Annotated in this window: 54 protein-coding genes (2 of these 54 cut by a window edge); 15 read left to right on the top strand and 39 right to left on the bottom strand. The window is 61.9% G+C overall.

Features of this window, described 5'->3' with window-relative positions:
• The 34 genes from ABOC32_RS11155 to ABOC32_RS10990 all read right to left on the bottom strand — a co-directional run.
• Positions 1-1,338: the beginning of a glycosyltransferase gene (locus ABOC32_RS11155; RefSeq protein WP_426811048.1), read on the bottom strand. The gene continues 3,522 nt to the left of window position 1, outside the view; 1,338 of the gene's 4,860 nt are visible here — the first part of the coding sequence; it begins with the start codon at positions 1,336-1,338; its stop codon lies off the left edge, out of view.
• A gap of 78 nt (positions 1,339-1,416) precedes the next feature.
• Positions 1,417-2,820 (bottom strand): glycosyltransferase family 2 protein, encoded by a 1,404-nt coding sequence (locus ABOC32_RS11150; RefSeq protein WP_426811047.1) that lies wholly within the window; start codon positions 2,818-2,820, stop codon positions 1,417-1,419.
• The gene (locus tag ABOC32_RS11145) at positions 2,817-3,758 is read right to left on the bottom strand and encodes an FkbM family methyltransferase (protein WP_426811046.1); all 942 of its coding nucleotides are present in this window, start codon (positions 3,756-3,758) and stop codon (positions 2,817-2,819) included. Before ABOC32_RS11145 ends, ABOC32_RS11150 begins: the two co-directional genes overlap by 4 nt.
• Before the next feature lie 5 nt (positions 3,759-3,763).
• Positions 3,764-4,942 carry a class I SAM-dependent methyltransferase gene (locus tag ABOC32_RS11140; protein ID WP_426811045.1) on the bottom strand — a complete coding sequence of 393 codons (1,179 nt, stop codon included), beginning with the start codon at positions 4,940-4,942 and terminating at the stop codon, positions 3,764-3,766.
• Between the two features lie 95 nt (positions 4,943-5,037).
• Entirely contained in the window at positions 5,038-6,369 is a 1,332-nt protein-coding gene (locus ABOC32_RS11135; RefSeq protein WP_426811044.1) for a polysaccharide pyruvyl transferase family protein, read from the bottom strand.
• Positions 6,366-7,409: an NAD-dependent epimerase/dehydratase family protein gene (locus ABOC32_RS11130; protein WP_426811043.1), complete on the bottom strand. Its 1,044-nt coding sequence runs from the start codon at positions 7,407-7,409 to the stop codon at positions 6,366-6,368. The genes ABOC32_RS11135 and ABOC32_RS11130 overlap by 4 nt, the downstream gene beginning before the upstream one ends.
• A complete protein-coding gene (locus tag ABOC32_RS11125) occupies positions 7,396-8,430 on the bottom strand; it encodes a class I SAM-dependent methyltransferase (RefSeq protein ID WP_426811042.1) in 1,035 nt (344 codons plus the stop codon). The genes ABOC32_RS11130 and ABOC32_RS11125 overlap by 14 nt, the downstream gene beginning before the upstream one ends.
• Entirely contained in the window at positions 8,427-9,062 is a 636-nt protein-coding gene (locus tag ABOC32_RS11120) for an HAD family hydrolase (protein WP_426811041.1), read from the bottom strand. The genes ABOC32_RS11125 and ABOC32_RS11120 overlap by 4 nt, the downstream gene beginning before the upstream one ends.
• Positions 9,062-10,891: a thiamine pyrophosphate-binding protein gene (locus ABOC32_RS11115; RefSeq protein ID WP_426811040.1), complete on the bottom strand. Its 1,830-nt coding sequence runs from the start codon at positions 10,889-10,891 to the stop codon at positions 9,062-9,064. Before ABOC32_RS11115 ends, ABOC32_RS11120 begins: the two co-directional genes overlap by 1 nt.
• A 1-nt stretch (position 10,892) precedes the next feature.
• Complete coding sequence (locus ABOC32_RS11110; protein WP_426811039.1) at positions 10,893-12,422, bottom strand: N-acetylneuraminate synthase family protein; 1,530 nt, start codon at positions 12,420-12,422, stop codon at positions 10,893-10,895.
• Positions 12,422-13,747 (bottom strand): lipopolysaccharide biosynthesis protein RfbH, encoded by a 1,326-nt coding sequence (gene rfbH / locus ABOC32_RS11105; RefSeq protein ID WP_426811038.1) that lies wholly within the window; start codon positions 13,745-13,747, stop codon positions 12,422-12,424. The genes ABOC32_RS11110 and rfbH overlap by 1 nt, the downstream gene beginning before the upstream one ends.
• On the bottom strand, positions 13,740-14,807 hold the full coding sequence (rfbG, locus tag ABOC32_RS11100; protein WP_426811593.1) for a CDP-glucose 4,6-dehydratase: 1,068 nt from the start codon (positions 14,805-14,807) through the stop codon (positions 13,740-13,742). The genes rfbH and rfbG overlap by 8 nt, the downstream gene beginning before the upstream one ends.
• Positions 14,798-15,568: a glucose-1-phosphate cytidylyltransferase gene (gene rfbF, locus ABOC32_RS11095; protein WP_234228880.1), complete on the bottom strand. Its 771-nt coding sequence runs from the start codon at positions 15,566-15,568 to the stop codon at positions 14,798-14,800. The genes rfbG and rfbF overlap by 10 nt, the downstream gene beginning before the upstream one ends.
• Before the next feature lie 328 nt (positions 15,569-15,896).
• Positions 15,897-17,372 carry a transcriptional regulator FleQ gene (fleQ, locus tag ABOC32_RS11090; RefSeq protein ID WP_016498533.1) on the bottom strand — a complete coding sequence of 492 codons (1,476 nt, stop codon included), beginning with the start codon at positions 17,370-17,372 and terminating at the stop codon, positions 15,897-15,899.
• Positions 17,373-17,540: 168 nt separating this feature from the next.
• Positions 17,541-17,834: a hypothetical protein gene (locus tag ABOC32_RS11085; RefSeq protein ID WP_026034449.1), complete on the bottom strand. Its 294-nt coding sequence runs from the start codon at positions 17,832-17,834 to the stop codon at positions 17,541-17,543.
• Between the two features lie 16 nt (positions 17,835-17,850).
• Entirely contained in the window at positions 17,851-18,252 is a 402-nt protein-coding gene (fliS, locus tag ABOC32_RS11080) for a flagellar export chaperone FliS (protein WP_060493036.1), read from the bottom strand.
• A gap of 125 nt (positions 18,253-18,377) precedes the next feature.
• Complete coding sequence (fliD, locus tag ABOC32_RS11075) at positions 18,378-19,766, bottom strand: flagellar filament capping protein FliD (RefSeq protein WP_426811037.1); 1,389 nt, start codon at positions 19,764-19,766, stop codon at positions 18,378-18,380.
• A gap of 83 nt (positions 19,767-19,849) precedes the next feature.
• Positions 19,850-20,206 carry a flagellar protein FlaG gene (locus tag ABOC32_RS11070; RefSeq protein WP_234228867.1) on the bottom strand — a complete coding sequence of 119 codons (357 nt, stop codon included), beginning with the start codon at positions 20,204-20,206 and terminating at the stop codon, positions 19,850-19,852.
• A 76-nt stretch (positions 20,207-20,282) separates the two neighbouring features.
• On the bottom strand, positions 20,283-21,725 hold the full coding sequence (locus ABOC32_RS11065) for a flagellin (RefSeq protein WP_234228864.1): 1,443 nt from the start codon (positions 21,723-21,725) through the stop codon (positions 20,283-20,285).
• A 406-nt stretch (positions 21,726-22,131) separates the two neighbouring features.
• On the bottom strand, positions 22,132-23,061 hold the full coding sequence (locus ABOC32_RS11060; RefSeq protein WP_426811036.1) for a ketoacyl-ACP synthase III: 930 nt from the start codon (positions 23,059-23,061) through the stop codon (positions 22,132-22,134).
• Positions 23,062-23,437: 376 nt separating this feature from the next.
• On the bottom strand, positions 23,438-25,000 hold the full coding sequence (locus ABOC32_RS11055; RefSeq protein WP_426811035.1) for a flagellar hook-associated protein 3: 1,563 nt from the start codon (positions 24,998-25,000) through the stop codon (positions 23,438-23,440).
• Between the two features lie 13 nt (positions 25,001-25,013).
• On the bottom strand, positions 25,014-27,056 hold the full coding sequence (gene flgK, locus ABOC32_RS11050; protein ID WP_426811034.1) for a flagellar hook-associated protein FlgK: 2,043 nt from the start codon (positions 27,054-27,056) through the stop codon (positions 25,014-25,016).
• A gap of 12 nt (positions 27,057-27,068) precedes the next feature.
• Positions 27,069-28,223 carry a flagellar assembly peptidoglycan hydrolase FlgJ gene (flgJ, locus tag ABOC32_RS11045; protein WP_426811033.1) on the bottom strand — a complete coding sequence of 385 codons (1,155 nt, stop codon included), beginning with the start codon at positions 28,221-28,223 and terminating at the stop codon, positions 27,069-27,071.
• 11 nt (positions 28,224-28,234) lie between these two features.
• A complete protein-coding gene (locus ABOC32_RS11040; protein WP_043197277.1) occupies positions 28,235-29,344 on the bottom strand; it encodes a flagellar basal body P-ring protein FlgI in 1,110 nt (369 codons plus the stop codon).
• Positions 29,345-29,356: 12 nt separating this feature from the next.
• On the bottom strand, positions 29,357-30,052 hold the full coding sequence (flgH, locus tag ABOC32_RS11035; RefSeq protein ID WP_264387143.1) for a flagellar basal body L-ring protein FlgH: 696 nt from the start codon (positions 30,050-30,052) through the stop codon (positions 29,357-29,359).
• A gap of 36 nt (positions 30,053-30,088) precedes the next feature.
• Positions 30,089-30,874 carry a flagellar basal-body rod protein FlgG gene (gene flgG, locus ABOC32_RS11030; protein WP_016498523.1) on the bottom strand — a complete coding sequence of 262 codons (786 nt, stop codon included), beginning with the start codon at positions 30,872-30,874 and terminating at the stop codon, positions 30,089-30,091.
• 46 nt (positions 30,875-30,920) lie between these two features.
• Complete coding sequence (gene flgF / locus ABOC32_RS11025) at positions 30,921-31,661, bottom strand: flagellar basal-body rod protein FlgF (protein ID WP_234228851.1); 741 nt, start codon at positions 31,659-31,661, stop codon at positions 30,921-30,923.
• Positions 31,662-31,821: 160 nt separating this feature from the next.
• Entirely contained in the window at positions 31,822-32,004 is a 183-nt protein-coding gene (locus ABOC32_RS11020) for a hypothetical protein (protein WP_426811032.1), read from the bottom strand.
• Positions 32,005-32,137: 133 nt separating this feature from the next.
• Positions 32,138-33,460 (bottom strand): flagellar hook protein FlgE, encoded by a 1,323-nt coding sequence (gene flgE, locus ABOC32_RS11015; protein WP_426811031.1) that lies wholly within the window; start codon positions 33,458-33,460, stop codon positions 32,138-32,140.
• 28 nt (positions 33,461-33,488) lie between these two features.
• The gene (gene flgD / locus ABOC32_RS11010; protein WP_234228845.1) at positions 33,489-34,190 is read right to left on the bottom strand and encodes a flagellar hook assembly protein FlgD; all 702 of its coding nucleotides are present in this window, start codon (positions 34,188-34,190) and stop codon (positions 33,489-33,491) included.
• Positions 34,191-34,202: 12 nt separating this feature from the next.
• Complete coding sequence (flgC, locus tag ABOC32_RS11005) at positions 34,203-34,646, bottom strand: flagellar basal body rod protein FlgC (RefSeq protein WP_059394768.1); 444 nt, start codon at positions 34,644-34,646, stop codon at positions 34,203-34,205.
• A gap of 2 nt (positions 34,647-34,648) precedes the next feature.
• Positions 34,649-35,059, bottom strand: a complete 411-nt coding sequence (flgB, locus tag ABOC32_RS11000; protein WP_016498517.1) for a flagellar basal body rod protein FlgB — start codon at positions 35,057-35,059, stop codon at positions 34,649-34,651.
• Positions 35,060-35,405: 346 nt separating this feature from the next.
• Positions 35,406-36,233: a protein-glutamate O-methyltransferase CheR gene (gene cheR / locus ABOC32_RS10995; RefSeq protein WP_426811030.1), complete on the bottom strand. Its 828-nt coding sequence runs from the start codon at positions 36,231-36,233 to the stop codon at positions 35,406-35,408.
• A gap of 50 nt (positions 36,234-36,283) precedes the next feature.
• Positions 36,284-37,213: a chemotaxis protein CheV gene (locus ABOC32_RS10990; protein WP_016498515.1), complete on the bottom strand. Its 930-nt coding sequence runs from the start codon at positions 37,211-37,213 to the stop codon at positions 36,284-36,286.
• A 77-nt stretch (positions 37,214-37,290) separates the two neighbouring features.
• Here ABOC32_RS10990 and flgA point away from each other — a divergent pair, with 77 nt between their 5' ends.
• From flgA to ABOC32_RS10970, 4 genes are all read left to right on the top strand, one after another.
• Positions 37,291-38,043 (top strand): flagellar basal body P-ring formation chaperone FlgA, encoded by a 753-nt coding sequence (flgA, locus tag ABOC32_RS10985; RefSeq protein ID WP_426811029.1) that lies wholly within the window; start codon positions 37,291-37,293, stop codon positions 38,041-38,043.
• Between the two features lie 162 nt (positions 38,044-38,205).
• Entirely contained in the window at positions 38,206-38,520 is a 315-nt protein-coding gene (gene flgM, locus ABOC32_RS10980) for a flagellar biosynthesis anti-sigma factor FlgM (RefSeq protein ID WP_043197089.1), read from the top strand.
• Between the two features lie 49 nt (positions 38,521-38,569).
• Positions 38,570-39,037, top strand: a complete 468-nt coding sequence (locus tag ABOC32_RS10975; RefSeq protein WP_426811028.1) for a flagella synthesis protein FlgN — start codon at positions 38,570-38,572, stop codon at positions 39,035-39,037.
• 79 nt (positions 39,038-39,116) lie between these two features.
• Positions 39,117-39,860, top strand: a complete 744-nt coding sequence (locus ABOC32_RS10970; protein ID WP_426811027.1) for a flagellar brake protein — start codon at positions 39,117-39,119, stop codon at positions 39,858-39,860.
• A 245-nt stretch (positions 39,861-40,105) separates the two neighbouring features.
• Here the strand turns inward: ABOC32_RS10970 and ABOC32_RS10965 are convergent, their stop codons facing one another.
• The 3 genes from ABOC32_RS10965 to bkdR form a co-directional block, all read right to left on the bottom strand.
• Complete coding sequence (locus ABOC32_RS10965) at positions 40,106-41,446, bottom strand: MFS transporter (protein WP_426811026.1); 1,341 nt, start codon at positions 41,444-41,446, stop codon at positions 40,106-40,108.
• Positions 41,447-41,717: 271 nt separating this feature from the next.
• Positions 41,718-42,959 (bottom strand): glutamine synthetase family protein, encoded by a 1,242-nt coding sequence (locus tag ABOC32_RS10960; RefSeq protein ID WP_426811592.1) that lies wholly within the window; start codon positions 42,957-42,959, stop codon positions 41,718-41,720.
• Between the two features lie 272 nt (positions 42,960-43,231).
• Positions 43,232-43,717 carry a Bkd operon transcriptional regulator BkdR gene (gene bkdR, locus ABOC32_RS10955; RefSeq protein WP_012273540.1) on the bottom strand — a complete coding sequence of 162 codons (486 nt, stop codon included), beginning with the start codon at positions 43,715-43,717 and terminating at the stop codon, positions 43,232-43,234.
• A 198-nt stretch (positions 43,718-43,915) separates the two neighbouring features.
• On the opposite strand from bkdR, the gene ABOC32_RS10950 reads away from it, so the two are divergent.
• From ABOC32_RS10950 to lpdA, 4 genes are read left to right on the top strand one after another with little or no spacing between them, the layout of a single operon-like run.
• Positions 43,916-45,148, top strand: coding sequence for a 3-methyl-2-oxobutanoate dehydrogenase (2-methylpropanoyl-transferring) subunit alpha (locus ABOC32_RS10950; RefSeq protein WP_019471383.1), 1,233 nt, complete (start codon positions 43,916-43,918; stop codon positions 45,146-45,148).
• Position 45,149: 1 nt separating this feature from the next.
• Positions 45,150-46,208 (top strand): alpha-ketoacid dehydrogenase subunit beta, encoded by a 1,059-nt coding sequence (locus ABOC32_RS10945; protein WP_016488476.1) that lies wholly within the window; start codon positions 45,150-45,152, stop codon positions 46,206-46,208.
• A complete protein-coding gene (locus ABOC32_RS10940) occupies positions 46,209-47,480 on the top strand; it encodes a dihydrolipoamide acetyltransferase family protein (RefSeq protein WP_426811025.1) in 1,272 nt (423 codons plus the stop codon).
• A gap of 2 nt (positions 47,481-47,482) precedes the next feature.
• Positions 47,483-48,862, top strand: coding sequence for a dihydrolipoyl dehydrogenase (gene lpdA / locus ABOC32_RS10935; protein WP_426811024.1), 1,380 nt, complete (start codon positions 47,483-47,485; stop codon positions 48,860-48,862).
• Positions 48,863-49,044: 182 nt separating this feature from the next.
• Here lpdA and ABOC32_RS10930 read toward each other — a convergent pair whose 3' ends face one another.
• Entirely contained in the window at positions 49,045-50,043 is a 999-nt protein-coding gene (locus tag ABOC32_RS10930) for a sensor domain-containing diguanylate cyclase (protein WP_426811023.1), read from the bottom strand.
• 217 nt (positions 50,044-50,260) lie between these two features.
• Between ABOC32_RS10930 and ABOC32_RS10925 the strand changes: the two genes are divergently transcribed.
• The 4 genes from ABOC32_RS10925 to ABOC32_RS10910 all read left to right on the top strand — a co-directional run bounded on the left by ABOC32_RS10925 (position 50,261) and on the right by ABOC32_RS10910 (position 54,160).
• Complete coding sequence (locus ABOC32_RS10925; protein ID WP_426811022.1) at positions 50,261-50,788, top strand: hypothetical protein; 528 nt, start codon at positions 50,261-50,263, stop codon at positions 50,786-50,788.
• A gap of 126 nt (positions 50,789-50,914) precedes the next feature.
• Positions 50,915-51,535: a GntR family transcriptional regulator gene (locus ABOC32_RS10920; protein WP_426811591.1), complete on the top strand. Its 621-nt coding sequence runs from the start codon at positions 50,915-50,917 to the stop codon at positions 51,533-51,535.
• A gap of 269 nt (positions 51,536-51,804) precedes the next feature.
• Complete coding sequence (abaF, locus tag ABOC32_RS10915) at positions 51,805-53,178, top strand: fosfomycin efflux MFS transporter AbaF (protein WP_426811021.1); 1,374 nt, start codon at positions 51,805-51,807, stop codon at positions 53,176-53,178.
• 37 nt (positions 53,179-53,215) lie between these two features.
• Positions 53,216-54,160, top strand: coding sequence for a dihydrodipicolinate synthase family protein (locus tag ABOC32_RS10910; RefSeq protein WP_426811020.1), 945 nt, complete (start codon positions 53,216-53,218; stop codon positions 54,158-54,160).
• 138 nt (positions 54,161-54,298) lie between these two features.
• On the opposite strand, the gene ABOC32_RS10905 is transcribed toward ABOC32_RS10910, so the two are convergent.
• Positions 54,299-55,177 carry a LysR family transcriptional regulator gene (locus ABOC32_RS10905; RefSeq protein WP_426811019.1) on the bottom strand — a complete coding sequence of 293 codons (879 nt, stop codon included), beginning with the start codon at positions 55,175-55,177 and terminating at the stop codon, positions 54,299-54,301.
• A gap of 121 nt (positions 55,178-55,298) precedes the next feature.
• Here ABOC32_RS10905 and ABOC32_RS10900 point away from each other — a divergent pair, with 121 nt between their 5' ends.
• The 3 genes from ABOC32_RS10900 to ABOC32_RS10890 form a co-directional block, all read left to right on the top strand.
• Positions 55,299-56,033, top strand: a complete 735-nt coding sequence (locus tag ABOC32_RS10900; protein WP_426811018.1) for an AzlC family ABC transporter permease — start codon at positions 55,299-55,301, stop codon at positions 56,031-56,033.
• Complete coding sequence (locus ABOC32_RS10895; RefSeq protein ID WP_426811017.1) at positions 56,030-56,356, top strand: AzlD domain-containing protein; 327 nt, start codon at positions 56,030-56,032, stop codon at positions 56,354-56,356. Before ABOC32_RS10900 ends, ABOC32_RS10895 begins: the two co-directional genes overlap by 4 nt.
• Before the next feature lie 181 nt (positions 56,357-56,537).
• On the top strand, positions 56,538-57,405 hold the 5' portion of the coding sequence (locus ABOC32_RS10890) for an amino acid permease (RefSeq protein ID WP_426811016.1). 542 nt of this gene lie beyond the right edge of the window; the window shows 868 of its 1,410 coding nt (coding positions 1-868); its start codon is at positions 56,538-56,540; the stop codon falls past the right edge of the window.

The raw sequence follows: 57,405 nt of genomic DNA, 5'->3' as shown, positions 1-57,405 counted from the left end.
GAGGTGGGCCACCACCTCGCGCTCACGCCCATAGAGGTGGCACTGCGCCTCGCGCTCGAATACGCCCTCGACAATGGCAAGGTGCCCCATCAATGGCTCGCTGGAAGCATAAAACTGGCTCGAGTACTGCGCACCATGCCAGCGATAGCTGACGCCCGGCATATCGACATAGGCGAAGTCGGGGTAGCGCTCCGCCATCTGCACAACCATTTCCCAGTCGCCGGCACCGTAGCTGTTGCCTGGGTTCCAGACCCGGCAAAATGCCTCACGCCGGTAGATGACGGCCGAAGGTGTCATGTAACTGTCGTGGATCAGCAGATCAGCGACTTCATTTCGCCCGCCGACATAGTCGCCATTGCGGTACCCGGGATGGCGAGGCTGGTTCAACGCCTGCCCCGCACCATCGACCCAGCGAATGCCGGTATAGCCCACTGCCACATTGGGCTGGCTCTCCAGCGTAGGCAACAGACGCGACAGATGGCCCGGGTTGAAATAGTCGTCGGCGGAAAGGAACGTGAAGTAACGCCCCTGCGCAATCCGCAGGCCATTTCGCCAGTTGTAACCCGGGCCGTAATTGTATCGGTTACGGATGTAACGCACGTTCGGGTTGCCCGCGAATGCCGCCATTACCTCGGCGGTATCGTCCGTGGAGGCGTTGTCCAGTACCAGGATTTCGATATTGGCCACACCCTGATCGAGCACCGACTGCACGCACTGGGCAAGGTAACGCCCGTAATTGTAGGTCGGGATAGCGACAGTCAGCAGCGGCTCGAGATTGCGAACTGCAGCCGCATCATCAGCGATTGCGGCAGTTACCTGATAAAGCCAATAGTCTGCCGAACAATGATAATTGCGGGAATGATCACGATCGCCCTCATCCCGAGTGATTGGCCACGCTTGCGAATCGACCCCATCGACATCAGGAAGCCTCAGGCTACCAATGTAGATCCGCGAAGAAGCAGTACGCCCTATCCATGCCTGGACCAAGACTTTGCTGAAAGACGCGTCTTCAGGCAGTGCATCCGACTGCTCGGCATTACGCAGCAGCAGATACCGTTGCACCTGCGCTGGCAACTTTAAAAGCGGCTGGGCTTGACGGGGGTGGGCAATCAGTAGAACGCCATCGGTTTCCCCTTCGGCGCTGGCCCGCTCGAACAACATTCCGTTACTGGAGCCATAGACAGCCAGGGGCTGCAACGGCAATTGCCGCTGCAATTCCTGCCAATCAGCGTCGGACAGCAGGAATGCCTGCTGATCGGCCAGGCAAAACCCGGCAACCCGTACTCGCCAAGGTTGCCCGACACAGCGTCCACCCGCGATCAAAGCCCAATTCGTCATGCTGTCACTCCCCAAAATTTTTGCTGGCTTGCTGCAGGCGACACGGCGCCTGTCGGCACGCAGCCGGTATGCCCTGAATCACGCGGATTCCGTCAGTTCTTTCCAGGACACGATGCGTGCCGGCGTCCTGAGGTGTTGGCGAATAAGCGCGTTGATGTAATGTTCATGATCCCGCTCGGAACTGATGATCACGACATCGTCCGCCGTGACCTGCTCACTCATCCAGGCCAGGGACTGGATGGATACGCCAAGCATTTCCTTGCCTTGGCGATTGAGGTTGGAATCGATGCAGGCGACCACCGGGCTGCCGCTCTTCTCGGCTTCGAGAATCAACAGTGCAGCGATGAAGGCACTGCCAAAGATGATGATCCGGCGCCCCTGCAGGCTGGCTAGAATGCTCGACGATGGATGTTCACTGGCTCTGCGCGCCCAGCTCAGGAGTTTCTGGGTAGCGCTGGCATGTCCGCAGACCGGCAGTTTGTCCAGCTGGCATGTTTGCTCGGTCAACGACAGATACTGGGCAAGCAGAAACACAGGCAAGCCCGCCAGAAAGGCGTCGGGTGCTTGCTGCATGTTGCGCTGCAGGCTCGCGGCCGCCTTGCCGGTTTTGCTCAGAACGCCCTTGCTGATTGCCCTGCGCGGCTGGGTGGTAATCGCTTCCTGAATTTCGAAACGCGCTGTACAGGCATCAAAATGTAGAGCCTCTGCCTGCAAACCGGGCACGCCCTTGGCGATGCGTTTGAGCCCCTGATAGAGGGCAACGCCTGGTAGCGACAGGCTTGCCACATGGGAGAATTGCTTGGTATGCACGCGACGGCGCAGCAATGGCTGGTCAAGGTAGCCGATGGCATGCCGGCGATTGATGCGCGCCGGCATCAGCACGTCCTCGATGCCCGCCGCGTCTTTCGTCTGCTTGCGAGGAGCGTCGCCGAGGTAGCGGTGCACCGCATAGGACTTGGGCAGTACGCCCCGCTCCAGCATCACGCCGCTGGGCATCGGCCACAGCCGCTCCTTGAGGAAGCTGCTGATGTATTCCCCGGGCGCAAAGACCCGCTCCGAGCCAGGTACGGCGCTGCCGTCGGCTAGCGCATGGCCATCCTGATCGATGTCGCTGACGCGCGTCCATACCATCCGCACGTCGGGGTGGCAGTCCATGAAACGCATCTGCCGCTCCAGCATGTCGCGCTCCATGATGTCATCGTCATGGGTCACGATCACCCGATGCCCCAAGGCAAGGTGATAAGCCGAAAGGCAGTTGAACTCCACAGTGGACACATTGCGGGCGTTCCTGACATAACGGATTCGCGGGTCCTGCAAACCGAGGATGAACTGCGCAGTCCCGTCACTGCTGTTATTGTCGAGAACCAGCAGTTCGAAATTCTCATAGCTCTGCCCGAGCACGGCAGCAATGGACTGCTCCAGGTAGTGCACCCGATTGTAAGTCAGCAGGGCAACCGTCAGCGGCGGAATGGCGGGTTTCATGGTAAGGCGCGTACCAGATCAGGGATGTCACGGTGCTTCTGCCCGTGTAGAAAGACGAAATTGGTTTCCTGGGTTTCCTCGTCAATGCCCGGGCATGGACGTAGCCCCTCGTTGCTCAGGGTATAGGCCTGATAGCCAAGACGACCAAGCCGCTCCACCACCTCGTTGGGGTGGTAATCAAACTTCCTGGCCCATTTTCGCAACAGCTCGATCAGAATCACTGGCTTGTCCCGGGCGAGCATTGCTTCGCCCCCCTGGATCACCATCAACTCCGCCCCCTCTACATCACACTTGATGATCTGGGGCGCCAGTTCATGCTGCGCGCAGAACCTGTCCAGTGTCGTGGCCGGGCAGGATACTTTCTGCAAGCTTTCCTGGCTGCCCGGCTGCCCTGCCAGCACCTGGGAAGTGGCGCCGGAACAATTGGGCGTATAGAGAAACTCCAGCGTCGCCTCCTGGTTGGAAAAGGCCAGGCGGTGCGCCTCTATGTTGGGCAAGCCGTTGTGGCGGATATTGCGCTGCAGAATCCCATGGGTATGGGGGATTGGTTCGAAGGCGTGAATCCGTGCCGAGGGGCAGTGCCGAGCCAGTGCCAGGGCATACCAGCCGCAGTTGGCACCGATGTCCAGAATCACCCCGTTTTCTTGAGTGATGGCCTTGAGGAATTCGGTTTCAATGGTTTCGTAGGCACGGAAGTTCATCAGTGTGCAGGGCACCAGATGCTGGTCCTGGGGGTCCAGGAACAACTCGATCTGCTGCGAGCGGGATCGGACGAAGACACCCTCCGGCAGGATGCGCACAGACTCCACGTCGGTACCGGCGATGAACCCGGGGTAATCGAACAGGCTGGCATGCCGTGCGTGGATGGCCTCGATATAGTCCTGCTTCGCAGTATCACCCGCCTCATAGGCCGTGCGGATGTTGTTGAGCGTGTTCATCGGCATTACCTGGCTCCGGTTGCAAGGCTGAGGATCCTGCCGCTCCAGCCATATTGCTGGATGAGCGTTTCGCGGATTTCTGCAGCGTAAGTGGTGCTGGCAATGAAGACTGTGGCCCCTGGGTGCCTGGTCAGATCATCGGGGTCGGCAATAGTCACACCGAGCAGGGACTTGCCCTGCAGGTTCTTGTTCCTGTCGACGATGCTGCAGATATTGGCCTTGTTCAGCCGGGTATCGCAGAGCAACCGACTGGTCAGAGAGCCCGCGCCCCAGATCACCAACGGCTCACCACTTGCTTCAAGTTGCGCTGCCAGTTCTTCCACGGGGCGCAATACTTGTCGCGACAGCTCGACATAACTGCGCAGGCTGTCAGCAGCGACGCCATCTACCGTGAAACGCTTCTCTGCTTCGGTCGTCTTGCGGTACAAGGCCAGTAGGTAATGGTTGTCGTAGAAATCATTGTGCTGGGAGATGACCGTGACTTTCTCGAACCCGCTGGCAGCTAGCAGATTGTCGAGGCTGGCGGCACTGAAGAAGTTGATGTGCTCCAGTGCGAACTCGAGGAAGGGCTCAGCCGGCGGCGTCTTGCCAAAGGCCTCGGCATCGGGAACGGCGAGGAACAGGTAGCCATCGTCCGCCAGCAGCGCGGTAATCTTTTCCATGCTGTTGCGCAGGTCGGCAATGTGCTCCAGCACGCCACAGAGGCTGATCAACTGGAAACGCTCATCCGTGTCGAAAACATCCACGGTCGCGCTTCTGATCTCCAGCCCGTAGATTTTGCGCGCCAGCTCGGCAGCAGCCGGGCTTGGCTCCATACCGAGCAACCGCTGGAACCCTGCCTGCTGGAAGTGTGCAAGAAAATGCCCCATGCCCGATCCTATATCGAGAACGCGGGCGTCGCTTGCCAGGTCTGCATGTTGCTGAACAAAGTGGAAGAAATCCCCATGAATACGCGCGAGCCCCGGCGGCAGGTCGGTATGCAGGTGATGCTCGACGTTCTGATAGAACTGGTCGAGCGCCGACTGGTCAGGAATATCGCTGGCGTAGGCAAAACCGCAGTTCCGGCAGGCCACCACATCGTAATGGACTGGCTGGGGAAGCCCAGGGAACAGAAAGTGCTGACGGTGCAGTTGCTCCAGGCGGGTACCGCTACAAATATCACAAGGTCTCATATCGCTATCCACAGTGCTCCGTCATTCAGCCGCGACCCAGGAATGTCGAGCAAGACCGAAAAACGCAAAAATAAAAACGGGTAACCTGCTTCGTCCCAGCGCGTGCCTTATTTGAGACGAGACAGGTACCAGCTTTGAGAAATATCACTGACTTGGGCAAGCTTCACAAAGGTCTCGTCCGGAATCCCGGCGCAGATGGCAAGCTGCTCCTCCAGGTTAAGTATTTCTTCGGATGAATATTGTGGGTCTCCTTCCTCGCGAGCAACTTGCAAGTCCGGTGCTGGCTCCCAGCGGTCAATAATCGAGCCGTCCGGGCCGATATTTCCGCCCAGCCCATGCGCGCGCAGCGTCTGAACAAATCGGGAATACGCTTCCTGGTAACGCGGCAAGGTTGCGGAATAGTCACAACGCGACAGGAAAAAATCGAGATCCATCGACGCAGGGAGATCATGCTCTGCCACGAACGGCAGCGAGAAGAATTCGCACATTTCCCGAACTCTGGCGTCGTGCGCAATGAACATGGCAGGTTTCCCTGCATGCAGCGCAGGCGTCAAGCCATGCATCCTGGCACCAAACGCGAAGTCCATCGTCCCGAGATAGTCTTTCCACAGGGAATAATTTGTAAAGTATCGAACACGCTTTTGCTTCAACAAGGCCAGCACAGGCGCCATGTCTTTATAAAACCGCCGAGCCGCGTAGATATCCGCCGCCCTGACCTTCCCAGGATAATAAAGAGCCTGCGTAAGCAGACCAAAGACCTGCTCGACATAGTGATAATTATGCTGACTGGCGAGGCGAAGAAAGTCGTCGATTCTGCTGTGCGTATTTCCCTGATAATTCGAGTAACACACCGCCACCCTTTCAGGATTTGTCGGCACGTCCAGCAAAGACCCAGGCAGCGATGGGCCATTCAGATAGAGCGACGGACAGCCCAAAGGAACGGCGTTCTTGATCCCCAGGCCGTTCAGCACTTCGGCTGAGTAGTTGCCTCGTGTTCCCACGACAGGCGAACGGTCGGCGATCACACTCAGGTAGCGAACGACGGCAGGCGACAGTGTCTTGTGGAAGTCGGGAATATACGCGTACTCCCTGGCCTGAATGGATTCGCCGAGGCTGAAAAAAGGGATCTTCAGCTTCTCGATGAATTCGGTCACGAACCCATAAGGATAACCATCTCGATCATACGGATGCGGCGCAATTCGGCAAGGGATGAAAAATACAACGCTGGAAAATCGTTCATTGACCTCTTCTGCGGTCATCCGAAAATCCCAGGCCTGAAAATTACGGCCCGAGGTCAACATTGCGCCAGCATGGGCGTAAACAATATCCCCAATATTGATGAACTGAGAATGGTATTGGTAATTACCCCCTGTCTTTTTGATACCCGCAGGCGGAGGGAGGTAACCAATCAGAGTCGGACGCGAATCGGCAGCGTTCATATATTAACCTGCAATAACCTGGACAAACCCACATCCAGACTGGTTTGTGGCGCCCATCCTAAGGTGCGGATCTTGTCGATATTGAAATGCCCGGAGTTTCTCAGGGCAGGCGCAGGGCCACTGCGCGCCTGTGGCCGGACTCTGAGCTGCCCGGCCTTGCCGGCTGAGGCAATCATCTTCTCGGCCAACTGCAGGATGCTGGTTTCCTGCGTTTCACCGACGTTATAGGCATGCCCCGCTTCTCCGCGGAACAGGATGTGGAACAGCCCGAGCACGGTATCGGAGACATAGCAGAACGGACGCGAGGCGCTTCCATCGGAATCGAGATGGATATCCCGGCCTTGAAGGATATCGGCAAGCAGGTCGGATATCGCCCGGCCATCGTCCAGGCGCATACCCGGCCCATAGCAATGGGAAATCCTCGCAATCCTGGCATCCACGCCGTATTGGGTGTGGTACGCCCGGCACAGGGTTTCCGCCAAACGCTTGCTCTCGCCGTAGCAGGCCCGTGGAGCCAACGGGTCTTCACGGCCAAAATCACTTTCCGCGATGGCATCGGTTTGCCAGGGATTGTCGCCGTACACCGCACCGCTGCTGAGAAAAAGCAAACGTGCGTGCTTGTCCCGGGCCAGCTCAAGGAGTTCCCGTGTGCCATCGGTATTGGCGCGAATCGTATCGACCGGCCGTTGCAGATAGTCCTTGGGGCTGGCAGGGCTGGCGGCATGGATGATGAAATCCAGAGGTGTAGCAAGGCAGCACGGCTGGGCGACATCCTGGATCACCGGCGTCAGTTCGCCGGGAATATCCAGCCAGGGCATGCGTTGACGCAGTTTTTCCAGGTCCCGGGCCAGGGCATACACATGCAGGTTCGCCTGGGGGTAAAGCCGATTGATCCAGACCAGCGCCTCGACCACATGACCGCCGATAAAACCCGAGGCCCCAGTAACCAGGATGTGACGACCGTACAGGGCCTCCCACGGCAACGGGGCGGCGAGAATACCGCTCAAATCCCCGGCGAGAACGGAATCAGGCGTCTTCATAGATGCTATCCAGACCGATGATGCGCTGCGCTGCAATGCCGAGGTTTAGCAGGTGCTGCCGGATCTCTGCGGCGAAGCGGATGGAGCAGATGACGATGGGTAGTTCGCCATGCGCTTGCGGGTCGTAGGCAGTGACCACGTGTTGACCCAGGCGCTGCCCCCATTTCGCGTCGGAGGAGTCCAGCAAGGCGCGGATATCCAGCGCTTCGGCCAACGGTGCCAGGTAATTGAGGTAGTCGCCGCCAATTCCGTAAACCAGGAACGGGCCGCCGGTTCTCTCACGGAAACGCTGCAACAGAAGCTGCTCGCGGTGCTCAGCGGTAGGCTGCGGCCGGGCGACGACCCGGATCGAGTCCGAGTAGACGGGTGATTCGTAATGCCCCACGGACAACTCATCGCAGCTAAAGCCGCACCGTGCGAGCAGCAGGGTCAGCGAAGCCGGGGTGAACTGGTGCAGGTGCTCAAGGTTGCGATCGCTGGCCAGCAGTGGATGCCCGGCCTGGTTCGGAACCTCGATCAGCACACGCCCATCCGCACTCAGAAGCCTCGACCAGGCCGCAAGCTCCTGCTCGGGTCGGGCGATATGCTCCAGCACATGGAACGAAACGATCAACTGGTACGGCGCTGCCTCAATCTGGCTGGTCGGCGTATGGAATACGTGGTCAAGCTTCTGCTCCGCCAACGCCCTGTCCTGTGACAACTCCACACCCTCATAGGTGACGGCAGAGCGCGCCTTGATCTCACGCCCGAGCTCACCTTCCGCGCAGCCGACTTCGAGCACGCGCTCCTTGCCCGTCTTTAGCAAGCCAGAAACCGCGGCAACGCGCTCACGCATCTTGCGCTTGAACCACGGCGTGTTCAGATCGTTACGTGCAACCAGCGTCTCATAGTAGCCCGCCTGGTCCATCGGCATCCGCCAACGATGGCCACACAGCCGGCAAGGTGTGTACTCCGGGCTGGGCAGTAACATCTCGATAGACCCGCAGCACGGGCATGCACTGGCTGTAGTGGTGGTCATCATGCGCGCACCAGGCGTTCCAGCAGCTGTTGCGGGGCAGGCAACGGCTGCTCATGGCTGGCGAATTGACCATAGCCCCACGCCACCGGCCAGAACTCGACACCATTGGCAGCCGCTGCACGACCGTCCGCGACGGTATCGCCAATGTAGATGGCCGATTGCGCTGCAATGCCACCATCCTCCAGCAAGGCGGCGATCATGCCGGCCTTGTCGGTGTAGCGATCAGGATAGGAGTCACTGGCATACACTTCGCTGAACAGCCCTTGCCAGCCCAGTGCCGCAATGATGCGCTGGGTGGGCAGCAGCCGTTTATTGGTCGCGATGGACAAATTGAAGCCCTGCGCGTGCAGCTGTTCCAACAGCGCCTGGCAACCGGCATAGGCGGGCGTTTCCAGGCAGGTTTCGGCGTCGTAGATGTCCTTGAACGAGGCGCTCAGGGCATCAAGCAATGCTGCGTCGCTACTGCCGCTCAATGTCGCCAGCGTCTGGCGCAAGGGTGGCCCGATCAGGCTGGCATCTATAGGGCACATGGCCTGCAGGCCATGTGCCTTCAGCACACGGGAAAAGCAGGCAAGAATGGCCGGCGCAGAGTCAACCAGGGTGCCGTCGAAGTCGAAGAGGACGTGGCGTTTCATTACTTGACCTGCTGCCGAACCTGGCGCGAGACCGGGGCGATGTTGCCAGCCATTTCTTCCTCCAGTACCGCCAGCGGCAGCAAGGGGCTCATGTCTTCCAACGGCATGGAGGTCATCGAACCATCCGCCTGCGGAATTGCCGCAACCTTCGGGCTCAATGCCTCATCGTTCATCAACAGCACTTCCAGGATCATCGGCCGCGGCATTTGCATGGCCTCGGCCAGGCCCGCGTCCAACTCGGCGGCATCACTGATACGCTTGAACGGCAAATGGTACGCACGCGCCAGTTCTTCCAGGTCCGGCATCCACAAGCCCGCCTCGGGGCCTGTGCCGACATAGCGGCTTTCGAAGTAGTTGCGCTGAGTGTTGCGGATCGAGGCATAACCGCCGTTGTTCATCACCACCAGGCAGATTGGCAGGTTGAACCCGCGCAGCGTGGCCAGCTCCTGAATATTCAGTTGCAGGCTGCCATCACTCTCCACCGCCACCATCGGCTTGCAGCCGTTGGCGAAGCAGGCACCGATTGCAGCCGGCAGGCCGTAACCCATCGCACCCAGGCCAGAGGTGAGGAATACCCGCTGGCCCGGACGATTGCGGAACACGGTGTAGAACACTTCGACCGCCAGCCCGGAGCTGCCGGTGCTGACCAGCGTATTTTCCGGCACGGCATTGGAAAGCGAGTCAGCAAACTGGAAGTGACTGATCGGCCCACTGGCCGGGAACGGCTTGCCGTCGTTGACGCCATAGCGCGCCTTCCAGTCGCGGCAACGCTCCAACCATTGCGGGCGGCTGAACGAAGCACCTTTCAAAGATGCTGCCAGTGTATCGACGAAGCTGGCGGCATCGCTGGTAACCGCGACATCGATATGCATGTCGAGCTTGGCGATTTCGTTGGCATCCACATCCACGACGATCTTGCGTGCATTGCGCGCAAAGTCGCGTGGCGCATAGGCGGTGATGATGTTGTCCAGGCGACAGCCGAGGGTGATCAGCAGGTCGGCGTTCTGTACCGCGAAGTTCGGTGCACGCAGCGCTACCACACCCGGCCGACCCACATACAGCGGGTGCTCATGGGGCAGCAGGTCCATTGCGTTCCAGGTCGTCACCAGTGGCACGCCCATGGATTCGATCAGATCACGGAAGGCGGCTGCCGCTCCGCTCAGGCGAACGCCATGGCCGGCGAGGATCAGCGGCCTCTGGGCATCTTCAAGCAAACTGCGGATCTGCTCCAGCGTTGATGCCTCCAGCGCTGCAACGGGTGCAGCGGGCTCGTCCCAACCCACCAGGCTGTCGGGATCAATCGGCGCGCCCTGCACGTCCAGCGGTACGTCGATCCAAACCGGGCCGGCACGGCCATCTCGTGCCACAAAGACGGCTCGCTCCAACTCTCGGCGAATGTCTTCTGGCTGCTGGATGGTGACCGCGTACTTGGTGATCGGCTCGACCACGCTGACGATATCCACTTCCTGCACGCCCTTCTGGCGCAGTGGTGCGCCACGCAGCAAGTCAGCACGCTTGACCTGGCCGGAGATGACCAGCAACGGCACCGACTCGATCCAGGCACCTGCAACGGCGGTTACCGCGTTGGTCGCACCCGGGCCCGTGGTGACCATCGCCACGCCGATATTTTCGTTGATCCGGCAGTAGGCTTCGGCGGCAATCGCGGCAGCCTGCTCGTGGTGGCAAGCCACTACATCCAGGTCGGGGTGCTTGCCGACGGCGTCGTTGAGGTGCATGGCACCTCCGCCCGGCAACAGGAAGACGTGCTCCACCCCCAGATCGGCGATGAAGTCAGCAATGTAATCAGCAACACGATAGGGGCTTGGCACGTCAGTCCATCCAATAGCTCAAGAGGGTTTTACGGTCGCGATTGGCATTGATCGCTTCGTCGGTATAGAACGAGTCATTGCTGAAATGCGTGGAAGACAACTCTTCGATAATGGCCCCGTCCTGACTGTGGAAGGCATGGCGAACACCCGGCTCGACAGTGACCACATCACCCGGACGGCAAACACGCGTTACACCGTCCAGTTGCAGGGTCAGCTCGCCATGCAGGACGTGGAAGGTTTCTTCCTTGAGCTTGTGATATTGCTCAGGGTGCTGCTGACCCGGCAGGAGCATCAGCAGCTTCTTGCAGTAGCCCCGGTTGACCACGGTGAGCATGGTCAAACCGATTTCGTCGAATTGATCCAGGCCATAATGGTGGGATATTTCCAGATCGACCCGCCCTGGCACGACCACGTGGCTGCCGCTCAGTTGCGCCCGCACTCGCTGGACAATCGCCCAGACCTTGTCACGCACATCACGGCGTGTACTGTTCTGCGCGCTCAGTGCGGCATGCTCGGGGATATCCGCCTGGGCCGTGAAGGTGGCGTATTTCGACCAGTCGTTGGCAGTGACCTGCCCGTCCTGCGGCGGGAAGGCAAAATACACATCGTCAGCCTGCACCACCTCACCCGCAGCAATGGCCCTGCGCAGGAATACACCACGACGCAGGGAGCGCAGGCTGGCGACTTCACTCTCGTTTACCGGCAGGCGCTGCTCGCCTTCACCGCACAGCAGCAAGGCATATTGCGCAGCTTCCAGCCAGCGCCGAACCTGCTCCGGGCTTGCCGAATAGGCGTTCAGCGGGAACTGCTCGGTGGGCAAGCCGACGTGTTTTTCAAAAATGCGTGCGCCCTTGGCCAGCGCGATCTTGACGATGTCGGTGTTGTCCGGGTTTTCATGCGTGGAAAAGCCCACGCGTACGTCGGGATAGCGCCGACGCAGGAAGTCCACCTGCGACAGATGCATGTTGGCATCGGCGGTGGGGTACTCGCCTACGCAATGCAGGATGGCGAAATTCTTTTCCCTGTGGCCAAGGAAGCTGACCAGGCGATCGAGCTCCTCCAGGGTCGAACCGGCAGTGGAGACGATCAGCGGGTGGCGAGTCTGTACCACGCGCTCCAGCAACGGCCAGTCGCTCATCGAGCAGCTGGCGATCTTGATCGCATCCAGCTGCTGCGCTTCGATCACGTCCACCGATGCCTCGTCGAACGGCGTCGACAGGCAGAGGAAACCGTTGGCACGGATTTCCGCCACCAAGGTGTCGAACTGCTCACGGGACAGACGCGTCTCGCTGAAGCGCTTGATGTACTTCACATCGTCACGGCCGCGCATTTGTGGGTGGATGAAGGTATCCAGGTCACGGTATTGCAGCTTGAAGGCGAAGCGGAACGGGAATGCCTTGCACACATCGGCAAAGGCGCGAATCAGCGCCACGCCATGCGCCACATCGCCCATGTGGTTGTTGGCCATTTCCAGGATGAACAGCGGTTTGTCAAACAACGCACCGGCGTTGACGGTAGGGGCTGCGCTCATCAGTGGGATCCTCGGTTGAGCCAGGCTTCGATGTGACCGGCCGCATGTTCCAGATGGTCGTCGCTCAAGCCCGGCCACAGGCCGATCCAGAACGTGTCGTTCATGATCTTGTCGGTGACCGGCAGCTCGCCGGAAACCCGGTAGTTCAGCCCCTGCATGTAGGGTTGGCGGGTCAGGTTGCCAGCGAACAGCAGGCGCGTGCCCACGCCCTGCAGATCCAGGTAGCGCAACAGCTCCAGGCGCTTGCCGCCGCTGCCGTCGCGCAGGGTGATCGGGTAGCCAAACCAAGAAGGGTCGCTGTCGCGGGTGGCCTGCGGCAGGATCAGATGCTCCGCACAACCGGCCAGGCGCTCGCTGAGCCAGCCGAAGTTGCGCTTGCGCGCGGCAACAAAATCATCAACCCGGTCCATCTGCGCCAGGGCGCAGGCAGCCTGCATGTCGGTGATCTTCAGGTTGTAGCCCAGGTGCGAGTAGGTGTACTTGTGGTCGTAGCCTTGCGGCAGGTCACCCATTTGCCAGCAGAAGCGCTTGCTGCAGGTGTTGTCCTCGCCCGGCGCGCAGTAGCAATCGCGGCCCCAGTCGCGGAACGACTCGATGATGCGCTTGAGCAACGGCGAATCGGTGAACACCGCCCCGCCCTCGCCCATGGTGATGTGGTGCGCCGGATAGAAGCTGAGGGTGCCGATATCGCCGAAGGTACCGACCATGCGCCCTTCGTAGGTGGAACCCAGGGCATCGCAGCAGTCTTCGATCAGCCACAGGCCATGCTTGTCGCACAGGGCACGCACAACGCTCAGGTCGAAGGGGTTGCCCAGGGTATGGGCCAGCATGATGGCTTTGGTCTTCGGGCCGATGGCCGCTTCGATCAGTGCCGGGTCGATGTTGTAGGTGCCCATCTCGATATCGACGAACACCGGTACCGCGCCGAACTGCAGGATCGGGTTGACGGTAGTCGGGAAGCCGGCAGCAACGCCGATCACTTCATCACCCGGCTTGATCGCCCGGTCGCCGAGGCGTGGCGAGGTCAGCGCGGAAAACGCCAGCAGGTTGGCCGACGAGCCAGAGTTGGTGGTGAGTACGCAACGACGCCCCAGGTACTTGGCCAGGCGCTTTTCGAACGCCTCGTTGAAGCGGCCGGTCGTCAGCCAGCCATCCAGCACGGCCTCGGTCATCGACTGCAGCTCGCCCGCACCGATCACCTTGCCAGAAGGCGGCACACTGCTTTGCCCCGCCACGAAAGGTTTGGGCGCCATCTGCAGCTCGGCATAGCGCCCGACCAGTTCGGCAATCTGTTGGCGCAACTGCTGCGCCGTACTGTCACTCATGGGTTCCGCCTTGGTGAACCGCGATCTGCTCGCGGGTAACGATGTTCATGTCACGCCCTGCACGCCAGGCCAGATGCCAGTCCAGGGTATGTTTAAGGGTGTCGTCCAGCGACCAGCGTGGCGCCCAGCCAAGCATCTGCCGCGCCTTGCTGGAGTCCAGCGCCAGCAGGCCGGCTTCGTGCGGCTGGGCATCGCCGGCCACCGACCAGCGCGCCTCGCCTGGCCAGCGTTCGGCAAGGCGCCGGACGATCTCGCCGACGCTGGCCAGCCCTGCGCTGTCAGGGCCGAAGTTCCAGGCTGCGGCGTGCTGCTCGGCATCAGTAAACAAACCCTGCGCCAGTTGCAGATAGCCCATCAGCGGATCGAGCACGTGCTGCCAGGGGCGCGTCGCATCGGGGTAACGCAGGGTCACCTCCTGGCCGTCCTGCCAGGCGCGGAAGATATCCGGCAGCAAGCGCTCGGCAGACCAGTCCCCGCCACCCAGTACGTTGCCCGCGCGCGCCGTGGCCAAGGCCACACCGGCGGAACGCAGGAACGAGTCGCGGTAGCTGGCGCACAGCAGCTCGACACAGGCCTTGCTGCTGCTATAGGGGTCGAAACCGCCCAGGGCATCCTGTTCGCGGTAGGGCCAGGGCCACTCGCGGTTGTCGTAGCACTTGTCTGTAGTTACCACCAGCACCGCACGTACCGAAGGCGTGGCACGCACTGCCTCAAGCAGGTTGAGCGTGCCCATGACGTTGGTGGCGTAGGTGTCGCTTGGCGAGCGGTAGGACTCGCGCACCAGCGGCTGAGCCGCCAGGTGCAGCACCAGTTCGGGCTGGAAGTCCTGCAGGGCACGGGCCAGGGCCGAGGCATCACGGATGTCGGCGAAATCCCCTGGAATCTGCTGTTGCAGGTGCGCGACCTGCCAGAGCGAGGGCGTGGTCGCAGCAGGCAAGGCGAAGCCGCGCAGGTCGGCGCCCAATTGGCGCAGCCATACGGCCAGCCAGCCGCCCTTGAACCCGGTATGCCCGGTCAGCAGGACGCGGCGCCCTGCCCAGAATGCCGGGTTCAGCGCCATAGCTGCCATGCCGCATCGCCGTTTTTCCAGTGCTCTTCGAGCAGCATGCGATCACGCAGGGTATCCATCGGTTGCCAGAAGCCACGATGCAGGTGGCTCATCAGCTGACCGTCCTCGGCCAGACGACGCATGGGCTCGTATTCCCAGGTAGTGTCATCGCCTGCGATGTACTCAAGCACGGCCGGCTCCAGCACGAAGAAGCCCCCGTTGATCCAGCCGCCGTCGCCCAGCGGTTTTTCCTGGAAGCCGCGCACCTGTTGGCCTTGCACATCCAGCGCGCCATAACGCCCCGGCGGCTGTACGGCGGTAACCGTGGCCATCTTGCCGTGCTGCCGGTGGAAATCGATCAGGCGCGGGATATCGACGTCAGACACACCGTCGCCGTAAGTCAGGCAAAAGGTTTCGTTGCCAACGTACTCGCGGACCCGCTTCAGGCGGCCACCGGTGGCCGTGTTTTCCCCGGTATCCACCAGTGTCACCCGCCATGGCTCGGCGTGGCGGTTGTGGATATCCATGCGGTTTGCCGCCATGTCGAAGGTCACGTCCGACATGTGCAGGAAGTAGTTGGCGAAATACTCCTTGATCACATAGCCCTTGTAGCCCAGGCAAATGACGAAGTCGTTGATCCCGTAGTGCGAGTAGATCTTCATGATGTGCCAGATGATCGGTTTGCCGCCTATCTCGATCATCGGCTTGGGGCGCAGGTGAGATTCTTCGCTGATGCGTGTGCCCAGCCCACCGGCCAGAATGACTGCTTTCATTATGCTGCTCGTCCGCATTGGTCGGAGGGGTGACAAAAAACTGGCCCCTGGCCCTTTCTGCTAGGCAAAGCAAAACGCATGCCTGCTTTATGAAAGCTTTTTAATGGATTCGTTTTTGGTTTCAGACAGTTGCTCGCGCCCGTTCGCAGACATACGAGCGCCGCAGGACCAGCGGGGAATTTGAAAATGCTGGGAAGCTTGGAATCCAGACTGCCTGTGCCGGCCTCTTGGCGGGTAAACCCGCTCCCACGGGTGCCGCGCAAAGCTCAGGGCCTGCGCTGCCCCTGTGGGAGCAGGTTTACCCGCCAAGAGGCCGGCACAGGTAGCGTCAATCCTCTGCCTGGTCCTCGCCGCCCTGGCGGCTCATGCCGTACTTGCGCATCTTCTCGACCAGGGTGGTACGACGAATACGCAAACGTTCAGCCGCGCGCGCAACGATACCGTTGGCATCGTCCAGCGCCTGCTGGATCAGGCCCTGCTCCAGGCTACCGAGGTAGTCCTTCAGGTCCAGACCCTCAGGTGGCAGCATCGCAGGGTTGCTGAAGTTGGGTGTGTGGCCATTGATGGCCACGCGCTCTTCCAGGTCGCTGCGCAGGCTGTCGACCATCTGCTCGTCTTCATCATCGACGTAGCGGAATTTTTTCGGCAGCTCGGACACGCCGATCACCCCGTACGGGTGCATGATCGCCATGCGTTCGACCAGGTTGGCCAGCTCACGCACGTTGCCCGGCCAGCCGTGGCGACACAGCGACATGATCGACGCCGAGTTGAAGCGGATGGAACCGCGCTTCTCGTGCTCCATGCGCGAGATCAGCTCGTTCATCAGCAACGGGATGTCTTCCACCCGCTCACGCAGCGGCGCCATCTCGATGGGGAACACGTTCAGGCGGTAGTACAGGTCTTCGCGGAAGGTACCGTCCTCGATCATGGTCTCGAGGTTCTTGTGCGTTGCGGCGATGATGCGCACGTCGATGCTCTGGGTCTTGTTGCTACCCACGCGCTCGAAGGTACGCTCCTGCAGCACGCGCAGCAGCTTGACCTGCATCGGCAGCGGCATGTCGCCGATTTCGTCAAGGAACAGGGTACCGCCGTTGGCCAGCTCGAAACGCCCGGCGCGGCTGGTGATCGCCCCGGTAAAGGCGCCCTTCTCGTGGCCGAACAGTTCGCTTTCCAGCAGCTCGGCCGGGATCGCGCCACAGTTCACTGGCACAAACGGCGCCTCGCGACGCTTGGAATGGTAGTGCAGGTTGCGCGCCACCACTTCCTTGCCGGTGCCCGACTCACCCAGGATCAGCACGCTGGCGTCGGTATCGGCCACCTGCTGCATCATCTGCCGCACGTGCTGGATGGCACGGCTGGTGCCGACCAGGCTGCGGAACAGGTTGGGCTCGCGCTGACGGCCACGCTCGCGCGCCTGGTCATACATCTCGCGATAGACCTGGGCACGGTGCAGCGAATCCAGCAGCTGGCTGTAGCTGGGTGGCATTTCCAGGTTGGAAAGCACCCGACGGCGAAGGTCTTCCGGGAACTCCGCAGAAGAAATTTCACCTAATAGCAGCACCGGAAGGAACTCATCCCACCCGGCCACTGTCTTAACGAGCCCAAGGAGATTGCCCGGAGCATCTACGCTGCCGATGAGCACGCACAATATTTCACGGCTCGAAGACAACGACTCGACCGCTTGTTGCCAGTCATGGCTCGAGCAAGCGAGGTTTTCTTCACCGAGGAAATTCAGCACCACCGCCAGATCGCGGCGGCGCGCGCTGTCGTCATCGATCAGCAGAATTTTGGTTTCACGCCACATGCAATAGCAACTTCCCTAGTCATATCGCCGCCCTGCAGGGGCATGCTCGACATCATTCCGACTGAATGGTCAGTGTTCGGACGTCTGGAATTCGAGAACAGACACTAGTTAAGTCAAAAAGGCCCACACAGTCAAATTTATGGCGCCTTTTGTCAAGTTGTGCGCATCTTAACTGAACAGATGGTAAACCTTCGAAGCATTTTTCGCTTGGTTGATCTGCATCATCTCTTCGGCAATTGCCTGGCGTTCACCGGTTGTCACGTCGATCAGGTTGCGGTAGACCAGCAGCACCCCTTCCAGCTTCTCGCGCAGCAACGCCTGGTCCACCGCGTGGGTTTCCAGCACCTCGTCGATGCAGGCGCGGCACGCCACATCCAGCTTGGCGATGGCTTCCCAGTCACGCTCACTCAGGGCGCCGACCAGGGCATCACAGGTGTCATCGAGGCGTTGCAGTGCGGTCACGGTAATCTCCTTGCCGTCAGCTGGCAGGCTGGGCGTCGGCAATGCCGTCCCAACCGCTTTTCACGGTGATCAGCAGCTGGGCAACTTCGTCGATAATGCCGGCATCATTGTCGACATTGGCCTGCATCAGGCGGTTGGTCATGTAGACATAAAGCGCGTCGAGCTTCTCGACAGACTCCGGGTTTTCGCTTTTTTCGGGCTGCAGGCCGTCGCGAAGACCGATGATGATGTCGATCGCCTTGCCGAGCATCAGGCCCTTTTCCGCGATGTCGCCACGCGCCATGGCACCCTTGGCCTGGGCCATGCGATCAAGGCCACCTTCCATCAGCATCTGCACCAGGCGGTGCGGCGTGGCTTCGGAAATCTGGGCATGGGAATTGACCTTCTGGTACTGACGAAGGGCTCTCATGGGATTCATCTTGCGACCTCGTGACGGGCAGGCTTAAGGGAGATATTCCTTGTATCGGGCAGACGGTGAAAAACTTTACCGGCCGATGACATGAAGCCGGGCATCATGCCCGGACTTCATGCAATGTTCACGGTTTAATCGTCACTGCTCGACTTGTTCAGTGCGTTGAGCGTACTCAGCACGGAGTTCTGCTGCTGGCGCAGTTGGGTGACCAGGGTATCCATGTTGTTGTACTTGTCCTGCAGGCTCTTCTGCAGGGCTTCCATCCGGGTGTCCAGGGTCTCCTGCTCGCTCTTGAGCTTGGTCAGGCTTTCGCTCAGGACCTTGGAGCGCTCGGCGAGGGTGCCGGTGCTGGCCTTGGCGAACGGCTCGGTCACTTTCTGCAGGCGCGCCAACAAGCCGTCCTTGCCATTGAAGATACTGGTCAGGTCCGCCGCATTGGTGGACGCAACCTTGTCCCACTTCTTGTCATCCAGGCTCAGCGCACCGCCATCCTGGGCAGAAGTGACACCAAAGGCAGCGAGAGATTTCAGGGTACCGTTGCCCGACACCGCATTGAGCTCCTCACGAATGGAGGACATCAACGTACGCATCGTGGCATCACCGGTCAGCGCCGCAGACGTCATGCTGCCATCAGCGTTTTTGGTGACCTTGGTTTCAGCATTCATGACTTTGAGCAGGGCGTTGTAGGTATCAATGAAACCCTTGAGGCCCGACTTCAACGTGGTGGAACTGGTGGTCAGCGAGAGAACCGTCGCTGTCACCTCGCCACTTGTAGCGTTTTTCGGTGAAGTACCCACCAACTTGATGTTCAGACCACTGACGGCATCGGTGATGTCGTTGGTCTTGGACTTCATGGCAATACCGTCCAGCGTGTACTCGGCGTCCGCCGGCTCATCGACAACGGTATAGCCGGTATCAATACCCGAATTACCCGAAAGGGTGATGTCGGAGCCTTCACCCATTTTGGTCGAGGTGACGATCAGACGGGAACCCGTGGCGTCGGTCAGTACGTTGGCACTCAGGCCTGCCGTACTGAACTGGCTATTGATGCTATCGCGAACCTGCTGCAATGTTGCGCCGGCAGGAACGCTCAGATCGTAGGGTTTGCCATTCTGCGTCATGGTCAACGTGGTCGCACTGCCAGTGGCATTGACTACCGAGCCCGCGCCATCTGTGTAGACCTTCGTCGACACCTTCGACGCAGTCGCCAGCTTGTCGACAATCAACTTGAACGAACCGTTGGCAGCGCCGGTGCCCATGGTCACGGTCGCGACCTTTTCATCCGAAGACTTCAGGCTGAGGCCACCGAAACTGTTGGTGTCGGTCATGTTGGTCAAGGCGCCGCGGAAGGCATCCAGCGCCGACTGGATCTTGCCGATAGAGGACAACGTGGTGGTTGCCTTCAGTGTTTGGGTATTGATCTGCGCCTGCTTCGGCGCCTTCTGCGCGGCCACCAGGGAATCGACGATTGCCTGGGTATCGATGCCCGAGCCAATACCGCTGACTGTTGTACCTGCCATCATTGCTCTCCTTGTTCAGTAGCCGCCGGATCCTTGGCGGATAAATCCATCAAGGGGCCGACAGCAACAAAAATCATGCCAGCCTATGCCTGATCATCGAACAGCAGGCTGCTGGCTTCACTGAGGCTTTGCGCGAGTTTGAGCGCAAGTTCCGACGGAAGCTGCCGGATCACCTCACCGGACTGGGTGGCAATTACCTTGACCACGACCCGACCGGTTGAATCATCAATGGAAAAATCCAGCTGGCGCTGGCTCGACTGGACGAAATCACGAATCTCGCCAACCGCCTTTTCCAGGTCTTCGCGCGAGTGCGGCTGGTTATCGGGGGCCGCAGCGTCCTGCACCTTGGCAGGCACTGCCGGGTCCCGATCCCGATCAGCTACTGGCGCCTGGGGTAACACAGACGGATACACCTGGCTCAGCTTGACACTCATGTCCATGTTTCGAACTCCTCATGTCAAAAAGGGTGAAAGGGCACGTAAACGCGCCCTTTCACCCTTTACTCAGGCGCCTGAATTACTGGAGCAGTTTCAGGACCGAAGATGGCAGCTGGTTAGCCTGCGACAGGATCGCAGTCGAAGCCTGCTGCAGAGTCTGCTGCTTGGTCAGCTCGGCAGTTTCCGAGGCGAAGTCCACGTCCTGCACGGTGGAGCGGGCAGCGGTGGAGTTCTTCTGGATGTTCTGCAGGTTATCGACGGTGGTTTGCAGACGGTTCTGGGTAGCACCCAGGCCCGAACGGACGCTGTCGATCGAACCGATGGCCTTGTCGATAACGGCCAGTGCGTTCTGGGCGTTGACGGCTTCGGTAACATCGGTATCGGCGATGGTGGTCTTGGCCGAAGACTTGGAAGCCGAACCGAACAGGTCGGTTGCGCCAGTACCGGTGGCGCCGTTAGCTACCGAGTAACCTTTGGCAGAGTCCAGGGAAATCTGGCCAGTAACGGTCGCTTTGTCGTTAACGGTAGCGGAAAGCGTGGTCAGAGTACCTGGGAAATCACCGGCGCCGTCGCGCGCACCCACCGAAATGGCGTCTGCGCCGGCCTTGGAGGTGAAGGCCAGGTTCTCGCCAGTGTCCGACTTCACCGACAGGCTCTTGGTCGATTCGTCGTAGTTGACGCTGATACCCAGCTTGGCGGCGTTGGACTTCAGCTGATCAGCCAGGCTCTTGGTGTCAGTAACACCGATGAAGCTGACGGTGCTACCGCCTACAGTCAGGTCAAAGTTGGCTGGAGTAGCTGCAGCGCCACTGGCAACAGCCAGTTTGACTTCGGTGCTGGCAGTAGCAGTCAGGCCACCGATGGAGCCATTGAGTTTGGCAGCGATGTCTTTGGCCGAGGCGCCCTCATCATAGCTGACGGTTTTGCTCTGACCGTTGCCAGTGACAACCAGATCAGCTGCGGCCACACCGCTGGCGCTAGGTGCGATAGTGCCCGACTTGATCTGCTGCGAGCCGATGCTCTTGGCCGAAACGTTGTCCAGCGCCAGGTTGATGGTTTCGTTGGCGTTGGCGCCGACCTGGATGGCCTTGGTGCCGTACGAACCGTCCAGCAGCTTCTGGCCACCGAAGGTGGTGGTTTCCGAGATACGGTTCAGCTCAGCGGTCAGAGCCTGGTATTCGTCGTTGTTCGACTTACGGTCGTCGTTGCTCAGGGAGCCAGTAGCCGAGGACAGGGCCAGGGTACGCATTTTCTGCAGGATGTCGGTCGAAGCCTGCATTGCACCTTCAGCGGTCTGAGCGATCGAGATACCGTCGTTGGCGTTCTTGACAGCCTGGCCCAGGCCGTTGATCTGGCTGGTCAGACGGTTGGCGATCTGCAGGCCGGCAGCGTCGTCTTTAGCGCTGTTGATACGCAGACCCGAGGACAGACGCTGCATCGAAGTGGTCTGAGCGTTGCTAGCCTTGGTCAGGTTGCCCTGGGTAGTGATCGACGCAATGTTGGTGTTTACAGTTAAAGCCATGACGAAATCCTCGTTGGATGGGTACTGCGGCTTCCGGCCTTGGCAACCGCCGGACTGGCCTAGAGAACCTTCGTAATAGTTATCGTCGGGTGCGCGGGATGCTTGAGGGGTTTTTCGAAAAAAAAATGCTGGCATGGGGCCAGCCCCGAGAAATCAAGGGGTTAAGGGCAGTTTATTGGCGTCAAAAACCTCTCGAATGTGCTGTGCATTGGCCCCAGGCACCCTCCTCCCCCTGTGGGAGCGGGCGCGCCCGCGAAGCAGACAACTGGGTGGATGGCACCGGCTTTGCCGGTGTTCGCGGGCATGCCCGCTCCCACAGATTCCGCGTGGCCGCCGCGACTTTATTTCAGGCATGAAAAAAGCGCCGAGCGGTGGCCGCCGGGCGCTTTTGGGGACTGCTGGGGGATCAGTCGCGGTACAGGATGGCCGAGCCCCACGACAGGCCCACGCCAAAGCCGCTGATCGCCACACGCTTCCAGCTGCCGTCGAGCATGTGCTTCTGCAGCAGCAGCGGCACGCTGGAGGACACGGTATTACCGGTTTCCAGCATGTCCTTGACGAACTTCTCCGGGTGCTGCTCTTCGAAGCGACGGGCCACGGCATCGACAATCGCCGCACTGCCCTGGTGGATGCAGAAGGCGTCGATATCCGACGAGGTCAGGCCGCTGGCATCCAGCAACTCGTGCAGGTGCGCCGGCACCTTGACCAGGGCGAAGTTGAACACCTGGCGGCCGTTCATGAAGAACTTGCCGTCAGTGACTTTCAGGTGCTCGGCACCGGAGCCGTCAGTGCCGAAACGCGCCTGGCCCAGGTTCCACACCGCGCCTTCACCCATCCAGGTGGCCGTGGCGGCATCGCCGAACAGCATGGTGGTGTTGCGGTCCTCCGGGTCGACGATCTTCGAATACGGGTCGGCCGTGATCAGCAGGCCGTTTTTCAGCCCTGCCGCTTCCATGAAGCCTTTGATCGCGTACAGGCCATACACGTAGCCGGAGCAACCCAGCGACACGTCGAACGCCGCCACGCGGGTAGACAGGCCGAGCTTGCTCTGGACGATGGCAGCGGTGTGCGGCAGGCCTTCTTCGTCACCGTTCTGGGTGACCACGATCAGCGCATCGATCGACTGCGGATCAAGGTCTGGGTTGCTGGCGAACAGGGCCCGGGCGGCTTCTACGCACAGGTCGGAAGTTTCTTGCTCTTCGGCCTTGCGCGGCAGGAACGAGGCGCCGATCTTGCCGAACATGAACTCTTCGTCCTTGCCGAACTTCGCACCCTGGACGTAGTTGTCCAGGCCAGCGGTAGGCACGTAACTCGCAATGCTTTTGATGCCAATCATTCTGGCTTCCCAATGAAAACAGCCAAAGACCACCACTCGATGAATTGAGGGCGCCAAATACCGGGGCGCGTCACCGCCAGAGGTTGAAGGCAGAGCTCACCTGCGCACCGGTAACAAAATGCTGCAACAGCTGCTGCATAGAATACAGGGAAGATGATCGTTTTGACTCATTGGTCACATTGAAATGCTACGAAAGCCTTGCTGAGGGTTTGGCGACTGGTTTTTTGCCAGAGGAAAAAGCTGGGGCCGCTACGCGCCCCTTCGCGGGCACGCCCGCTCCCACAGGGACTGCGTGTGCTTGAAACCTGCACAATACCTGTGGGAGCGGGCGCGCCCGCGAAGGGCCACGAAGCGGCCCCAGCATTTGACAAGCGAATCAGAGCTTGTTGAACAGGCTCAGCTGCGAAATGCGCGAGAAGGCCAGCTGCGAGGCTTCAAGCATGGCTTGCTGCAAGGTCAGGGTAATGGCTGCCTGCGACATGTCGGTATTGCCGATGGCGTTCTGGGTGGTCTTGTTGGCAAGGCCCAGGCTGGTGTTCTCCTGGCGCTGGATCTCCAGCGAGTTGCCACGGGCGCCGATCGAACCACGGGTGATGTCGACCTGCTCGCGGGCGCTGGCCAGGTTGGCAATGGCCGAAGCCGCCGCATCCTTCAGCGCATTGGCCGCGCCGGCACCGGTCACCGGGGTGTCCAGGGCCGTACGCAGCTGGCTGAGGGTTTCCAGCACGTTCTGGTTCTGATGGGTATTGGCATTGACCGCGAACTGATCACCCGCCTCCGGCGAACCAGACACCTGGTAGGTCACCCCGGCTACCGTCAGCGACGGTGCAGTGAAGGTACCAGTGGCAATCGCCTTGCTATCGGCCGTCAGCGGCTGCGCATAGAGCTCGTAAGCGCCGGGCCCGGTGAACTTGATCACCGCACCATTGCTGGGGAAGGTACTGCGATAGGCGGCTTCGTCAGTCACACTGCCGGCGGTGATCTGCGCACTGGAGGTGTTGCTGCCGTTACGCGTGGTGTTGAACGAATCCGGGCGGGCTTCCAGGGAAAACTCGCGCCCCGCCACTGCCGCGTTGGCATCGGCGCCCTCTTCCAGCGTTACGGTGATTTCGAATTGAACACCACGCAGGGCGATCTTGTTGGCGCCTTCAGTCTTGCTGTCGAAGGTGCCGTTAGTGGCGGTTTCGGAGGTGATGTCCTTGCCACTGGCGTCGGTGATGGTGTACTGGGTCGCGCTGGTGAAGGTCAGCTTGTAGGGCTGGCCTGAGGTGAAGCCGTTGTTGTAACTGGTGCTCGAAGTCAGCAGGCCCGACGACACGCCGACCACGCCATCGTCGGTGGCCGGCACCAGCAGGGTCGACTGGGTGCGGCTTTTATTGCTGGCCGAGTCGAAGATGCTGAAACCAGTGTCGTTGGTAGCGAGGTTCAGGGTGTCGGACACCTGCAGGCTCAGCTGGGTCTGGTCGCCGTTGTAGCTGTAGGTACCGTCGGAGTTGCGCACATAGGGTGGCGTGGTGCTCTTGGAGCCGCCGAACATGTAGTCGCCGTTGGCATCGCGCGAGTTGAGCAGGCCGAAGATGTTGGCTTCGATCTCTTTCAGCTCGGTGCTGATGGCCGTACGATCAGAGTCGGTCACCCCAGGGCCGCCAGCACGGATCGCCAGCTCGCTGGCGCGCTGCATGGCGTCGTTGATGGTGGAGAGCACGCTCTCCTCCTGCAGCAGGGCGTTGCTCACCGTGTTGATGTTGCCGCTGTACTGGTCCAGCAGGGACTGCTGTTGTTGCAGCAGCAGCAGACGCGCTGCACCGACCGGGTCATCGGCCGCGGTCTGGATGCGAATACCCGACGTGACCTGATCGTTGGTCTTGGTCATGGTCGAGAAGTTCTTGGAGTAGCTACTGGCGCTGGCCTCATAGAACTGAGCAGTGGAAATACGCACGAGAGTCTACTCCTTACAAGGCATTGATCAGGGTGCTGAAGGTTTCTTGCGCCGCCTTGATGATCTGCGACGAAGCCGTGTAGTAGTGCTGGAATTTCACCAGGCTGGCCGCCTCGTCATCGAGGTTGACGCCAGACACTGCGCTGCGGCTCTCGCTGGCGGACTTGAGTACCGCCTCGGTCGCCGTGGTGTCGATGGTCGCCTGGTTGGCCTTGGCGCCCACGCGCTCGACCAGCGAGGCATAGGCCGACGTGAAGCTGGTGCCACCGCCGGAACCGGTGTTCACCGTCGACTTGGTCTGCAGGCCCAGCAACGCCGTGGCATTGCGGTTGTCGGCCTTGCCGTCGGCGTTGAACGACAGGGTAAAGCTGTCATTGGCAGCCGGGCTGCCGCCGATGGTGGTCTCGACACTGAAGGTACGCGGGTTGCCGCTGGCATCCTTGATCGGGTTTCCAGCCGCGTCGAGCATCGGCACGGCAATCGAGAGTTTATTGTCCGTACCCGGCACCACGCTGCCGGTGCCGATCTGGGTGCCTTTGGCATCGAACAGCTTGTAACCCTGGGAGCCACCGCTGGCGGCGTCGAACACCACGCGCACCGGCATCGAGTCGCGAATCGATTGCTGAATCAGCGCAGTGTCGGCACCGCCGTAGATGTCCAGCGATTCGCCCAGCGTAGGCTGGGTGATGGTGCCGGTGCCGCTGTTGCCGCTACCCACACCGGCGCTGATCGGCCCGGCGAAGGCCAGCTTGTTGGCATCGGTCAAGGTAGTGGTGATGCTGCCGGCAGCCGCCCGAGTGGGGATTACCTTGAAGCTGTCACCTGCTGCCAGGCCACCGCCTTTCAGCGACAGGCTGAAGCCGTCGATCACCGGCGCCGGGTCGGCGCTGAGGTCGAAGCTGCCCATGTCGGTGCCGTCGGAGCGGCGCACGCTGTACTGGTTGGCGCTGGTGAACTTCACCTCGTAGTCGTAGGTGGTCAGCGCACCGCTGTTGGCGATGGTCACGTCCAGGTTGCCGGAGCCGGTGCTGTTGTTCGACGAGGCCAGGCTGCGCTGGGCAATGGCGGTGGCGCTGTTGATGCTGGAGAACAGCGAGCTGCCGAACTGGCCATTGGCATCCAGGCCCTGCCCCAGCTGGCTGTTGATGCTGTCCGACACCACCAGGGCAACGCGGCCCAGCTCGTTCATGGACGGCATCAGCACGTCCTGGCGGTAGCGCACCAGGCCACCGATCGCACCACCGGTCACCACCGAGGTCACGTCGGAGCTGAACGACTCGTAGTTGATGCGCAGGCTGGCCTGGCTCTTGTCGGCAGCACCTGGCTGCACCGACAAGGTGTTGGCCTTGTTGCCGGTAACCAGCGACTGGCCGCTGCCCAGGTACACGTCGTAGTTGCCGTCACGCTCCTGCACCGTCACGCCAACCAGCTCGTTGAGCTGGCGCACTGCTTCGCTGCGCGCATCCAGCAGGCTGTTGGGCGTGTTGCCAGTGCCCGACGCCGCCGCGATCTGCTTGTTGTACTCGGCAATGTTGGCGGTGAGCTTGTTGACCTGGCCAGCCATGGTGTCGAGCTGGGAGTTGATCGTTTCGTTCTGCTGGGTCAGCTGAGTGCTCACCGCGTTGAACCGGTTGCTCAGGGTTTGCGCCTGGGTCAGCAACAGCTGCCGGGAGGCAACGTCACCGGGCTTGGCCGCCGCTGTCTGCAGCGCCGAGAAGAACGCAGTCAGGACCGAGCTGATGCCGGTATCACGGTCGGCCAGCAGCTTGTCGATGGTGGTGATCTGGTCCTGGAAGGCAACCGAGTCGGCCTGCAACGAGGTCGCGGTCTGCAACTGGTTGTCCAGGTAGGAGCTGTAGATGCGACGCACGTCCGCCAGCGTGGTACCGGTACCCAGGAACCCCGCGCCGATGTTGTGCGAAGCCCCCGCCGCCTGAATCGTCTGTTGGCGCGAATAGCCACTGGTCGCGGCGTTGGCGATGTTGTTACTGGTTACCGACAAGGCCGCCTGGCTGGCACTCAGGCCACTCAGGCCGATCGAAATCAGGCTCGACATGATTTAGTCCTTTTATAGATTCGTGGTTCTGCCAGCCATGGCGTATTGCGGGGTTGACTGCATTTGCTGGGCGATACTGATGATCTTCTTCGCATAGCCCGGGTCGGTCGCATAACCTGCCTTCTGCAGCTCTCTTGCAAACTGCTCAGGGTTATCGGCCGAGTCCAGCGCATCTTGATAGCGAGAATTGCCCTGCAGCAGGTTCACCAGGTCGTGGAAGCTGTCCTGGTACGAGTCGTAGCTGCGGAACGCCGCGGTTTCCTTGACGAACTGGCCATCGCGGAACTCGCTGGTGATCGCCCGCGCCTGCTCACCTTGCCAGTTGCCGGTGGCCTTGATGCCGAACAGGTTGTGGCTGCTGCTGCCATCGGTATTGCGCATCACCGATTTGCCCCAGCCGGTTTCCAGCGCGGCCTGGGCCACCAGGTAGCGCGGGTCGATACCTATGCGCTTGGCGGCTTGCTCGGCCATCGGCAGCATGGTGGCGACGAATTCGTCACTGTCGGCAAAGGCCTTGCTCGGCGCCAGCGGCGGCTGGGCCACGGCGCGGCCGACAATGCGCAGGCCGTTGTCCGGCACGGCGAAGGCCTTGGCCACTTGCTGGCCGTCACGGGCGGGCACGGCGGCGTTATTGGCGGTGGCGGCCGATGGCACGATGCCGGCCAGCAGGCGGTCGGTCAGCTTGCTCGGCAAGGCCAGGCGCCGCGAGTTGAGCGCGGCGACGTCGTTGCGGGTGGTGGCCGGGTCCGTGGTATGCACCGGCTCCGCCACCTTGTTGCCCCACAGCGCCGGGCCACTGCCGTCGGCACGCGGGAACGGGCTGGTGTTGATCGACGCACTGCGGCCCTTGGTCAGCTGGCGCACCAGCACATCCTGCAGGCCGATACCGCCACCTTCGCGGGACATGCTCACGGCCAACTGCTGGTCGTACATGTCGCGGTACTGCTTGACCGTTTCGGTGTTCATCGGGTTGTCATCGGCCAGCACGTCGCTGGCCTTGCGCGAGGCCTTGAGCATTTCGCTGATGAACAGCGACTCGAACTCCTGGGCCACCTTGCGCACGTTGGCTTCGCTGTCGCGATCACCGTGCTTGAGCGCACTCAGGCGGTTGAGGTCGGTATAGGCGCCGCTGTCGGCACTGCCGGAAACCTGGCTTTTGATATTCATCCGCGCCGTCCTCAGATCACGATCAGGTCGGCCTGCAAGGCGCCGGCCTGTTTCAGGGCTTCGAGGATGGCCATCAGGTCGCCAGGCGCTGCGCCCACCTGGTTCACCGCACGGACGATCTCATCCAGCGTGGTCCCCGGGCCGAACTTGAACATCGGCTTGGCTTCCTGCTCGGCGTTGACCCGCGAACGTGGCACCACGGCCGTCTGGCCATTGGAGAAGGCGCCCGGCTGGCTGACGATCGGGTCTTCGGTAATGGTCACGGTCAGGCTGCCGTGGGTCACCGCCGCCGGCGACACCTTGACGTTCTGGCCGATGACAATGGTGCCGGTACGCGAGTTGATGATGACCTTGGCCACGGCCTGGCCCGGGTCGATTTCGAGGTTTTCGAGGATCGACAGGTAATCCACGCGCTGGCTCGGGTCCATCGGCGCACTGACCCGCACCGAACCACCGTCCACGGCCTGGGCCACGCCCGGGCCGAGCAGCTCGTTGACCTTGTCGACGACGCGCTTGGCAGTGGTGAAGTCAGGGCGATTGAGGTTCAGGGTCAAGGTATTGCCCTGGTTGAAGCCGCTGGGTACGGACCGCTCGACACTGGCGCCGCCCGGGATGCGACCGGCCGACGGAACGTTGACGGTGATCTTCGAGCCGTCACGGCCTTCGGCGTCAAAACCACCCACCACCAGGTTGCCCTGGGCGATGGCGTAGACGTTGCCGTCGATACCCTTGAGCGGGGTCATCAGCAGGCTGCCGCCACGCAGGCTCTTGGAGTTACCGATCGACGACACGGTAATGTCCACCACCTGGCCGGGCTTGGCGAACGCCGGCAGGTCGGCATGCACCGACACCGCCGCAACGTTCTTCAGCTGCACGTTGCCGGAGCCGGCCGGCACCTTGATGCCGAACTGCGACAGCATGTTGTTGAAGGTTTGCAGGGTGAACGGCGTCTGGGTGGTCTGGTCACCCGTGCCGTTCAGCCCCACCACCAGGCCGTAACCGATCAACTGGTTGGAACGCACGCCAGAAATGCTGGCGATGTCCTTCAGGCGCTCTGCCTGCGCACCGAAGGCACAGGACAGGAGCAGGGTTGCGGCAATCAGCTGCCTCACGTTGAACATGGTCATCCGTACTCAGAAAGGCCAAAGCGGGCTGATGAAGAAGCGGTCCAGCCACCCGGGCTGGCTGGCATCGGCGAACGAGCCGGTACCGGAATAGGTAATGCGCGCGTCGGCCACACGGGTGGACGGCACGGTGTTGTCGGTGGCGATGTCGTCGGCGCGGACCATGCCGGCAATGCGCACCAGCTCTTCGCCGGTGTTCAGGGTCAGCCACTTCTCGCCGCGCACGGCGATGATGCCGTTGGGCAGCACTTCGGCCACGGTCACGGTAATCGAACCGGTCAGGGTGTTGCCCTGGGTGGCCTTGCTGTCGCCCTTGGTGGCGCGTTCGCCGTTGTAGCCGGCCTCCAGCGACAGGTCACCGCCGCCGAACGGGTTGTTGGTGTTCGGTGTGCTGCCGAACAGCGAGGTCAGGCCGATGTCGGCCTTGCTGTTCTTCTGGATCTGCGAACCTGCGTTCTTGCTGGCCGAGGTTTTCTCGTTGAGGGTGATGGTGATGATGTCACCCACCCGGAACGCCTTGCGGTCGCTGTACAGGTTCTGCTCGAAACCGGCCTGGTAGATGGAACCGTTGTTGGCCGCTGCCGGCAACGGGGTGCGCGGCAATACCGGCGCGTAGTACGGGTCGTTGGGCTTGGGCGTCGGGCCGACGCAACCTGCCAGCAACACCGCCCCCCCCAGGGCGAACACGGACAACAGACGATTCATGGTGCATACCTCACGGGTGTAACGAAGCGACAGGGCTTAGAGCTGTTGGGTCACGAACGACAGCATCTGGTCGGCGGTGGAGATGACCTTGGAGTTCATCTCGTAGGCGCGCTGGGTGGTGATCATGTTCACCAGCTCTTCCACGGTGCTGACGTTGGAGTTTTCCAGGGTCTGCTGCTGGGTGGTGCCGAAACCGTTCAGGCCCGGGGTGCCGACTTGCGGCGCGCCGCTGGCGGCGGTTTCCAGGAACAGGTTGTCGCCGATGGCCTGCAGGCCAGCCGGGTTGATGAAGTCGGCAGTCTGGATGTTGCCGATCACCTGCGCTGCCGGGTTGCCGGCCGTGGTGATCGACACGGTGCCGTCCTGGCCCACGGTAAAGGTTTGCGCGTCGTTCGGCACGACAACGGCAGGCTCCAGGGCGTAGCCGTTGGCGGTGACGATCTGGCCGTCGGAGTTCAGGTGGAAGGTGCCGTCACGGGTGTACGACACCGTGCCGTCCGGCTGCAGAATCTGGAAGAAGCCACGGCCGTTGACGGCCATGTCCAGCGGGTTTTCGGTGGTCTGCAGGCTGCCGGCGACGAAGCTTTTCTGGGTGCCGACAATGCGCACACCGGTACCGACCTGCAGGCCCGAAGGCAGCTCGCTGTCCTGGGTCGACTGAGCGCCGGGCTGGCGGCGGATCTGGTACAGCAGGTCCGCAAACTCGGCACGGTCACGCTTGAAGCCGGTGGTGGAGACGTTGGCCAGGTTGTTGGAAATGACCGTCAGGTTGGTGTCCTGGGCGGACAGGCCGGTTTTAGCGACCCAAAGAGCCGGAAGCATGTAGTTCTCCTCGTGCGCCTGTTTTACGGCACCCGTTCAAAAGTGATTAGCCGATTTGCAAAACCCGAGCCATGGCTTCGTCGCCTTCCTTGGCCGTGTTCATCATCTTGACGTGCAGTTCGAACTGGCGGGACAGCGCCAGCACCGAGGTCATTTCCTCGACAGCGTTGACGTTGCTGCCTTCCAGGAAGCCCGACACCACCCGCACGTTGACGTCGGCATCGGCCGGCTGGCCAGAAGCGGTATGGATCAGGCCATCCAGGCCTTTCTCCATGCCCTTGATGTCCGGGTTGACCAGCTTGATGCGGTCGACCTCGGCCATCACCCGCGGGTCTTCACCCATGGAACGAATGCTGATGGTGCCGTCGGCGCCAACCTCAACCTTCTGCTCCGGCGGGATGGCAATCGGGCCACCGTTGCCGATCACCGGCATGCCGTTGCCGGCACGCAGCACGCCGAGGGCGTCGATGTTCAGGCTACCGGTACGCACGTAGGCTTCGCTGCCGTCCGGTGCCTGCACGGCAATGAAGCCCTTGCCGGTCACGGCAACATCCAGGTCACGGCCGGTCTCGACCAACGGGCCTTCGCTGAAGTCGGTGGCCGGGCGCTCGGTCATGGCAAAGGCACGCGCCGGAAAGCTGTCGCCGAACACCGGCATCGAACGCGCCTGTTCCAGGTCGCGCTGAAAACCGTTGGTGGAAACGTTCGCCAGGTTGTTGGCGTGGGCCTTTTGCGCCAGCGCGTTCTGGCTGGCGCCGGTCATGGCCACATAAAGCAACTTGTCCACAGTATCTCCTCTGCGCGTGGCTGCCGCGCTGTCACTGGGCAGGTTCGAAGCAATAATCGAACCAAGTCTGAAACCGCCTGTTTACGGGGGTTCCGGCGGGGCGAGGGGCAATAAACGTCAGTTTGTCGGCGGATGTTTGCCGCCTGCGGCAAAGGCGTGCTCAGAAGGTGCGGCAAGCGGCGTTGTTGTAGGGGCCGGAATGGCGCACCCAACCTTCGCCCGGGTTGTTGGCCGAGCACAGGTAGCGGCCGGTGGCCAGGCTTTGCCATTGGTAGAACGGGGCGGGAGCAGCCGAGAGCGGCAAGGCCATGGCCAGGAGGGCTGTGAGCGTTAGCCGTTTCATGGAGGGGGAACCTTCGAGAATTTGGGGCCGCGTTGCGGCCCATCGCGACACAAGGCCGCTCCTACAACGGAACGCATATTCCTGTAGGAGCGGCCTTGTGTCGCGATGGGCTGCAGAGCAGCCCCAACGACCATCAGGTCATCTGGATGATGGTCTGCATGATGGTGCTTTCGGTGGAAATGGTCTTGGCGTTTGCCTGGTAGTTGCTCTGCGCCTTGATCAGGTTGACCAGCTCGCCGGTCAGGTCGACGTTGGAGTCTTCCAGTGCGCCGCCGGTGATCTGGCCCAGGGTGCCGGTGTCCGGGGCGCCGATCACCGGCACGCCGGAGGCGTAGGACTCTTTCCAGTTGGTGCCACCAATCGGGGTCAAACCCTGCAGGTTGGCAAAGTTGGCGATAGCCACCTGGCCGATCACCTTGTCCTGGCCGTTGGTGAAGTTGGCGAACATGTTGCCGCTTTCGTCGATGGTCAGGCCCGACAGCTCACCGGTGGCAAAGCCGTCCTGGCTCTTCGCGGTGGTGGCGGAGGCGGCGTTGTACTGGGTAGTACCGAGCATGTCCAGGTTCACCCCGGAGGTGCTGGCGGTAGCACCGTTGGCACTCCATACACCGGCAGCGTTCTTCTGCGCCGGGATCCAGTTGCTGAGGGTGAAGGTCTTGTTGGCGGCGATGGTCATGCCGCCGGTTACCGCACCTGCCGTCATCGAGGCGGTGTCCAGGGTGCCGTCAGACTTGAACGGCAGCTTGTTGGCCAGCGGCGTGGTCGAAGTCGGGTCGGCCGGGTTGCGCCCGTCGATGGTGGTGTACATGGTCCAGGAGTTGCTGGCGGCATCCTTGACGAAGTACTGGTTCAACTGGTGCGCGTTGCCTTGGCTGTCGTACACGTCGGTGTTGAACGTGTAGTTGTAGGTACCCGTGGTGGCCGGGTCGAACGGCGTCTGGGTTGGCGCGGTCGCGGTGGAGTTGAGGTTGACGTTCTCGGAAATGCGGCCGGTCGGGTTCGGCGTCAGGTTCGAGGTGTCGATCTGCAGGTTGGTCAGCACACCCTGGACGATCTTGCCGTTGGCATCCACTGCATAACCTTGCAGGTTGGCGCCCGACGAGCTGACCACGTAGCCGTCCTTGTCGCTGTAGAAGGCACCGGCACGGGTGTAGATTTTCGAGCCGTTGTCGTTCATCACGAAGAAGCCGTTGCCATCGATGGCCATGTCCAGCGCCTGGCCGGTGCCATTGATGTTGCCCGGGGTGAACATCTGCGACACGGCGGCGGTCTTCACGCCAGTGCCCACCACGTTCTTGCCGGCACTGGTGCCGCGAATGGAGTTGGAGTACTGGTCGGCGAACTCGGCGCGCGATGACTTGAAGCCGGTGGTGGCAACGTTGGCAATGTTGTTGCCGGTAACGTTCAGGGCCTTGTTTGCTGCATAGAGGCCGCTAAGGCCGATATTGAAAGACATGTGTAACTCCTGTCGTTTTGCTCAGGCCCTAGATGCCGATGCTTTGGATTTTGGAAAGCGCAACACTGCCCAGCCCGGCCAGGTTGAGTGTCATCTCCGAACCGTTGGTGCCCATGGTCACGCTGGTGACCGAGGCCGGCAGGTTGGTGGTCATGGCCGTGGCCGTGCCGTCGATCGAAGCAGTGGCCTTGAAGGTGTAGGTACCTGCTGCCGCTGTTTCGCCGTCGTCGTTCAGGCCATTCCAAGTAAAGTCGATCTTGCCGGCTTTTTGAGTACCCAGGTCGATGGTGCGCACCAGCTTGTCGTCCTTGTCGTAGATGCCCACCGAGGTGGCGGTGCTCGACGACGTCAGGTTGACCGTGCCTTTCATGTCCTTGCTGGTGTCGACCACGGCCTTGTCGGTCTGGACAATCACATTGCGCCCGACCAGCGACGAAGCCTGCAGCGCCTGGGAGGACTGCAGCCCTGCCGCGATATAGGTCACCGAGTCATTGAGCGACTGCATGCTCTCAAGGCTGCTGAACTGCGCCAGCTGCGCCACGAACTCGCCGTTTTCCTGCGGATCAAGCGGGTTCTGGTTCTTCATCTGGGTAACCAGCAACTGCAGGAAAGCATCTTTGCCCAGCGCGCTGCCGGCTGCGCCGGTGCTGCTGTCGGTCTTCGACGTCTGCTTTTGCAGGGATGTCAGGTACGCGCTGCTGACGTCAGAGGTGGAATTGGTAGTGGTCATGTCGGCTTCCTATCACTGCCCCAGGGTCAGGACTTTCTGCATCATGCTCTTGGCCGTGTTCATCAGCTCGGCGTTGGTCTGGAACGCACGGCTGGCGGAGATCATGTCAGCCATCTCCTCGACCACATTGACGTTCGGGTAGTAGACGTAGCCGTCCTTGTTCGCCGCCGGGTGGTTTGGCTCGTAGCGTGCTTCCAGGGTGCTCTGGTCTTCGACGATGCCTTTGACCTGCACGCCCTGCCCTGCTTCGCCCTGGTCTTCGAACAGCGACTGGCTGGTGCCGGCCTGCGCATCCTGGAAGGTGGTGGCGAACACCGGGTGGCGCGCGCGGTAGGTCTGATCGATGCTCGACGAGACGGTTTCGGCGTTGGCAATGTTGGAAGCCACGGTGTTCAGGCGCGTGTTCTGCGCGCTCATGCCGCTACCGGCAATGTTGAAGACGCTGGAAAGGGACATGATCATTCTCCCCGCAGGGCCGATACCAGCCCTTTGAATTTGCTGTTGAGCAAGGTGAAGCTGGCCTGGAAGCCAATGGCGTTTTCGGTGTAGTTCGATTGCTCGATCTGCGCGTCCACGGTGTTCTGGTCAATCGATGGCTGCAGCGGCGTGCGGTACTTGAGGGTATCGTCGGCCGCGATGGCGAGGCCTTCGGCTTCGATGTGACGGCTATTGGTGCGGTCCATGGCGAAGCGGCCGCTCTGCTGCTTGTCGCTTTCGGCGGCGAGCACAGAGGCAAAGTCCATGTCACGCGCCTTGTAATTGGGCGTGTCGGCGTTGGCGATGTTGTTGGCCAGCACTTCGGCGCGCTGGGCGCGGAAGCCCATGGCCTTTTCGTGAATACCAAGCGCCTTGTCGAAGCTGATGCTCATGTCGGGGAAACCTTCAGAGGTTGACCGGAATTTCGTTGAGCAAGGTATAGCAAGGGCTGTGCCAATCAATGCAAAGCCCGCAAATACGGGCTCGCGAGACACAGTGCTGTCAGGGTGATGCCAGAAAAGCGGCAAAGGCCTTCCGCCTTGGGCGGCGAAAGCGGCAATTGCCGGGCGGCAAAAGCGGCAAACCAAAAAATTGACGTCAGACCATCTGAGATCCACACAGGCCTTTGTAGGAGCAGCCTTGTGCTGCGAAGAGGCCGGTGAAAGAACAGTTGATCAACTGCGCTTGCACCGGCCTCTTCGCAGCACAAGGCTGCTCCTACAAGGACCGCGCCCGTGCTTACTTGGCCTGGTAGATGATCCCCGGACTGCACTGGACCATCTGGTAATGGTCCGGCAACCCGTTCAGCGCCTCCGAGGCACCCAGGAACAGGTAGCCACCCGGCTTCAGTGTGCTGTGAATGCGCAGCAGGATGTCGCGCTTCACCTGTGCCGAGAAATAGATCAGCACGTTGCGGCAGAACACGATGTCGAACTTGCCCAGGCTGGCATAGCTGTCGAGCAGGTTGAACGAGCGGAACTCGACGCGGCTGCGAATCGCCGGCTTGACTGCCCAGCGCCCCGGCCCCTTGGGGTCGAAGTAGCGCTGCAGGCGCTCCTGGGACAGGCCGCGGGCAATGGCCAGGCTGTCGTACTCACCGGTCTTGCAGTTGGTGAGCATGGTGCCGGACAGGTCGGTGGCAACGATCTGCGCACCCATCTTCAACTGGCCAAGGTTGCTGCGCTCGAACTCGTCGATGGCCATCGAGATGGAATACGGCTCCTGCCCCGACGAACAGGCCGCCGACCACATGCGCAGGCGCTGGCCGGGGTTGTTGCGGATGAACTCGGGGATCACCTTGTTCTTCAGCACTTCAAACGGGTAGGTATCGCGAAACCACAGGGTCTCGTTGGTGGTCATGGCATCGACCACCTGCTCGCGCAAACCGCTGCGCGGCTGGGCCTGGATGCGCTGCACCAGCTCGCCCAGGCTCTTGATGCCCTGTTGTTCCATCAGCTTGTTGAGACGGCTGGAAACCAGGTACTGCTTATTTTCGCCCAGCAGGATGCCACAGGCTTTCTCCAGGAATACCCGGAACTGTTCGAAATCCAAATTACCCGTAGACACTACTGCCGCCTCTTTTCAATCACTGGTGCCGGGGGCGTGCCCCGGCTGCTTCAATGCGCTGCCTTGATCCGGTCGACCACCCGTTGGGCCAGGTCGTCCGGCTTGAACTTGGCCAGGAAGTCATCGGCGCCGACCTTCTTGACCATTGCCTGGTTGAACACCCCGGAAAGCGAAGTATGCAGGCAGATGTGCAATTTTTGCATGCGCGGGTCACTGCGGATCTCTGCCGTTAGCGTATAGCCGTCCATTTCCGGCATTTCAATGTCCGAGATCATCATAAGGAACTCTTCTTCCGGCTTTTTGCCCTCATCCACCAGCTGGCGCAGGTAGTTCAGGGCCTGACGGCCATCATTGAGTGCCACGACTTCCACCCCCACGGTCTGCAGACAACGGCTGACCTGTTTGCGCGCCACCGACGAATCATCGACGGTCAGCACCCGCATCAGCACGGCCTTGTCCTGCACTTCGGCGTCGATCACCCCGGCCGATACCGACTCGGACGATGGCGACACTTCGGCCAGCACCTTCTCCACGTCGATGATCTCGACCATGCGGTTGTCCACCCGGGTGACCGCAGTCAGGTAGTGGTCACGGCCGGTGCCCTTGGGTGGCGGATGGATCTCTTCCCAGTTCATGTTGACGATGCGCTCCACCGAGTGCACCAGAAAGCCCTGGGTCTTGGTGTTGTACTCGGTGATGATCACGAAGCTGTTGCGTGTTTCTTCCTGCAGTGGCCGCAACCCGGTGGCCATCGACAAGTCGAGGATCGGGATGGTCGCCCCGCGAATGTTGGCAACGCCACGCACCACCGGGTGCGCCTTGGGCAGCAGGGTCAGCGCAGGGCATTGCAGCACTTCCCTGACCTTGAACACGTTGATGCCATAAAGCTGTTCGCCATTGAGGCGAAACAGCAGCAATTCCAGGCGATTCTGCCCCACCAGCTGCGTGCGCTGGTTGACCGAATCCATAACACCCGCCATGCCAGACTCCTTAATCTTTCAGCCTTTCGTTGCAACTCAGGTTACGAGTCGGCACGGGCTTTGCTTTTTTGAGCGTCATGCATACGAAAACGACATTTTTCCGACGATTGACGCGCCTGCTGACTGGCTCGCTGGCCGCGCTGTGCCTGCTGGCGCCCGGCGTTCGCACGGTAGCGGACGCGTTCACCTTGCCTGAACAGCTTATCGGTGTCACCCAAGGGTTTCTTGAATTCACGGTAGAAGATTACCTGGCCACCACCCAGACCCCTGGCCGCTATGAAATCCAGGTCAACCCGCTGGACCCGCGCCTGCGCATGCCGGTGTGCAGCCAGCCGCTGGACGCCTCGCTGGAAAGCCCTGCCCTGCCACTGGGCCGGGTAACGGTACGGGTCCGCTGCGACAGTGCGGCGCCGTGGACGGTGTTTGTCCCGGCCACGGTGCGGCTGTTCCGCGACGTGGTGGTGGTCACCCGCCCGCTCAAGCGCGACAACACGGTGGGCGAAGGCGACGTGGCCCTGCGCGAGCGCGATGTCGGCACCCTTGGCCAGGGCTTTCTGACCGAACTGGACCAGGCAGTGGGCATGAAGATGCTGCGCCCCACGGTGATCGACCAGGTGCTCACCCCGCAGCATCTGGAGCAGGCCGAGGTGGTGCGCAAGGGCGACCAGGTGGTGATCATCGCCCGCAGCGGCAGCCTCAGCGTGCGCATGCCGGGGGAGGCCCTGAGCAAGGGCGGCCTGAGCGAACAGATACGGGTACGCAACCTGAATTCCAAACGGGTGGTCAAGGCCAGGGTCACCGGCCCGGGCCAGGTCGAGGTGAGTATGTAGCCCGCCACAGATTGCGCTGGCAGTGAGGAACCGCATTTCCTAAACTGTGTCAGAGAACGGGTTCGCGAGCTTGCTGACAGGCGGCTATGCATTTGTGCCTAAAGTTTATTTCGGGTTGGCCGAAAACAAGGCAAGCGTCCAAATACCCAGAGGTTCCTGATCATGGTCATCGACTTCAGTCGTTTGAATAACTCTCCGTCCGTCACGGGCGGCGTGCGCGGTAACACCGCGTCCGGCAGCGCCGAAAAACCGGCCGCCAGCCAGGAAGCGGCCACCAGCGCCAGCGCCAGCGGAGAAGCGGTACACCTCAGCCAAGAGGCACAGCAGTTGCAGAAGATCAGCGACAAGCTGCGCGACGAACCCGTGGTCAACAGTGCCCGTGTGGCCCAGTTGAAACAGGCGATCGCCGACGGCAGCTATCAGGTCGATGCCGGCAAGATCGCCAGCAAACTGCTCGATTTCGAAGCCCAGCGCTGACCGTTCGGCGCGCTGACTTCACGGACGCTAGAAAAGCCAAGAGTTAGCCATGCACGACACCACCTTGCTGCAACTGATCGAAGATGACATTGCCCCGATGCAGGAACTGCTCGACCTTCTGAATAAAGAAGCGATCGCCCTGCATGGCCGCGACATGCCGCTGCTGGAACAGATCCTGGCGCGCAAGCAGTCGCTGATCATCTTGCTCGAGCAGCATGGCCAGCGCCGCAGCCAGTTGCTCGGCAGCCTGGGCCTGAGTGCCGATCGTACTGGCGTGCAAGCAGTAGCCGCACAATCGCCCCATGGCGAGGCGATGCTGCAGCGGCTCGACATGCTGTCGAAACTGATGGATGACTGCCAGCAGGTCAACCAGACCAACGGCCGGATCATCCAGGTGCAGCAACACGTCACCAACAACCAGATCAGAATTCTCATGGGCGGCGACTCGCCGTCGCTCTACGACAGCCGCGGCAGCACCGCGCCGCTGGCCAAGCCACGGGCCCTCAGCCAAGTGTGATTTTTCTATCAAGGCACGGAACATACTGGCAAAATGCCGTTACTTGCGTGTGTCGCTTTTGCCTGGAGAACGATAAGCCGTGTTCAATGAAACCGAAGCCCCGCAACCGCCAAAGGTGCTGAACACCCCCTTGGAGATTGCGGCCAACTTGCGGCAACTGCAGGAAAGCCACGACCCCCTGATCATCACCTTCCATGACCGCAGCCAGCGCTTCCAGAGCTACGTGGTGCACGTGGACCGTGAAAGCAACACCCTGGCACTGGACGAGATGATCCCGCGCGACGGTGAGAAATTCATCGAAAACGGCGAACACTTCCGTGTTGAGGGCTTCCACGATGGCGTGCGCATCGCCTGGGAATGTAACCACGCGCTGAAGATCAGCGAAGTCGATGGCCACCGCTGCTACAGCGGCGCCATGCCAGAAGAGATGACCTACCACCAGCGCCGCAACGCCTTCCGCGCCGCGCTGAAGCTGTCGCAACTGGTCGACATCATCCTCGATGGCACCCACCTGAAGGGTAACGGCGCCCTGCGTGGCAAGCTGCTGGATATCTCGGCCACCGGCTGCAAGCTGCGTTTTGAAGGCGATGTAGAAAGCCGCCTGCAATTGGGCCAGGTGTACGAGCGTTTCAAGGCGGGTAACCCGCTGGGCCTGGTGGATACCATGGTCGAACTGCGTCACCTGCACTATGAAGAGCACATCAACACCACCTTCGCTGGCGTGCGCTTCCATAACCTGAGCGGGCAGGCACAGCGCAAGATCGAGAGCTTTGTGTACCAGCTGCAGCGCGAGGCGCGGCGGTTCGACAAAGACGACTATTGATCGTCAGCTGAATGCGAAAACGCCACCTGTCGAGGTGGCGTTTTCATTTGTGTGCTTCCTGTCCCGGCCCTTTCGCGGGTGAACCCGCTCCCACAGGTACGGCGCTGCCCTCAGGCCTGGTGCGGTCCCTGTGGGAGCGGGTTTACCCGCGAAAGGGCCAGTGCAGGCTAACACCGATGTGCCGCCCTCAGGCCTGGTGCGGCCCCTGTGGGAGCGGGTTTACCCGCGAAAGGGCCGGTACAGGCTTACACCGACTTGCTGACCTCACTCTCCGGCTCAAGGCCCTTCTCGGCGCCCTTCTCTTCTTCCTCGGTATCCTCAGCCGCCACCGGCGCCTGCATCACGTCCTGTACGGTCTGCTCATCCACCCGTGGGTCCAGCGCTGCCGACAAGGGCGAACCAGCCGCCGGCATCGCCACGTGGCCCAGGGGTGCATCCTGCACCTGATGCAGCCCGGTAACCGCTTTCGGCCGGATGCGCCACACCAGCACCAGGGCGAAGAAGACGAAGAACGCATAGAGCATCTGCGGGCCCAGCACCTTCATCAGCACGCCCGCCGCCAGTGGCCCGATGCACGCGCCCACACCATAGGTCACCAGCAGCATGGCCGTCAGCGACACCCGTCGCTCGCTTTCCACGTGGTCGTTGGAAAACGCCACCGCCAGCGGGTACAGGCAGAACTGCAGCAACGAAATCAGGAAGCCGATACCGAACAGCAACTCCAGCGGCACACTGGGCAGTATCGCCAATGGCGCAGCGGCCAGCGCCAGGCCTACTGCCACGCTGCGGATCAGCACCGCCCGGTCGTAACGGTCAGACAACCAACCCAGCGGCCACTGCACCAGCAGGCCGGCAAAAATGCAGCTACCCATGAACAGACCGATCTGCTCGGTCGTCATACCCTGGCTTGAGGCATACAAAGGCGCCAGGCCGTAGAACGAGCCGACGATCAACCCCGAGCCCAACACCGTACTGAGCGACTGCGGCACGCGCTTGATGAAAAACTTCGGCTCCATCGGTGCCGGGCGCAACGGCGCCGGGTGTATGCGCCGGGTCATTGCCACCGGCACCAGGCACAGGGCAAAGCACATCGCCACCAGCATCAGCAGCTCCGGGCCAAGCTCAGGGTGCACCACCAGGATCAGCTGGCCGAGCACCAGCCCCAGGTACGAGGCGATCATATAGCCGCTGAACACTGCGCCGCGGTGCTTCACGTCGGCCTGCTCGTTGAGCCAGCTCTCAATGACCATGTACTGGCACATCATGCCCAGGCCGACGATCATCCGCAGCCCGACCCAGGCCGGTAGCCAATTGGTCAGCCCATGCCCCAGCACCGCCGCACCGACGATACCGGCGCACGTGGCATAGGCGCGAATGTGCCCGACCCGGCCAATCAGCCGGTGGCCGACCTTGCCGCCGACTGCCAGGCCAAAGTAGTTGGCCGCCATCAACGCACCCACCCACAGGCTGTCGACATGGTCGGCCGCCAGGCGCAGGGCCAGGTAGGTACTGAGCAGGCCCGAACCGATCAACATCATCAGCGCGGCGAAATACAACGACTGAAACGGCTTCCATACATTTCGCATACGTACCGTGAAGCTCCCTGGTCAGGTGGCGGTAGGTGCTAGGGTCTGTATGAAAAGTCTTGAGACGAAGGTCAGGCAAGGCGAAAACAGCCGAGGAAGCGGAGTTTACGGGTTGTAAATGAGCATTCCGAGGCTGTTTTCAACGCAGCATCACCGAGTATCAAGGCTTTTCGTACAGAGCCTAGCAGCATAAGGGCAAATGCCGGTCAGTACAGGCCCCCGCCAGCAAAATGCTGCGGCGGGGACGTGTCCGGTGCAGGTCGTGTCGCGATCAGGCCTGCGCCGCCAGCACCCGGCGCTCCCACGGGGTGATCTCGTCGAAGAAATCAGTCAGCTCCAGGGTCTTGCTGGCGATGTAGCCTTCGATGAACTCGCTGCCGAACAGTTCCCGTGCCAGCGCGCTGCGCTTGAGCCGTTCGAGGGCGGCATGCAGGGTGCACGGGAGGCTCAGGTGCTCGGGCACTTCAAACTCGCCCTGAATGGCCGGCGAAGGTTGCAGGCGCTGCTCGATACCGTGCAGCCCGGCAGCCAGGCTGGCGGCGATGGCCAGGTAGGGGTTGGTGTCGGCACCGGGCAAACGGTTTTCGACCCGCCGCGCTGCCGGCGCACTGGCCGGAATGCGCAGGCCGGCGGCGCGGTTGTCCTCGGACCAGCAAGCATTGTTTGGCGAGGCATAGGGGTGGCACAGGCGCTGGTAGGAATTGACGTTGGGCGCGAACAGCGCGGTGAAGTCGGCCATGCACGCCTGCAGGCCACCGATGAAATGGTGGAAGGTGTCGGTCGGCAGGCCTTGCTCGTCGCTGAACACGTTACGCCCGCTGCTGGCCTCGACCAGGCTCTGGTGAATATGCATGGAACTGCCGGGCGTGCGCGCCAGCGGCTTGGCCATGCACACCACGGTCAGCCCGTGCTTGAGCGCCACTTCCTTGAGCAGGTGCTTGAACAGGAAGGTCTGGTCGGCCAGCACCAGCGGGTCACCGTGCAGCAGGTTGATCTCGAACTGGCTGACGCCCATTTCGTGCATGAACGTGTCGCGCGGCAGGCCGAGCGCGGCCATGCAGTGGTACACCTCTTTGAAGAACGGGCGCAGGCCGTTGTTGGAGCTGACACTGAATGCCGAGTGACCGAGTTCGCGCCGGCCATCGCTGCCTACGGGTGGCTGAAATGGCTGCTGCGGGTCGCTGTTGGGGGCAAAAACGAAGAATTCGAGTTCGGTCGCCACCACGGGCGCCAAGCCCAAGGCCGCGTAGCGGGCGATGACCGCCTTGAGCTGGCCACGGGTGGACAGTGCCGAGGGCCGGCCATCCAGTTCAATGGCATCGCAGATGGCCAGGGCGCGGCCGTCGCTGCTCCAGGGCAGGCGATGGACCTGGCTGGGTTCGGCCACCAGCGCCAGGTCGCCGTCGTCGCTGCCGTAGAATTTCGCCGCCGGGTAGCCGCCCATGATGCATTGCAGCAACACCCCCCGGGCCATTTGCAGGCGGCGGCCTTCCAGAAAGCCTTCGGCGGTCATCACCTTGCCGCGCGGGACGCCGTTGAGGTCGGGGGTGACGCATTCGATTTCATCGATGCCCTTAAGCTGAGCGGTGCTCATGACGCTTGTCCTTGTTGTTGTGCGCTGACAACAACATAGGCTGGGGGTGTTTAAAATATCAAGCACCCGCTTTTACCTGCACTGGCCCTTTCGCGGGTAAACCCGCTCCCACAGGAATACCACTGCCCTCAAAGCCGGCGCCGTACCTGTGGGAGCGGGTTTACCCGCGAAGAGGCCAGCACAGGAGACAGCTATTCTCGCAAGGTCATGCCATTGGCCGGCAGCGGCAAAGCGGTCTTGTACCGCACCTGCTTCAAGGCAAAACTCGAGCGGATATTGGCCACCCCCGGCAGCCGCGTCAGGTAATCGAGAAACCGCTCCAGCGCCTGGATGCTCGGCAGCAGTACCCGCAACAGGTAATCCGGGTCCCCCGTCATCAGGTAGCACTCCATCACCTCGGGCCGTTCGGCAATTTCTTCCTCGAAGCGGTGCAGCGACTGCTCCACCTGCTTTTCCAGGCTGACATGGATGAACACGTTTACATCCAGCCCCAGCGCCTCGGGTGACAGCAAAGTCACCTGCTGGCGGATTACCCCCAGTTCCTCCATGGCCCGCACCCGGTTGAAACAGGGCGTGGGCGACAGGTTGACCGAGCGTGCCAGCTCGGCGTTGGTGATGCGGGCGTTTTCCTGCAGGCTGTTGAGAATGCCGATATCGGTACGATCGAGTTTGCGCATGAGACAAAATCACCGGTTTTTTGTGTTTACGCGGAATGTTTATCTGCACTGCTCGGCAAAGGCAATCAACTTGAGAGAAAAATTCTCCTGCCGGGCCACTAAGATGTAGAGGACGCTGACCTACCAGTCACAAGCCGGTATTCAGCGGCGGCCGCTTCAGAGCTCACAAAAACAAATACCCGAGCGAGCGTAAAAAGCATGAACGAGTACGCCCCCCTGCGTTTGCATGTGCCCGAGCCCACCGGCCGGCCAGGCTGCCAGACCGATTTTTCCTACCTGCGCCTCAACGATGCAGGTCAAGCCCGTAAACCCCCTGTGGATGTCGATGCTGCCGACACCGCCGACCTGTCCTACAGCCTGGTCCGCGTGCTCGACGAGCATGGCGACGCCCAAGGCCCGTGGGCTGAAGACATCGACCCGCAAATCCTCCGCCAAGGCATGCGCGCCATGCTCAAGACGCGGATCTTCGACAGCCGCATGGTGGTTGCCCAGCGCCAGAAGAAGATGTCCTTCTACATGCAGAGCCTGGGCGAAGAAGCCATCGGCAGCGGCCAGGCGCTGGCGCTGAACCGCACCGACATGTGCTTCCCGACCTACCGCCAGCAAAGCATCCTGATGGCCCGCGACGTGTCGCTGGTGGAGATGATCTGCCAGCTGCTGTCCAACGAACGCGACCCGCTGAAAGGCCGCCAGCTGCCGATCATGTACTCGGTACGCGAGGCGGGCTTCTTCACCATCAGCGGCAACCTGGCGACCCAGTTCGTGCAGGCGGTCGGCTGGGCCATGGCCTCGGCGATCAAGGGCGATACCAAGATCGCGTCGGCGTGGATCGGCGACGGCGCCACGGCCGAGTCGGACTTCCACACCGCCCTCACCTTTGCCCACGTGTACCGCGCCCCGGTGATCCTCAACGTGGTCAACAACCAGTGGGCTATCTCTACCTTCCAGGCCATCGCCGGTGGCGAGTCGACCACCTTCGCCGGCCGTGGCGTGGGTTGCGGCATCGCCTCGCTGCGGGTTGACGGCAACGACTTCGTCGCCGTGTACGCCGCCTCGCGCTGGGCCGCCGAACGCGCCCGCCGCGGCCTCGGCCCAAGCCTGATCGAGTGGGTCACCTACCGCGCCGGCCCGCACTCGACCTCGGACGACCCGTCCAAGTACCGCCCTGCCGATGACTGGAGCCACTTCCCGCTGGGCGACCCGATCGTCCGCCTCAAGCAGCACCTGATCAAGATCGGCCACTGGTCCGAGGAAGAACACCAGGCCACCACGGCCGAGTTCGAGGCTGCCGTGATTGCCGCGCAGAAAGAAGCCGAGCAGTACGGCACCCTGGCCAACGGTCACATCCCGAGCGCCGCCTCGATGTTCGAGGACGTGTACAAGGAAATGCCCGACCACCTGCGCCGTCAACGCCAGGAACTGGGGGTTTGAGATGAACGACCACAACAACAGCATCAACCCGGAAACCGCCATGGCCACCACTACCATGACCATGATCCAGGCCCTGCGCTCGGCCATGGATGTCATGCTTGAGCGCGACGACAATGTGGTTGTCTACGGCCAGGACGTCGGTTACTTCGGCGGCGTGTTCCGCTGCACCGAAGGCCTGCAGAACAAGTACGGCAAATCCCGCGTGTTCGACGCGCCAATCTCCGAGAGCGGCATCGTCGGTACCGCCGTGGGCATGGGCGCCTATGGCCTGCGCCCGGTGGTGGAGATCCAGTTCGCCGACTACTTCTACCCCGCCTCCGACCAGATCGTTTCGGAAATGGCGCGCCTGCGTTACCGTTCAGCCGGCGAGTTCATCGCCCCGCTGACCCTGCGCATGCCGTGCGGCGGCGGCATCTATGGCGGCCAGACCCACAGCCAGAGCCCGGAAGCGATGTTCACCCAGGTGTGCGGCCTGCGCACCGTCATGCCGTCCAACCCGTACGACGCCAAAGGCCTGCTGATTGCCTCGATCGAATGCGACGACCCGGTGATCTTCCTTGAGCCCAAGCGCCTGTACAACGGCCCGTTCGACGGCCACCACGACCGCCCGGTAACGCCGTGGTCGAAGCACCCACACAGCGCCGTGCCCGACGGTTACTACACCGTGCCGCTGGACAAGGCCGCCATTACCCGCCCCGGCAATGACGTGACCGTGCTCACCTACGGCACCACAGTGTACGTGGCCCAGGTGGCCGCCGAAGAAAGCGGCGTCGATGCCGAAGTGATCGACCTGCGCAGCCTGTGGCCGCTGGACCTGGACACCATCGTCGAGTCGGTGAAAAAGACCGGCCGCTGCGTGGTGGTGCATGAAGCCACCCGTACCTGCGGCTTCGGTGCCGAACTGGTGTCGCTGGTGCAGGAGCACTGCTTCCACCACCTGGAGGCGCCGATCGAGCGCGTCACCGGTTGGGACACCCCCTACCCTCACGCGCAGGAATGGGCTTACTTCCCAGGGCCTTCGCGGGTAGGTGCGGCATTGAAAAAGGTCATGGAGGTCTGAATGGGCACGCACGTCATCAAGATGCCGGACATTGGCGAAGGCATCGCGCAGGTCGAGTTGGTGGAATGGTTCGTCAAGGTCGGCGACATGATCGCCGAGGACCAGGTGGTGGCCGACGTCATGACCGACAAGGCTACCGTGGAAATCCCTTCGCCAGTCAGCGGCAAGGTGCTGGCCCTGGGTGGCCAGCCAGGTGAAGTGATGGCGGTCGGCAGCGAGCTGATCCGCATCGAAGTGGAAGGCAGCGGCAACCATGTGGATGTGCCACAGGCCAAACAGACAGAAACACCGGCCGCCCCTGTGGCAGCCAAGCCAGAACCGCAGAAAGACGTAAAACCCGCCGCGTACCAGGCGCCCGCCAACCACGAAGCTGCGCCCATCGTGCCACGCCAGCCGGGCGACAAGCCGCTGGCCTCGCCGGCGGTGCGCAAACGTGCCCTGGATACCGGTATCGAACTGCGCTATGTGCACGGCAGCGGCCCGGCCGGGCGCATCCTGCACGAAGACCTCGACGCCTTCATGAGCAAGCCGCAGAGCGCCGTCGGGCAAGCACCGAGTGGCTATGCCAAGCGCAGCGACAGCGAGCAGGTGCCGGTGATCGGCCTGCGCCGCAAGATCGCCCAGCGCATGCAGGACGCCAAGCGCCGGGTCGCGCACTTCAGCTATGTGGAAGAAATCGACGTCACCGCCCTGGAAGCCCTGCGCCAGCAACTCAACAGCAAGTACGGCGACAGCCGCGGCAAGCTGACCCTGCTGCCGTTCCTGGTGCGTGCCCTGGTCGTGGCGCTGCGTGACTTCCCGCAGATCAACGCCACCTACGACGACGAAGCGCAAATCATCACCCGCCATGGCGCGGTGCATGTGGGCATCGCCACCCAGGGTGACAACGGCCTGATGGTGCCCGTGCTGCGCCATGCCGAAGCGGGCAGCCTGTGGGCCAATGCCGGCGAGATTTCCCGCCTGGCCAATGCTGCGCGCAGCAACAAGGCCAACCGTGAAGAGCTGTCGGGCTCGACCATTACCCTGACCAGCCTGGGCGCCCTCGGCGGCATCGTCAGCACGCCGGTGGTCAACACCCCGGAAGTGGCGATTGTCGGCGTCAACCGCATGGTTGAGCGGCCGGTGGTAATCGACGGCCAGATCGTCGTGCGCAAGATGATGAACCTGTCCAGCTCGTTCGACCACCGCGTGGTTGATGGCATGGACGCCGCGCTGTTCATCCAGGCCGTGCGTGGCCTGCTCGAACAACCTGCCTGCCTGTTCGTGGAGTAAGCATGCAACCGACTATCCAGACTACCCTGTTGATCATCGGCGGCGGCCCTGGCGGCTATGTGGCCGCCATCCGCGCCGGGCAACTGGGCATCCCTACCGTGCTGGTGGAAGGCCAGGCGCTGGGCGGTACCTGCCTGAACATCGGCTGCATTCCCTCCAAGGCACTGATCCACGTGGCCGAGCAGTTCCACCAGACCTCGCGCTTTGCCGGGCCGTCGGAACTGGGCATCAGCGTTACCTCGCCGCGCCTGGACATCGGCCAGAGCGTGGCCTGGAAGGACGGCATCGTCGACCGCCTGACCACCGGTGTGGCCGCCCTGCTGAAAAAGCACGGGGTCAAGGTGATTCATGGCTGGGCCAAGGTGCTCGATGGCAAGCAGGTCGAAGTCGATGGCCAGCGTATCCAGTGTGAACACCTGTTGTTGGCCACCGGTTCCAGCAGCGTCGAACTGCCGATGCTGCCGCTGGGCGGCCCGGTGATTTCCTCGACCGAAGCCCTGGCGCCAAAAGCCCTGCCGCAGCACCTGGTGGTGGTGGGCGGTGGCTATATCGGCCTGGAACTGGGCATTGCCTACCGCAAGCTGGGTGCGCAGGTCAGCGTGGTGGAAGCGCGTGAGCGCATCCTGCCGACCTACGACAGCGAATTGACCGCCCCGGTGGCCGAGTCGTTGAAGAAGCTGGGCATCGCCCTGCACCTTGGCCACAGCGTCGAAGGCTACGAAAACGGTTGCCTGCTGGCCAACGACGGCAAGGGCGGGCAACTGCGCCTGGAAGCCGACCAGGTGCTGGTGGCCGTGGGCCGCCGGCCACGTACCCAAGGCTTCAACCTGGAATGCCTGGACCTGAAAATGAACGGCGCCGCCATTGCCATCGACGCGCGCTGCCAGACCAGCATGCACAACGTCTGGGCCATCGGCGACGTGGCTGGCGAACCGATGCTGGCGCACCGGGCCATGGCCCAGGGCGAGATGGTGGCCGAGATCATCGCTGGCAAGGCACGCCGCTTCGAGCCTGCCGCGATTGCTGCAGTGTGCTTCACCGACCCGGAAGTGGTGGTGGTTGGTAAAACCCCGGAGCAGGCCAGCCAGCAAGGGCTGGACTGCATCGTCGCGCAGTTCCCGTTTGCCGCCAACGGCCGGGCCATGAGCCTGGAAGCAAAAAGCGGTTTCGTGCGCGTGGTGGCGCGGCGGGACAACCACCTGATCCTGGGCTGGCAAGCCGTTGGCGTGGCGGTTTCCGAACTGTCCACGGCGTTTGCCCAATCACTGGAGATGGGCGCTTGCCTGGAGGATGTGGCCGGTACCATCCATGCTCACCCGACGCTGGGTGAGGCGGTACAGGAAGCGGCATTGCGCGCCCTGGGCCACGCCCTGCATATCTGACACTGAAGCGGCCAAGGCCGATTTGGCCCGCTGCGCCGAGAGGCGCCGCGGGTCTTTTTTATGCCTGTGGCGGCCCAATCGCCGGCAAGCCAGCTCCCACAGGTCACCCGCAGGTTTCAGGCGTTGTGTTGTACCTGTGGGAGCTGGCTTGCTGGCGATAGGGCCAGTTCAGGTAAACCAGATCACTCGGCAATCGCATTTTTGCCGGCCGCCTTGGCCCGGTACAGCGCCTTGTCGGCACGCGCCAGCAGCGCGTGCTGGTCCTCCCCTTCCTGCCATTGCACCACGCCATAGCTCATGGTCAGCCGGCAATCGCCCACCGGTTCCAACCGCTCCACCACCCGGCGCAAGCCCGCCGTCACATCCAGCGCCTCACCCAGCGTGGTCTGCGGCAGCACGATGACGAACTCGTCGCCACCCCAGCGCGCCAACACGTCGAGCTCGCGCAGGCAGGTACGCAGGTTATCGGCCACCCGCACCAGCGCCGCATCGCCACGGGCGTGGCCGTAGCGGTCGTTGATCGGCTTGAAGTCGTCCATGTCCATGGCGATCAGCGACAACGGCCGGCGGAATCGCTGGGCGCGTTCGCACTCCGTCTGCAACGACTTTTCCAGGCGATAGCGATTGGCAATGCGGGTGAGCGCATCGCGCTCGGCCAACTCGCGGTTTTCGTCCAGTTGCCGCTGCAACTGCTGGTTCACCCAGGACAGCTCGCGGGTGCGCTCGGCCACCTGGCACTCCAGCGACTGGTTCTTCTGTTCCAGCTGCGCCACCAGGCGCTTGCCGGCGTCGATATTGCGGTGCGCCCCAAGCATGCGCGCCACCGAACCGTCTTCGTTATGGGCGATGATGTAGCCGCTGTCTTCGATCCAGATGTAACTGCCATCCTGGCCACGGCAGCGGTATTCGATGAGGTAGCGCTCGTTGCGCTGGTTGATATAGGCCTCGAAATGCGCCATGACCCGCGGGTAGTCCTCGGGGTGGATCACGCTTTCCCAGGTCAGTACCGAGTTGGCCATGGAGTGGCTGGCGTAACCGAGCATGGCGTACCAGCCCGGGTTGCGATAGACGTAGCCGGTGTTGGCATTCCAGTCCCAGATGCCATCACTGATCAACTCGAACAAGGTGTGCAATTGCTGTTCACTGAAGCCGGCGAGTGCCGGCCTGGGTTCCTGATTCATGGACGCTCTCCCTGATGCCCAGCAACTGCGCTCCGTTCAAGGGGCTGCCGACAGTGGTGGTAATTGCCGCAGGCGGCAAGATCATGCCTTTGACGGGCAAGCATATGCCCACCGTGCTGCCACCGGGAATAGCTCCAACGCGCTATTTGCGGGGCATCGGCGACTGGCATGGCATTTGCCCTTCCCCCCTGCCACTTACATTTCCAAGGAGGACTTCATGACAATCGCCCTCAATGGCCTCGGCTGGCAGGCCACGGTCCATCAGCAACAGCGTGCCGGCAATGACCAGGCGCCGGTCGATGTGCCGCAGTTCCGCACACCGGTGGTCGCCAGCAACGCCACGGCGCAACAGGGCCGCCAGGGTAATACCTCGCAGCAGGATGCCGAAGATGCCCGCGAAGAAGCCTTTGCCAAGCTCAAGGTGCAGTTGCAAAACCCTGGCAGCGGCCTAGGCCAGCCTGCTGATGTAGACACGGAACAGACCAGCAGCGCCAGGCAGGATTTTCAGGACCTGATGTCCAAATCGCCTGCCGAGATGATCAAGGAAAAACTGCTGCGTGAACTGGGCATGACCCAGGACGAGTACGACGCCTTGCCGCCAGAGAAGAAGGCGCTGGTCGACCAGCAGATTGCCCAGCGCATGAAGGACGATATCGAGGCCAAAACGCTGGAGAAAGTCGACGCCCAGGCCACCATCCAGGCAACCGGCGAAGACCAGGATGCACTGGCGGCAAGCCAGGCCTGAGCCCTGCGGCGGCAGCCGGTATGGCTGGCAAGGCGTTTCGTATAAGATATCCGCACCGCCTGTTTGCTGGAATTTCCCGTGCCGCTGCCGTCTTTCAAAGCTACCGACCTGGGCGCAACGCCCTCGATGTCGGAAATCATCGCCAAACACCTGCGCGAGGCGATCATCTCGGGGCAGCTCGCCGAAGGCGAACCGGTGCGTCAGGACGAAGTGGCGCAGGCGTTCAACGTCAGCAAGATCCCGGTGCGCGAAGCCCTGAAACGCCTGGAAGCCGAAGGCCTGGTGGATTTCCAGCGCAACCGTGGTGCGCTGGTTACGCGCATTTCGGAACCTGAACTGGCGCAGATGTTCGAGGTACGGGGGCTGCTGGAAGTGAAAGCGATTCGCCTGGCGATCCCGAACATGACCGAAGCACACTTTGCCCAGGCCGAAGCCATTTGCGCGGAGTTCATCGGCGAAGATGACGTTGGCCGCTGGGCCGACCTCAACTGGGCGCTGCACGCCTGCCTGTACGAACCGGCGCGGCGGCCCTACCTGATCGGCCTTATCCGCTCGATCCATGACAAGGTGGAACGCTACCTGCGCATGCAGATGAGCCTGTCAGCCGGCAAGCTGCGCGCCGATCACGAGCACCGGGATATCGTTGCCGCCTGCCGGGCGCGGGATGTGGAGCTGGCGGCGCGGCTGATCGAAGAACACATCAATGGCGTGTGCCAGAGCCTGTACGAGCACCTGCCCCATAACTGACCCAACAGGCTGTCACCGCCCCTTGTAGGAGCAGCCTTGTGCTGCGAAGGGGCCAGTGCAGCCGACACATTTCCATAGGCCTTGCCGGCCTCTTCGCAGCACAAGGCTGCTCCTACAGACAACTCGATCTGAAATCTCCCTTCTGGCTTCGTTTTTGCTTATCTAGATATCGTATACGAAATACCATATAAGGAATCGGCGGCACCGGTTTTACCGGCGCCACCCTGCCTACTCCTTCTTCCAATAATTACGTATCGGAGTGCAAAACCATGGCCACACCCTCTTCAGCGGCATCAGCGAATGTCGCAAGCACAGCAGACAAAGCCCCTGCGGGCATCAAGCGTGTGGTAGCTGCGGCCATGGCCGGCGCGGTCGCCGAGTGGTACGAATTCTTCCTGTACGGCACCGCCTCGGCACTGGTCTTCGGCCAGCTGTTCTTCCGCCAGACCGGCAGTGCCATGGACGGCATCATTGCCGCCTTTGCCCTCTACGCCGTGGGCTTTCTCGCCCGCCCCATCGGTGGCCTGGTGTTCGGCCATTACGGCGACAAGGTCGGCCGCAAGCATTTACTGCAGATCAGCCTGATCGTGGTCGGGATTACCACCTTCCTGATGGGTTGCCTGCCCACCTTCGAGCGCATCGGCTATGCCGCGCCTGTCCTGCTGGTGGTACTGCGGCTCATCCAGGGCTTCGCCTTCGGTGGCGAATGGGGCGGCGCGGTGCTGCTGGTGTCCGAGCACAGCCCTGACAACCGCCGTGGCTTCTGGGCCAGCTGGCCGCAAGCGGGTGTGCCGGCCGGCAACCTGATCGCCACCATCATCCTGCTGCTGTTGTCGACCAACCTCAGCGAGGCGCAGTTTCTGGATTGGGGCTGGCGGGTGGCCTTCTGGTTCTCGGCCGTAGTGGTGCTGATCGGTTACTGGATCCGCACCAGGGTCGACGATGCGCCCATTTTCAAGGAAGCCCAGGCCAAGCAGCAGAAACTGGAAAGCCAGCAACTGGGCGTGGTGGAGGTGGTCACCAAATACTGGCGCGAAGTGCTGATCGGCATCGGCGCGCGCTTTGCGGAAAACATCCTCTACTACACCGTGGTCACCTTCTCCATCACCTACCTGAAACTGGTGGTGCACAAGGACACCTCGCAGATCCTGCTGCTGATGTTCGGCGCCCACCTGCTGCACTTCTTCATGATCCCGGCGATGGGCTACCTGTCGGACATCATCGGGCGCAAGCCGGTGTATCTGATCGGTGCCGTGCTCACTGCGCTCTGGGGCTTCGTCGGCTTCCCGATGATGGATACCGGCAACGACTGGCTGATCATGGCGGCCATCACCCTGGGCCTGGCCATCGAGTCCATGACCTACGCGCCCTACTCTGCCTTGATGGCCGAACTGTTCCCCACCCACGTGCGCTACACCGCCCTGTCGCTGTGCTACCAGGTGGCGCCCATCCTGGCCGGCTCGCTGGCACCGCTGATCGCCGTGACCTTGCTGAAGGAATACAACAGCTCCACCCCGATTGCCTGGTACCTGGTGGGCGCAGCGGCCATCTCGATTGTTGCCGTGGCGGCAGCCAAGGAAACCCGCGGCAAGTCGCTGCGCGCCGTTGACGAAGAATCCGTGGCCCGCAACGCCGGCCGCTAAGCACCCCATAAAAATCGAACACATTGAGGTAACCACCATGAGCAATATCTTCAACGGCACCATGCCCGCCCTGATGACCCCGTGCACTGCCGAGCGCAAGCCGGACTTCGACGCCCTGGTGCGCAAGGGTCGCGAACTGATCGAAGCCGGCATGAGCGCCGTGGTGTACTGCGGTTCGATGGGCGACTGGCCGCTGCTGACCGAGGCCGAGCGCCAGGAAGGCGTGGCGCGCCTGGTGGCCGCCGGCATCCCGACCATTGTCGGCACCGGCGCAGTGAACACCCGTGAAGCGGTAGCGCATGCCGCCCACGCGGCCTTAGTGGGCGCCGCCGGCCTGATGGTCATCCCCCGCGTGCTCAGCCGCGGCGCTTCGCTGATCGCCCAGAAGCACCACTTCTCGGCCATCCTCGCCGCCGCGCCCAAGCTGCCAGCGGTGATCTACAACAGCCCCTACTACGGCTTTGCCACCCGCGCCGACCTGTTCTTCGAACTGCGCCGCGAGTTCCCCAACCTGATCGGCTTCAAGGAATTCGGTGGTGGCGCCGACCTGCGTTACGCCGCCGAGCACATCACCTCCAAGGATGACGACGTGACCCTGATGGTCGGCGTGGACACCCAGGTGGTGCATGGCTTCGTCAACTGCAACGCCACCGGCGCCATCACCGGTATCGGCAACGCCCTGCCGCGCGAAGTGCTGCACCTGGTAAGCCTGAGCAAGCAGGCAGCCAAGGGCGATGCCAAGGCCCGCCGCCTGGCGCGCGAGCTGGAAGCGGCGCTGGCGGTGCTGTCGTCGTTCGATGAGGGCTGTGACCTGGTGCTGTACTACAAGCACCTGATGGTGCTGAACGGCGACAGCGAGTACAGCCTGCACTTCAACGAGACCGACGTGCTGACCGATGCCCAGCGCAACTATGCCGAGCAGCAGTACGCGCTGTTCCGCAACTGGTACGCCAGCTGGTCGGCCGAGCAGAACATCGCCTAAGCCGCCGCTGAGATCCCTGTGGGAGCGGGCATGTCGAGGCGTCGAACCGCCGCGAACACCGGCGCAGCCGGTGCCAGGTACCGAGTCGCCTGCTTCGCGGGCATGCCCGCTCCCACAAGTTCAGTGCCAGCACTTAGCTCACGCCAGATGCAACAACGCCTCTTCCACGGCGGCCACCACCTGGTTGCCCTTGGCACCCGGCAGCCGCCACGCGGCAATGGTCATGCCCAAGGGCACCGCGCAGTCGATCGGCGCAACCAGTTCGCCGCTGTCCAGGTAGCGTTGCACCAGGCTTCTCCGGCCCATCAGCACACCCGCTGCGAGCAAGGCCTGCTGCAATGCAATCGAGTACAGGGAAAACCCCGGCCCGCGGGCGACGAACTTGTGCCCGGGCATCACCGCCCCACTCCAAACCGCCCAGTCGTTCCAGCCCACATCGGCAATGCAGCGGACGTCAGCGAGGTCCTCGGGGCTGCCAATGTTGGCCGCAAGGGCCGGCACGCATACGGGGAGGATTTCTTCCGTGGCAATCCTGCGCTGCCAGCGCTCGGGCTTTTCGGTGTAGAACAGGCACAGATCGAACGGGCTGCGCTTCAGGTTGGGCGGCTCGTCCACTGCCGTGACCGAAATCTCGATGGGTGCCAGCAGGCGGGTCAACTCCGGCAGGCGTGGCCCGATCCACAACTGCGCCAACGCCGGCGAGGTGACGATATGCACCCGCTGCGGTGCGGCCAGGCGCCGAAGGGTGCGCGCTGCTGCTTCCACTGCGTCGAACGCTTCAGTGAACTGAGCCTTCACGCTTTCACCCAAGGGCGTCAGGCGCACACCTTTGGCGTGGCGCTCGAACAAGGCGGCGCCGTATTCGCTTTCCAGCGTCTTCACCAGCGCAGCGATGGCACCGGGGGTTACCTTGAGTTCGAGTGCGGCACGGGCAAAGCCGCCCAAACGGGCAGAGGCTTCGAAGGCGCGCAAGGCATTGAGCTGTAGCGAATGCCGTGTCGGGGTATCGAGGGGCACAGTGTCAGGCCTATTTTTTTTAGGCCTACTATTCCAGAAATCTGACGTTGTGGCCAACTGTCACGCGCATTACCGTGGAGGTGCCTGGCTGGCTCCCCCCGAACACTTTCAAGGAACTCAAATGCCGTATCCCAGCGGGACCCAAGCGTTCAGACAGGGTGCCCACAGCGCCCTGCCGTTGACCTCCGGCATCGTGCCCTTCGGCCTGATCACCGGCGTCACCGCCATCGGCATGGGCCTGTCGCCGGCCGATGCCATCGGCATGACGTTGCTGTTCTATTCCGGGTCGGCGCAGATGGTGGTGATGCAGTTGATGCAGAACGCCGCCCTGCCGGTGACCATGGTGGTGACCGCGCTGGTCATCAACCTGCGCTTCCTGATGTACAGCGCCAGCCTCGCCCCGCACCTGGGCCAGCTGCCGCGCCGCCAGAAGTGGCCGATGGCCTACATGCTGTCCGACCAGTCCTTCGCCCTGTGCACGCTGAAGATGGGCTCGGGCGGGCTCGGCCAACATGCCTACCCCTACTATGCCGGTACGGCGATCACCATGTTCCTGGGTTGGAACCTCTCGGTGCTGGCCGGCATGTACCTGGGCGCGGGCATTCCGGAAGACTGGTCGCTGGGCTTTGCCATCCCCTTGTCATTCCTGGCCCTTTTGATACCCGGCATACGCAATGCTGCCACGCTCGGCGCGGCGCTGACCGGTGGTGTGCTCGCCGTGCTGGCAGCCGACCTGCCGTACAACCTCGGCCTGCTGACTGGCGCACTGGGCGGCATCACTGCCGGGCTGGCTATCGAGAGCTGGCAAAAACAGCAGGCACTGCCTGAAGCCAACAGTGAGCAGGAAGCATCATGAGCGAAATGACCCAATGGATTACCTTTGCCCTGATCGGCCTGGGCACCTTCGCCATCCGCTTGTCGTTCATCGAGCTGCACAGCGTGCTGCGCATTCCACCGCTGTTTCGCCGAGCTCTGGCCTACGTGCCCGCCAGCGTCCTGGCGGCGCTGGTACTGCCGGCCGTGGTGTTCCCGGACCGGCATGCCGGGTTCGACTGGATGAACCCGCAGATACCGGCAGCGGCACTGGCTGCACTGGTGGCGTGGCGTACGCGCAGTACGTTGCTGACGCTGGTGGTGGGCATGGGCGTGTTGTGGGCGCTGAAGCACTGGGGGCTCTAGACGCAAAAGCCCTCAGGAAAAATCGGCAGGATGTTGTGCAGATAAATCGTTTGAGGTCCTTGGCCTTATTGTCCATGGTGGCAGGCTGGTAGCTATTTGCCACGCGTGAACGCAGGCGCATGACGATGCCTGCGTTGGGGGACGTTGTCGGATCCCCCCAACAATAAGAGAGGACAAGGAAATGCAATCCAACAGTTTGAAGCAAAGCCTCAAGCAGCGGCACATCACCATGATCGCGCTGGGCGGGGTGATCGGTGCCGGGCTGTTCATGGGCTCGGGCTCACTGATCGCATCGGCAGGGCCTGCGGCCATCCTGTCGTATTTCATTGGTGGCCTGGTGGTCACCCTGGTCATGTTCATGCTCGGCGAAATGGCCTGCCGCAACCCGGATGCCGGGTCGTTCTCGACCTATGCCAACACCTGGCTCGGCGACTGGGCCGGGTTTGCAGTCGGCTGGCTGTACTGGTTCAAGTCGATGATGACCATCACCCTCGAAGCGGTGCTGCTGGGCGCCATCCTGCATGACTTTCTACCCTGGCTGCCGATCTGGGCAGGCGCCTTCCTGATGCTGGTGACACTGATGGCCAGCAACGCCTACTCGGTGCGTTCGTTTGCCGAGGTGGAGTATTGGCTGGCGGCGATGAAGGTCGCCACCATCCTCATCTTCATGCTGCTGGGCATTTCGATCCTGCTCGGCCTGCACACCGACATTCCTTCGCCTGGCCTGGTCAACCTCACCGCTCACGACGGTTTCATGCCCAACGGCCTGTCGCCGGTGATGGCGGGTGTCATCGTGGTGATCTTCTCGCTGGGCGGCAGCGAAATCGCCGCCGTGGCCGCAGGTGAATCGGAGAACCCGCGGCAGAACGTGATCCGCGCGATCAAGAGCGTGATCCTGCGGGTGATGCTGTTCTACGTCGGCTCGGTGTCGATTTTGATCCTGTGCCTGCCATGGACCGACAAGGCCAACCTGGCGTCGCCCTATGTTTCGCTGTTCAGCCTGGCCGGGTTCGGTGGTGCGGCGGTGGCCATGAAACTGGTGCTGTTCG

This window comes from Pseudomonas sp. WOUb67 (assembly GCF_050058005.1).
In the GTDB taxonomy this organism is placed as follows: Bacteria; Pseudomonadota; Gammaproteobacteria; order Pseudomonadales; family Pseudomonadaceae; genus Aquipseudomonas; species Aquipseudomonas putida_R.
The sequence above is the reverse complement of the archived record's forward strand: the minus strand, read 5'-3'. Positions and strand labels throughout refer to the sequence as shown.

Coding starts and splice junctions, on each gene's coding strand:
- ABOC32_RS11150 (WP_426811047.1), bottom strand. CDS start 2,820: ATGAAACCCGCCATTCCGCCGCTGACGGTTGCCCTGCTGACTTACAAT.
- ABOC32_RS11145 (WP_426811046.1), bottom strand. CDS start 3,758: ATGAACACGCTCAACAACATCCGCACGGCCTATGAGGCGGGTGATACT.
- ABOC32_RS11135 (WP_426811044.1), bottom strand. CDS start 6,369: ATGAACGCTGCCGATTCGCGTCCGACTCTGATTGGTTACCTCCCTCCG.
- ABOC32_RS11130 (WP_426811043.1), bottom strand. CDS start 7,409: ATGAAGACGCCTGATTCCGTTCTCGCCGGGGATTTGAGCGGTATTCTC.
- ABOC32_RS11125 (WP_426811042.1), bottom strand. CDS start 8,430: ATGATGACCACCACTACAGCCAGTGCATGCCCGTGCTGCGGGTCTATC.
- ABOC32_RS11120 (WP_426811041.1), bottom strand. CDS start 9,062: ATGAAACGCCACGTCCTCTTCGACTTCGACGGCACCCTGGTTGACTCT.
- ABOC32_RS11110 (WP_426811039.1), bottom strand. CDS start 12,422: ATGAGCGCAGCCCCTACCGTCAACGCCGGTGCGTTGTTTGACAAACCG.
- rfbH (WP_426811038.1), bottom strand. CDS start 13,747: ATGAGTGACAGTACGGCGCAGCAGTTGCGCCAACAGATTGCCGAACTG.
- rfbG (WP_426811593.1), bottom strand. CDS start 14,807: ATGGCGCTGAACCCGGCATTCTGGGCAGGGCGCCGCGTCCTGCTGACC.
- rfbF (WP_234228880.1), bottom strand. CDS start 15,568: ATGAAAGCAGTCATTCTGGCCGGTGGGCTGGGCACACGCATCAGCGAA.
- fleQ (WP_016498533.1), bottom strand. CDS start 17,372: ATGTGGCGTGAAACCAAAATTCTGCTGATCGATGACGACAGCGCGCGC.
- fliS (WP_060493036.1), bottom strand. CDS start 18,252: ATGAATCCCATGAGAGCCCTTCGTCAGTACCAGAAGGTCAATTCCCAT.
- fliD (WP_426811037.1), bottom strand. CDS start 19,766: ATGGCAGGTACAACAGTCAGCGGTATTGGCTCGGGCATCGATACCCAG.
- ABOC32_RS11070 (WP_234228867.1), bottom strand. CDS start 20,206: ATGGACATGAGTGTCAAGCTGAGCCAGGTGTATCCGTCTGTGTTACCC.
- ABOC32_RS11065 (WP_234228864.1), bottom strand. CDS start 21,725: ATGGCTTTAACTGTAAACACCAACATTGCGTCGATCACTACCCAGGGC.
- ABOC32_RS11060 (WP_426811036.1), bottom strand. CDS start 23,061: ATGATTGGCATCAAAAGCATTGCGAGTTACGTGCCTACCGCTGGCCTG.
- flgK (WP_426811034.1), bottom strand. CDS start 27,056: ATGTCGAGCCTGATTTCGATCGGCCTGAGTGGCCTGAGTGCCAGCCAG.
- flgJ (WP_426811033.1), bottom strand. CDS start 28,223: ATGAATATCAAAAGCCAGGTTTCCGGCAGTGCCGACAGCGGCGCCTAT.
- ABOC32_RS11040 (WP_043197277.1), bottom strand. CDS start 29,344: ATGTTCAACGTGAGGCAGCTGATTGCCGCAACCCTGCTCCTGTCCTGT.
- flgH (WP_264387143.1), bottom strand. CDS start 30,052: ATGAATCGTCTGTTGTCCGTGTTCGCCCTGGGGGGGGCGGTGTTGCTG.
- flgG (WP_016498523.1), bottom strand. CDS start 30,874: ATGCTTCCGGCTCTTTGGGTCGCTAAAACCGGCCTGTCCGCCCAGGAC.
- ABOC32_RS11020 (WP_426811032.1), bottom strand. CDS start 32,004: ATGAAACGGCTAACGCTCACAGCCCTCCTGGCCATGGCCTTGCCGCTC.
- flgE (WP_426811031.1), bottom strand. CDS start 33,460: ATGTCTTTCAATATCGGCCTTAGCGGCCTCTATGCAGCAAACAAGGCC.
- flgD (WP_234228845.1), bottom strand. CDS start 34,190: ATGACCACTACCAATTCCACCTCTGACGTCAGCAGCGCGTACCTGACA.
- flgC (WP_059394768.1), bottom strand. CDS start 34,646: ATGTCCCTTTCCAGCGTCTTCAACATTGCCGGTAGCGGCATGAGCGCG.
- flgB (WP_016498517.1), bottom strand. CDS start 35,059: ATGAGCATCAGCTTCGACAAGGCGCTTGGTATTCACGAAAAGGCCATG.
- ABOC32_RS10990 (WP_016498515.1), bottom strand. CDS start 37,213: ATGGCGGGTGTTATGGATTCGGTCAACCAGCGCACGCAGCTGGTGGGG.
- flgA (WP_426811029.1), top strand. CDS start 37,291: ATGCATACGAAAACGACATTTTTCCGACGATTGACGCGCCTGCTGACT.
- flgM (WP_043197089.1), top strand. CDS start 38,206: ATGGTCATCGACTTCAGTCGTTTGAATAACTCTCCGTCCGTCACGGGC.
- ABOC32_RS10975 (WP_426811028.1), top strand. CDS start 38,570: ATGCACGACACCACCTTGCTGCAACTGATCGAAGATGACATTGCCCCG.
- ABOC32_RS10965 (WP_426811026.1), bottom strand. CDS start 41,446: ATGCGAAATGTATGGAAGCCGTTTCAGTCGTTGTATTTCGCCGCGCTG.
- ABOC32_RS10960 (WP_426811592.1), bottom strand. CDS start 42,959: ATGACCGCCGAAGGCTTTCTGGAAGGCCGCCGCCTGCAAATGGCCCGG.
- bkdR (WP_012273540.1), bottom strand. CDS start 43,717: ATGCGCAAACTCGATCGTACCGATATCGGCATTCTCAACAGCCTGCAG.
- ABOC32_RS10950 (WP_019471383.1), top strand. CDS start 43,916: ATGAACGAGTACGCCCCCCTGCGTTTGCATGTGCCCGAGCCCACCGGC.
- ABOC32_RS10945 (WP_016488476.1), top strand. CDS start 45,150: ATGAACGACCACAACAACAGCATCAACCCGGAAACCGCCATGGCCACC.
- ABOC32_RS10940 (WP_426811025.1), top strand. CDS start 46,209: ATGGGCACGCACGTCATCAAGATGCCGGACATTGGCGAAGGCATCGCG.
- lpdA (WP_426811024.1), top strand. CDS start 47,483: ATGCAACCGACTATCCAGACTACCCTGTTGATCATCGGCGGCGGCCCT.
- ABOC32_RS10930 (WP_426811023.1), bottom strand. CDS start 50,043: ATGAATCAGGAACCCAGGCCGGCACTCGCCGGCTTCAGTGAACAGCAA.
- ABOC32_RS10925 (WP_426811022.1), top strand. CDS start 50,261: ATGACAATCGCCCTCAATGGCCTCGGCTGGCAGGCCACGGTCCATCAG.
- ABOC32_RS10920 (WP_426811591.1), top strand. CDS start 50,915: ATGTCGGAAATCATCGCCAAACACCTGCGCGAGGCGATCATCTCGGGG.
- abaF (WP_426811021.1), top strand. CDS start 51,805: ATGGCCACACCCTCTTCAGCGGCATCAGCGAATGTCGCAAGCACAGCA.
- ABOC32_RS10910 (WP_426811020.1), top strand. CDS start 53,216: ATGAGCAATATCTTCAACGGCACCATGCCCGCCCTGATGACCCCGTGC.
- ABOC32_RS10900 (WP_426811018.1), top strand. CDS start 55,299: ATGCCGTATCCCAGCGGGACCCAAGCGTTCAGACAGGGTGCCCACAGC.
- ABOC32_RS10895 (WP_426811017.1), top strand. CDS start 56,030: ATGAGCGAAATGACCCAATGGATTACCTTTGCCCTGATCGGCCTGGGC.